Annotated in this window: 51 protein-coding genes and 1 pseudogene (1 of these 52 running past the window's edge); 34 read left to right on the top strand and 18 right to left on the bottom strand. The window is 45.5% G+C overall.

Features of this window, described 5'->3' with window-relative positions; translation table 11 throughout:
- The 7 genes from ACK8P8_RS17190 to ACK8P8_RS17160 all read right to left on the bottom strand — a co-directional run.
- Positions 1–558, bottom strand: the 5' portion of a protein-coding gene (locus tag ACK8P8_RS17190; RefSeq protein WP_410026102.1) for a FimB/Mfa2 family fimbrial subunit. Its footprint begins 408 nt before the window's first position; the window shows 558 of its 966 coding nt (coding positions 1–558); its start codon is at positions 556–558; the stop codon falls past the left edge of the window.
- A gap of 93 nt (positions 559–651) precedes the next feature.
- Positions 652–2,274, bottom strand: a complete 1,623-nt coding sequence (locus ACK8P8_RS17185; RefSeq protein ID WP_410026101.1) for an Mfa1 family fimbria major subunit — start codon at positions 2,272–2,274, stop codon at positions 652–654.
- A gap of 43 nt (positions 2,275–2,317) precedes the next feature.
- Positions 2,318–3,823, bottom strand: coding sequence for a DUF3868 domain-containing protein (locus tag ACK8P8_RS17180; protein ID WP_410026100.1), 1,506 nt, complete (start codon positions 3,821–3,823; stop codon positions 2,318–2,320).
- Positions 3,824–3,828: 5 nt separating this feature from the next.
- Positions 3,829–4,410 (bottom strand): DUF3575 domain-containing protein, encoded by a 582-nt coding sequence (locus ACK8P8_RS17175; RefSeq protein ID WP_186976603.1) that lies wholly within the window; start codon positions 4,408–4,410, stop codon positions 3,829–3,831.
- 15 nt (positions 4,411–4,425) lie between these two features.
- Positions 4,426–6,147: a DUF4906 domain-containing protein gene (locus ACK8P8_RS17170; RefSeq protein ID WP_410026099.1), complete on the bottom strand. Its 1,722-nt coding sequence runs from the start codon at positions 6,145–6,147 to the stop codon at positions 4,426–4,428.
- Between the two features lie 15 nt (positions 6,148–6,162).
- Entirely contained in the window at positions 6,163–8,967 is a 2,805-nt protein-coding gene (locus ACK8P8_RS17165; RefSeq protein ID WP_410026098.1) for a fimbrial protein, read from the bottom strand.
- 455 nt (positions 8,968–9,422) lie between these two features.
- Positions 9,423–10,286 carry a helix-turn-helix domain-containing protein gene (locus ACK8P8_RS17160; RefSeq protein ID WP_227215542.1) on the bottom strand — a complete coding sequence of 288 codons (864 nt, stop codon included), beginning with the start codon at positions 10,284–10,286 and terminating at the stop codon, positions 9,423–9,425.
- Between the two features lie 638 nt (positions 10,287–10,924).
- Between ACK8P8_RS17160 and ACK8P8_RS17155 the strand changes: the two genes are divergently transcribed.
- A complete protein-coding gene (locus ACK8P8_RS17155; protein WP_227215543.1) occupies positions 10,925–11,281 on the top strand; it encodes a NifB/NifX family molybdenum-iron cluster-binding protein in 357 nt (118 codons plus the stop codon).
- Positions 11,282–11,358: 77 nt separating this feature from the next.
- Here the strand turns inward: ACK8P8_RS17155 and ACK8P8_RS17150 are convergent, their stop codons facing one another.
- The 5 genes from ACK8P8_RS17150 to ACK8P8_RS17130 all read right to left on the bottom strand — a co-directional run bounded on the left by ACK8P8_RS17150 (position 11,359) and on the right by ACK8P8_RS17130 (position 19,087).
- Positions 11,359–12,630, bottom strand: coding sequence for a hemolysin family protein (locus ACK8P8_RS17150; RefSeq protein WP_410026097.1), 1,272 nt, complete (start codon positions 12,628–12,630; stop codon positions 11,359–11,361).
- 2 nt (positions 12,631–12,632) lie between these two features.
- Positions 12,633–14,906 carry a cation:proton antiporter domain-containing protein gene (locus ACK8P8_RS17145; RefSeq protein WP_369858692.1) on the bottom strand — a complete coding sequence of 758 codons (2,274 nt, stop codon included), beginning with the start codon at positions 14,904–14,906 and terminating at the stop codon, positions 12,633–12,635.
- 149 nt (positions 14,907–15,055) lie between these two features.
- Positions 15,056–17,989, bottom strand: a complete 2,934-nt coding sequence (locus ACK8P8_RS17140; RefSeq protein ID WP_369858691.1) for a calcium-translocating P-type ATPase, PMCA-type — start codon at positions 17,987–17,989, stop codon at positions 15,056–15,058.
- Positions 17,990–18,004: 15 nt separating this feature from the next.
- Positions 18,005–18,625: a DedA family protein gene (locus tag ACK8P8_RS17135; protein ID WP_369858690.1), complete on the bottom strand. Its 621-nt coding sequence runs from the start codon at positions 18,623–18,625 to the stop codon at positions 18,005–18,007.
- Between the two features lie 66 nt (positions 18,626–18,691).
- Complete coding sequence (locus ACK8P8_RS17130; protein WP_099293172.1) at positions 18,692–19,087, bottom strand: hypothetical protein; 396 nt, start codon at positions 19,085–19,087, stop codon at positions 18,692–18,694.
- Between the two features lie 165 nt (positions 19,088–19,252).
- On the opposite strand from ACK8P8_RS17130, the gene ACK8P8_RS17125 reads away from it, so the two are divergent.
- On the top strand, positions 19,253–19,858 hold the full coding sequence (locus ACK8P8_RS17125) for a MarC family protein (protein ID WP_099293171.1): 606 nt from the start codon (positions 19,253–19,255) through the stop codon (positions 19,856–19,858).
- An 89-nt stretch (positions 19,859–19,947) separates the two neighbouring features.
- On the opposite strand, the gene ACK8P8_RS17120 is transcribed toward ACK8P8_RS17125, so the two are convergent.
- Positions 19,948–22,977 carry a hypothetical protein gene (locus tag ACK8P8_RS17120; RefSeq protein WP_410026096.1) on the bottom strand — a complete coding sequence of 1,010 codons (3,030 nt, stop codon included), beginning with the start codon at positions 22,975–22,977 and terminating at the stop codon, positions 19,948–19,950.
- 834 nt (positions 22,978–23,811) lie between these two features.
- On the opposite strand from ACK8P8_RS17120, the gene ACK8P8_RS17115 reads away from it, so the two are divergent.
- The 25 genes from ACK8P8_RS17115 (at position 23,812) to ACK8P8_RS16995 (ending at position 43,882) form a co-directional block, all read left to right on the top strand.
- The gene (locus ACK8P8_RS17115; RefSeq protein WP_369858688.1) at positions 23,812–24,426 is read left to right on the top strand and encodes a TetR/AcrR family transcriptional regulator; all 615 of its coding nucleotides are present in this window, start codon (positions 23,812–23,814) and stop codon (positions 24,424–24,426) included.
- Between the two features lie 97 nt (positions 24,427–24,523).
- Positions 24,524–25,630, top strand: coding sequence for a tyrosine-type recombinase/integrase (locus ACK8P8_RS17110; RefSeq protein WP_028729533.1), 1,107 nt, complete (start codon positions 24,524–24,526; stop codon positions 25,628–25,630).
- Positions 25,631–25,703: 73 nt separating this feature from the next.
- Complete coding sequence (locus tag ACK8P8_RS17105) at positions 25,704–26,714, top strand: NTF2 fold immunity protein (protein WP_444860996.1); 1,011 nt, start codon at positions 25,704–25,706, stop codon at positions 26,712–26,714.
- 178 nt (positions 26,715–26,892) lie between these two features.
- Entirely contained in the window at positions 26,893–27,225 is a 333-nt protein-coding gene (locus tag ACK8P8_RS17100) for a hypothetical protein (protein WP_032535954.1), read from the top strand.
- A gap of 84 nt (positions 27,226–27,309) precedes the next feature.
- A complete protein-coding gene (locus ACK8P8_RS17095) occupies positions 27,310–28,035 on the top strand; it encodes a hypothetical protein (protein WP_120387549.1) in 726 nt (241 codons plus the stop codon).
- A gap of 49 nt (positions 28,036–28,084) precedes the next feature.
- Positions 28,085–28,669, top strand: a complete 585-nt coding sequence (locus tag ACK8P8_RS17090) for a T6SS immunity protein Tdi1 domain-containing protein (protein ID WP_186978690.1) — start codon at positions 28,085–28,087, stop codon at positions 28,667–28,669.
- Positions 28,670–28,757: 88 nt separating this feature from the next.
- Positions 28,758–29,138 (top strand): hypothetical protein, encoded by a 381-nt coding sequence (locus ACK8P8_RS17085; RefSeq protein WP_117887889.1) that lies wholly within the window; start codon positions 28,758–28,760, stop codon positions 29,136–29,138.
- Between the two features lie 51 nt (positions 29,139–29,189).
- On the top strand, positions 29,190–30,284 hold the full coding sequence (locus ACK8P8_RS17080) for an Imm5 family immunity protein (RefSeq protein ID WP_009291868.1): 1,095 nt from the start codon (positions 29,190–29,192) through the stop codon (positions 30,282–30,284).
- A 91-nt stretch (positions 30,285–30,375) separates the two neighbouring features.
- Entirely contained in the window at positions 30,376–30,807 is a 432-nt protein-coding gene (locus ACK8P8_RS17075; RefSeq protein ID WP_009129244.1) for an NTF2 fold immunity protein, read from the top strand.
- A 78-nt stretch (positions 30,808–30,885) separates the two neighbouring features.
- Positions 30,886–31,338 carry a DMP19 family protein gene (locus ACK8P8_RS17070; RefSeq protein WP_195437656.1) on the top strand — a complete coding sequence of 151 codons (453 nt, stop codon included), beginning with the start codon at positions 30,886–30,888 and terminating at the stop codon, positions 31,336–31,338.
- A gap of 54 nt (positions 31,339–31,392) precedes the next feature.
- The gene (locus ACK8P8_RS17065) at positions 31,393–32,196 is read left to right on the top strand and encodes a hypothetical protein (RefSeq protein WP_410026095.1); all 804 of its coding nucleotides are present in this window, start codon (positions 31,393–31,395) and stop codon (positions 32,194–32,196) included.
- A 66-nt stretch (positions 32,197–32,262) separates the two neighbouring features.
- Positions 32,263–32,892, top strand: a complete 630-nt coding sequence (locus tag ACK8P8_RS17060; protein WP_410026094.1) for an SMI1/KNR4 family protein — start codon at positions 32,263–32,265, stop codon at positions 32,890–32,892.
- A 79-nt stretch (positions 32,893–32,971) separates the two neighbouring features.
- Positions 32,972–33,424: a DMP19 family protein gene (locus tag ACK8P8_RS17055; protein ID WP_195437656.1), complete on the top strand. Its 453-nt coding sequence runs from the start codon at positions 32,972–32,974 to the stop codon at positions 33,422–33,424.
- 573 nt (positions 33,425–33,997) lie between these two features.
- Positions 33,998–34,591, top strand: coding sequence for a DUF8467 domain-containing protein (locus ACK8P8_RS17050; RefSeq protein WP_234106052.1), 594 nt, complete (start codon positions 33,998–34,000; stop codon positions 34,589–34,591).
- Positions 34,592–34,694: 103 nt separating this feature from the next.
- Positions 34,695–35,444: a hypothetical protein gene (locus tag ACK8P8_RS17045; RefSeq protein WP_196006861.1), complete on the top strand. Its 750-nt coding sequence runs from the start codon at positions 34,695–34,697 to the stop codon at positions 35,442–35,444.
- Between the two features lie 69 nt (positions 35,445–35,513).
- A complete protein-coding gene (locus tag ACK8P8_RS17040; RefSeq protein ID WP_369858687.1) occupies positions 35,514–36,122 on the top strand; it encodes an SMI1/KNR4 family protein in 609 nt (202 codons plus the stop codon).
- 660 nt (positions 36,123–36,782) lie between these two features.
- Complete coding sequence (locus ACK8P8_RS17035) at positions 36,783–37,373, top strand: T6SS immunity protein Tdi1 domain-containing protein (RefSeq protein WP_369858686.1); 591 nt, start codon at positions 36,783–36,785, stop codon at positions 37,371–37,373.
- 51 nt (positions 37,374–37,424) lie between these two features.
- Positions 37,425–37,622, top strand: a complete 198-nt coding sequence (locus ACK8P8_RS17030) for a hypothetical protein (RefSeq protein WP_369858685.1) — start codon at positions 37,425–37,427, stop codon at positions 37,620–37,622.
- Positions 37,623–37,632: 10 nt separating this feature from the next.
- Positions 37,633–38,097 (top strand): hypothetical protein, encoded by a 465-nt coding sequence (locus ACK8P8_RS17025; RefSeq protein ID WP_369858684.1) that lies wholly within the window; start codon positions 37,633–37,635, stop codon positions 38,095–38,097.
- A gap of 3 nt (positions 38,098–38,100) precedes the next feature.
- Positions 38,101–38,652: a hypothetical protein gene (locus ACK8P8_RS17020; protein ID WP_369858683.1), complete on the top strand. Its 552-nt coding sequence runs from the start codon at positions 38,101–38,103 to the stop codon at positions 38,650–38,652.
- A gap of 30 nt (positions 38,653–38,682) precedes the next feature.
- On the top strand, positions 38,683–39,525 hold the full coding sequence (locus tag ACK8P8_RS17015; protein ID WP_120387562.1) for a helix-turn-helix domain-containing protein: 843 nt from the start codon (positions 38,683–38,685) through the stop codon (positions 39,523–39,525).
- A 31-nt stretch (positions 39,526–39,556) separates the two neighbouring features.
- Entirely contained in the window at positions 39,557–40,459 is a 903-nt protein-coding gene (locus ACK8P8_RS17010) for an RteC domain-containing protein (protein ID WP_369858682.1), read from the top strand.
- A 104-nt stretch (positions 40,460–40,563) separates the two neighbouring features.
- Positions 40,564–40,923, top strand: a complete 360-nt coding sequence (locus tag ACK8P8_RS17005; protein WP_004329675.1) for a helix-turn-helix domain-containing protein — start codon at positions 40,564–40,566, stop codon at positions 40,921–40,923.
- Positions 40,886–42,958: an AAA family ATPase gene (locus ACK8P8_RS17000; RefSeq protein ID WP_369858681.1), complete on the top strand. Its 2,073-nt coding sequence runs from the start codon at positions 40,886–40,888 to the stop codon at positions 42,956–42,958. Before ACK8P8_RS17005 ends, ACK8P8_RS17000 begins: the two co-directional genes overlap by 38 nt.
- Before the next feature lie 405 nt (positions 42,959–43,363).
- Positions 43,364–43,882, top strand: coding sequence for a dihydrofolate reductase family protein (locus tag ACK8P8_RS16995; protein WP_369858680.1), 519 nt, complete (start codon positions 43,364–43,366; stop codon positions 43,880–43,882).
- A 96-nt stretch (positions 43,883–43,978) separates the two neighbouring features.
- On the opposite strand, the gene ACK8P8_RS16990 is transcribed toward ACK8P8_RS16995, so the two are convergent.
- On the bottom strand, positions 43,979–46,066 hold the full coding sequence (locus tag ACK8P8_RS16990; protein ID WP_369858679.1) for a type IA DNA topoisomerase: 2,088 nt from the start codon (positions 46,064–46,066) through the stop codon (positions 43,979–43,981).
- A gap of 26 nt (positions 46,067–46,092) precedes the next feature.
- Positions 46,093–47,421 (bottom strand): DUF3945 domain-containing protein, encoded by a 1,329-nt coding sequence (locus ACK8P8_RS16985; RefSeq protein WP_369858678.1) that lies wholly within the window; start codon positions 47,419–47,421, stop codon positions 46,093–46,095.
- 217 nt (positions 47,422–47,638) lie between these two features.
- Here ACK8P8_RS16985 and ACK8P8_RS16980 point away from each other — a divergent pair, with 217 nt between their 5' ends.
- Positions 47,639–48,676: a PDDEXK nuclease domain-containing protein gene (locus ACK8P8_RS16980; RefSeq protein WP_028728948.1), complete on the top strand. Its 1,038-nt coding sequence runs from the start codon at positions 47,639–47,641 to the stop codon at positions 48,674–48,676.
- Between the two features lie 64 nt (positions 48,677–48,740).
- On the opposite strand, the gene mobC is transcribed toward ACK8P8_RS16980, so the two are convergent.
- Genes mobC through mobA form a run of 3 tightly spaced genes read right to left on the bottom strand, consistent with a single transcriptional unit; the run spans position 48,741 to position 52,424 of the window.
- The gene (gene mobC, locus ACK8P8_RS16975; RefSeq protein WP_369858677.1) at positions 48,741–50,750 is read right to left on the bottom strand and encodes a conjugal transfer protein MobC; all 2,010 of its coding nucleotides are present in this window, start codon (positions 50,748–50,750) and stop codon (positions 48,741–48,743) included.
- Between the two features lie 19 nt (positions 50,751–50,769).
- On the bottom strand, positions 50,770–52,017 hold the full coding sequence (gene mobB / locus ACK8P8_RS16970; protein WP_369858676.1) for a conjugal transfer protein MobB: 1,248 nt from the start codon (positions 52,015–52,017) through the stop codon (positions 50,770–50,772).
- The gene (gene mobA, locus ACK8P8_RS16965; RefSeq protein ID WP_369858675.1) at positions 52,002–52,424 is read right to left on the bottom strand and encodes a conjugal transfer protein MobA; all 423 of its coding nucleotides are present in this window, start codon (positions 52,422–52,424) and stop codon (positions 52,002–52,004) included. The genes mobB and mobA overlap by 16 nt, the downstream gene beginning before the upstream one ends.
- A gap of 625 nt (positions 52,425–53,049) precedes the next feature.
- On the opposite strand from mobA, the gene ACK8P8_RS16960 reads away from it, so the two are divergent.
- From ACK8P8_RS16960 to ACK8P8_RS16935, 6 genes and pseudogenes are all read left to right on the top strand, one after another.
- Entirely contained in the window at positions 53,050–53,832 is a 783-nt protein-coding gene (locus tag ACK8P8_RS16960; RefSeq protein WP_369858674.1) for a ParA family protein, read from the top strand.
- A 1-nt stretch (position 53,833) separates the two neighbouring features.
- On the top strand, positions 53,834–54,262 hold the full coding sequence (locus ACK8P8_RS16955; protein WP_369858673.1) for a DUF3408 domain-containing protein: 429 nt from the start codon (positions 53,834–53,836) through the stop codon (positions 54,260–54,262).
- 2 nt (positions 54,263–54,264) lie between these two features.
- Positions 54,265–54,891: a hypothetical protein gene (locus tag ACK8P8_RS16950; protein ID WP_369858672.1), complete on the top strand. Its 627-nt coding sequence runs from the start codon at positions 54,265–54,267 to the stop codon at positions 54,889–54,891.
- 164 nt (positions 54,892–55,055) lie between these two features.
- Positions 55,056–55,352, top strand: coding sequence for a DUF4134 domain-containing protein (locus ACK8P8_RS16945; RefSeq protein WP_004309970.1), 297 nt, complete (start codon positions 55,056–55,058; stop codon positions 55,350–55,352).
- A gap of 10 nt (positions 55,353–55,362) precedes the next feature.
- Entirely contained in the window at positions 55,363–55,698 is a 336-nt protein-coding gene (locus ACK8P8_RS16940; protein ID WP_010803765.1) for a DUF4133 domain-containing protein, read from the top strand.
- A pseudogene (locus ACK8P8_RS16935) lies at positions 55,695–57,608 on the top strand (TraG family conjugative transposon ATPase); the annotation flags it as partial. The gene ACK8P8_RS16940 and the pseudogene ACK8P8_RS16935, both read left to right, overlap by 4 nt.
- Between the last annotated feature and the right edge of the window lie 63 nt (positions 57,609–57,671).

Below are 57,671 nucleotides of genomic sequence, written 5' to 3'. Positions count from 1 at the left end.
GTCGAAATTGCTCGTGCCCAGATTCTCGAACACGAAACGGATTGTATTCGTATTCTTGATCAGGTTGATGGTTGTCGTGGTGTTCTCTATCCCGGTAAAGTCCACGTCGGCTAATTCCCCGTACCAGAGGGGTTCTACTTGTTTGTTCACGACGAGTGATGCCTCGCGTTTCAACTTGAGTTCTATCTCGGTGAAGGTCGATACACCGGGTTCGAGGTTGGTTACCTCGTACGAGTCATGTACTCCCGCCCACGCTAGGAGTTTGTATTGTCCGATAGGGAGAAGCAATTCCATGCGGTAGTCGCCGGTTGTCAAGGGAGTGCCTTCCTCGGATTGCATGAATAGAAACTTGCCCTCTTCGTCAAACACGTATAGGTCTACTTTATCGACCTGCGTGTGGAATGCGTCGGTGGAGAGCATGTTATAGTCGTACTTGAACCGAACAAGTAGGCGACATTCTTTAAGGTCTTCCCGAATACTGTCACAGGAATGGAATATTCCCGGGATGATTACCAGAATACCTAATGCTATTTGACGTAAGAGATTTTTGAATTTCATTTTTCTGTCTTTCTATTGTTATTAAAGGAAACGCACGTTTTGGGTGAATTAAGTATGGGACGAATCCCATACTTAATTTTACGCGTAGAACGCTTATAGGTTTTCTTCTTGAGTATACCACGTCCACGGGTTAACACCGATTTCGATAGCTAACCAATATTCAAACTCATCCTTCTTGTCTGGATCCGGCTCCGGAATGATCGGGTAACCCGGGTTGTTGAAGGAGTTAACTTTGATGTCGTACATAGAGTTACGAACCACGCCGAATTCTCCGAATTCATTGTTGGAACCGTCTGTGTCGTTATCATGTTTGATAGCGATCGGGTAGTAACTGATACCGGATTTGTAGTATTTTACAATCTCGTCCGTATCCACATCTGCACCGTTAGCAACAACACCTGCTTTTTGGTTTTCAAATGCTTGTACAAGGTCTGCTACCGATGTACCGGTGAGGTCATTCGGGATAACTACTTCCTGTACGTTAGCAACTCCCTTACCTTCGAGATACTTCAAGTATTTGTTGAAAGCGGTAGTCACGTTTGTAACGTATCCTGCCGGGTTTTTGTCTTGGTATTTTTTGGTCAATTCATCCTCAATCCATCCCAACATCACGGTGTAGGTGTAGAAACCGCCATTGATGTCCATCCAGTCATTGTTTCCTTCTTGTACATCGGTTGTTTGACCGTCAAATGTCTTATACTTGGGCAAGTAAGTTGCTTTCAGCAATACTTGGGTCGTGTAAGCATAGGTATTGTCCTCTTTGCGTTGGGTATTCTCCGCACAGTATTGAGGTTTCCCGGCGGGATTGGGATCTGCTGAATTGACGGGATTGATCCAAGTAATCTTATTATCTATCACGTCTTGCTGTGTGTAGAAGTCGTATTGCTCGTTGAAAACTGCTGACGGGTAGGGAATGTTCGTGTGATCGAAGTTCGGATCAATACGGTATGTACCTAATTCGTATTCATCAAGCGTTGTGGGTGTGTCTAAGAAAGTTTTAACTCTCTCTGATACCGGATAGTACCATTTATTCGTGAGATTTATTACCCAGCTCGCATCTCTAACCTGAAAAGCTTCTGTGGAGGCATAAGTTACGTATACACGTACTTTCGATACAACACGGTCTACGTTGATTTTCATGGCATTACCGGATGCTTCTGCATCAGCTTTGTTCGTGAACAACGGTAAACCGGCAGCGGGAGAACCGTCATTTAATGAAGGTTCCAAACCACCTTTGGCGTTAGTCATCATAAATTTGTTGTCCGTGTAGATGTCCGTATGTACCGCGAGAGCAGCATTTACCGTGGCAAAAGGTTGTCCTTTGGTAAAAGTCGGGAAATTGCTAGGCGGGTTCACTATAACCAATATCGATTTTGATTTGTCCGAAACCAAGAAAGCATCACTGATAGTGGAATTGGGTTTGAGCGTGATTTGCTTTACATCTGTTACCACGCTTGTCGCATCATATCCATTAAAGAAAATAGCTAAAACTTCTTGAGCTTCCGTTTCCTCGGGACTCGTGGAAGGATAGGTGTCACCCGGCATGGGGTTGGTTATCGCACGTCCCAGATTGCTGGAGCTGCTTATTCTAAGTGTAGTCCATGCTTCTCCCTCGGGGGCGATGTCGTCGCCGTCGGGTCCGCTTTTGTCGTCGCTACATGCTGTAAATGCAGTGAAAGCTAACGCTGCAAATACCAAAGTAAAAAATTTGTTCATTCTTTTCATTTTACAAATTGATTAAGATGTGATTAATAATTGATTATTTATTCCTTTTTTCTATTTCAATAGCATTGGCTTTTTTTCTTGCCAATTCTTCTAAGTTCTGCTTGGCAACTTCCAGCCCATTGGCGGCAGCTGTTTGCAGATAGGTTTCCGCTCTCTCGTAATTTCCTTGCAATAGGGCGAGTACACCCATGGCGTTGTTATATTCTGCCGGATAGTTCTCCGGGGTTATTCTATTCAAGTAGCGCTCTGCCAATACCATATCATTACGCGTAAGCGCGGAGATAGCGGCATTCAAGTTGGCAATCTCGTCTTTCGGGAAGAGTCTGACGGCTGTTTCGAACACGTCGACAAATTCTTGTGAGCCGTACTGGTAGGTATTTGCCACCAAGAACATCTCGTTCAAGCTCAAGTCTTGCGGTCTTGTCAGTATAACTATTTTCGCTTCTTCCACGTCGAAGTTCTTCACGTTGTAGTCCACCTTGCAGATGGCTACACGCAGACTCGGGTAGATGGTGCGCAACATGTGACGGTAGGGGACACCTCCTGCCAGTTTTTTCAACTTGTCTTTTCTCTCTGCCGAGGATGGCGTGTACTCGATAATGTCGAGTATCTGGTTCCTGTATTCCATGTGTCCTGCTTCAACAGCCTTTACAAGACCTGCCCAGTTTTCTCCCCCGAAAGAGATATGGTATATGTTACGCGGGAAGTCGTACTGCGTGGCAAGGTAATTTGCCAAAGCCTTGGAACGTCCTTCCGACAAGCGTTGATTTCCTGCCAGTGTCCCTTCCGGCGAAGCGAATCCCGTGATGTCCAGACGATTTATCGTGATATTCGGATCGTCTTTTATGTCATTGATCATGTTACGTATCTTTGCCAATTCTTGGGGATTGTTCATGTAGTACGGGCGGATCACGGTTTGATTGACCTCGAAATCGAGGAAACATTCGGCGTGAATCTCCCGACGTTTGATCTCTTCTCTCGGCGGTTGGATGTACACGAGATAAGGGGTAACGATATACTCTTCAACAGGCGGTGTCGGATCGAGAAGGCGTTCCACTCGCATCAATTCCGTGTCACCGCACCCGCATTCGTCGTATTGCATATCGAGGGCGGCGTATGCCATCCATGATTCGTAGGGGAGGGTGTAACGGTAGTTCAGTGTCCCGTTTTTCTTCTTGCTAACTTTCTCGATCACGTATGCTTTGTCCGTGTCTACCCGCGGATTGTAACCGATAAGAGCCAGTTTCCGTTCGTACGACAGATATTCGTCCCGTCCCTTGAAGGATACTTTCGGTAGATTGTACGTCCGTTCCGGGGTAACCAGTTGCGGGATCAAGTCCATTCCATGTGCCGACTTGACTTTCAAGTCGTCGAAAATGAAATCTATGTCCACGTGAAGTAAGTTGCCCGCTTGTTCCATCCGTACGGCTTTCACGAGGACATTTCCTGTATAAGAACGGGTTTGTGCCGCGGAATGGGACATACCCACTTGGAATATCACAAGTATTGCCGTTATGTATTTTATTATCCTGTTCATCACTTTCCTTATTTTATGAGATACACCAATGAGATTCCTACTTTCGTGGGACCGAAATAGTTCTTGTGCCCGCTTTTCACTTTTAGTCCGCAATCCGCGCAAGGGTATTTGTCATATTTGATATGAGCGTACCCGACCCCGACGGTAGCCTCTATACTCCAACGTTTCTTTAGTATCCACGAGCGCCCGAAGCTGAATCCCGCACCATACAGTTCACCCTGATAGCGGTGGTTTTGCATGTTCTTGCTGATAAACGACCAATTAGGCCAGCCGCCCACGTTGAAATCGGCGTAATGCGCATGTACCCCGACGAACATACGGGTGAAACGTTCGCAGAACCAATAACGCACTTCCGGTTGCACGCCGAAGTGTGCCAGTCGTCTGCCGTTGGCCGGTTTCCACGGGTTGTAATTGAAGGGTACATCCAATGTCCACTTGCGTGCCAAGCCGACTTCCACTCCCAGGTTGATTGTCGTGGTGGCATCGTACAATAAGTTACTTTTCACGGCAACTTTTTGCGCGTTCGCCTCGGGTAGTATCCACCCGACCATGAACAATGCTGCTATCAGTACCTTTTTTAATATCGTCATCTTTTCTTTATTTAATTACACGTTGATTACTTCTTGTTGCGTTATATATATCTTGATGCGCACGATGTGACTTGCCGACGTTCCGGGATTCTGTATGGTCGTCAGATAGACTGTGCCGTATCTTTTCCCTGAACTATTTCTTGTCACGTATATTTTTATGACTCCGTCTTCCACGATAATCTGGTCTGTCACGTCCCGTGCACCGGAGGAGGAATGCAATTGAATCCAGTTCTTGGCATCATCTTCTTCCACGTAACCGGATAGGCAGTAGAATTCGGGGAAAGTCAGCGTGTTCTCGATCCGGGATAATCTATCCCGACGTTCGATATTTATCGTCTTATCCAGATTTCCCAGTTCCAGCTTGACGGTACCCGTGCTGAATGCGGCATCGAGTCTTAGCTTAATCTCCGTCTTTTCCGGGCTAGTATTCGTGACGATGGGGAGTTCATTTGTACCCGGGTTCGTCAATGTCAATCCGGGAGAAACCGTGATCGTTCTTTTATCGGGGAACGGGCGTATACAGTCTGTCGATAACGTGAAAGCGTGAAATTCTCTGGTTGTACCGACATCGCCGTACACGATGTAATGTGAGTTACTGACTCCCATGTAATAATCGTTGTTCGAACTTATTTCATAGGAAGATTCGTCGCGTACGGTGATCGTGTAATCCAAGTTTGTATTTGATGCCAAAGATTCTTTCGCGTCAGCTACCGAATAGTAACCGATACCTCTGACGTGAGTGATATTGAATATGTATCGTTGGTTTCTTTTTATGTCCATGCGTGTTCCTTCTCCATCGACAATGGCCAATTTGTAGAAACATTCTTCTCCGTCGTAAGTAGCACGTATAATCAAGTATATGTCACTTTGATCTTTTGCCTCGTAAAGATAAACGGGACTTGCCGTCGTGTTCTTTTCTGTTCCTTCCAGAACGGCTTGAACGATGTCTGCCGAATACGAAGCATCGTGCTTGTATTCTGTTTGATCGGCGGGGATATTCTCCAGTGTGCCGGTGAAATTATGTAATAGTCCTTGTTTTGAGGTGTTTGCAACCATTGTTATACCTTTGAAATCAAAACGAGAGTTGGCTGTTTTGTCTATTATTTCCACTCTTGCAACGGCACGGGTAAGTTCAATCTGTTGAGTGGAACTTCCTATTTTCGTGCTCTCGTTTATCCCGTCCGATAAGTATTCCACATGGCTCATCGGGAGCGGTATGCTGTTTGTCGCGTTCACGAACGGTATCGTGGTTTGCGGGTTATTCAACGGTTGGGTGCGCAGCATCCGGCATGCCTCGCTCAATGATTTATCCTGCAAGGCAGTTCCCAATGTACCCACGGAATAAGTATAACTTTGTGTGGCACTCGTGTAGAAATAGTCTTGCGGGTTAGCCAGAATCAATAACCAACACGGTTCCGATTGTTTCGTGAGGACGGCGTATCTCTTGTTGATTCCGCTGACTTCTATAACCTGAACGGCTTCCGCGAATTTGGCATCATTCCCTTTGAATACAAGTATCCATGGTTTCGTGTCCACGTAATATTCATTGGCCATGGAACGTGCGTTCGGGATATTGTACGGGTCAATTCTGGTAAACAATTCGAGTTGTACCTTGTCGTCGGACACAACAGGCTCCTCTTCCGGAGCTGTCGTCTCGTCGATACACGAGGAGAAGAATACCAGCGCCATTATCGCGGTTAAGAGAAACTGTATGTTATATTTTTGCCAACTCATCATATGCTTTATTTTAATTTATCGTACTGAAATGTATTCTGTTACGAAACATCTAACCGAAAGACCGTAAGTGTTTGCGCTCAAACCCATGAAAGCCACGGATTTGTCCCAAAGCGGACCACTGACGAATAATATTGAGCTACCATGCTCGACTACGCCGGCTATCGGGGCCATAGCTGTTGTCCAATAATATCCGGCCCCTCCCGTGTACATTAATTTACCCGATTCTTCTATTATGTCGTACTCGTACCCTGCGTCTCTACGTCCCGCACCGGGAAAAAACACGGAAGCGTAATTATTCGGGTTGTAGAATAGAGTACCCGCGTACGCCGCGTTGGCGTTTGTGTTGGAAACTGCTAAGCTACCCCATAGTTCGGTTCTGTGACGATCATAGAATCCATCGGCTACCTTGCCCCATACTGCGTTTAGTTTCCCGGACTGAGAATAGTTCACGACACCGGAAGACGGGTTCTGGAACAAGCTTTGGCGTATTTCTGACCATGCAAGAGCTGCTTGTGTATCCATTTCGCCCGAACGACTGGTTTCCGACCAGTCTATAGGACGGTGATACCCCGGGGGACAGACTTCATTATCAGCACGATTTGTCCCGGTTCCCCAGTAAATTGTACCGTAGTTTTCTTCTTCCCAATCATTTATAACACCGTTGTCTTTATCTATCCAATCGGATATGATATCTTTGAACGGGGTATAAGCTCTTCGTTGGTAAGCCGTGTATGCCGCATCCTTGTACGAGGGAATCATTCCGAGGAAATGGGTTCCTGCTTGCGAAGGATAGTTTGTAAAGTAGTTCGCGTAACCGGGGCCTCCCGTGTATTGTGACGGGGTTAATTTCACGTATTCCGTTGTTGTCCACGGGTTTGTTTTAAATTCCGGTGCGGTTAAATTGTAAACCGGGACTTTTCGGGCTTTACTCCGTGGTGCGCCTTGCATGGGACCGTCCAAAATGGCATCGCCGGGACGCATCAGATAATCGTCCGTTTCACCTTGACGCACGTAAATCGTGTAAGTGGCGACGGCTTGTATACTGTAGTCGTATACGGTGACTTCGATAGCTCCATATTTGTTCGTGCTTCCTGTCGCGTATTGGTTTTTCATTCCCACGCGGAAATAAGTTCTCCCGTATCCCGTGATTTCGGTTTTCCCGTCGGTTACCGGGTATCTTTCCGGATTGTCGGGTGTATCGGTTCCTAAATTCGGGTCAAAACTCGGTGTCGGGCTGATAACAAAGAAATCATCTCCTGAAATAATCTTTGCTTTCCATTGTAATTGATAATCGAACCAACCATGGTCTGTTGTTTCAACTCCATTGGGATCGAATTCCCTGACATCATTCCACTCCGTGCCATTCCACGTGGTAAAATTACGGAAATTGGAAATTACTCGTTCCCCGCGTTCGCTGTGCTTGTGGAATGTACTCACGTAATCGGTTCTACTCACCATTTCGTTGTAGTAACCATGATCGAAAAGCATATTCGTGTTGATCGTGATCTCACGTTGCAGGTTTCCGTTATCATTTTTTTCCAATCCGGCACATAATACGAGTTTGTGTTGATTGATTTGTCCCACGGTAAATCCGCTTTGACTACCTTGGATGATAATATCCATGTATCCTTCTCCGATACCTGTGGTCGGATCGTAATTGTAAGTAAAACGAGTGGGATTTTCGTTGTTCCACCACCCCCCGACTAATTCATTGAATAAAGCTGCCGTGAGTTGCGGTTGATTATTCTGATCGTAACAGTTTTCGGCAACCCACACGTGAGGCATATTCGACGAGAACGAAATTCGTACTCCGTTCAGCGGTGTGATTGTTGCCTCTATTTGGGATACGTTCAACTTGCGTTCGCCGTCAATGATCCAGTTATTCCAGTGCGGATTCCATTCGGATGCTTTGATGTTGACTTCCAACGGCATCTTAATCGTGGCGATCACGTCCAATTTCGTGTTTGCCGGGAGCGTGTAATTATTATTTTCGATTCTCAGATTGGCATCCGGGTTATATTTATCTTCCAAGTTTACTGTCATTTTCATCGCGTTACTCTGGGCGGATGTAGGAGTAAAGTAATTAGAGGGTACAATAATCCTAGTCACTTTCTTTTGCCACACGATATCGGTTTCCGAAGGTGTTTCGTCCGAGAAATGACTTCCGTCATCTATCGGGGTAAGCGTGCGAGTCTCGTTACGATTGATTTGTGCAACATTGTAGTTCGCGGAGAGGGGTACACGGTCGGGGATATTACTGAAAGTAAGCCCCGCAAATGCCTGACTCAGGTTTTCCTTTGCCTTTAAAATAATGTCAAGACGGACTCCAAGCCTGTTTAATGTTAATTTTAAAAGAGAGGTTTCACTTCCACCGTCAACCTTGATTTTACCACCGCTCAGGATTTCCACGTTATCTACTCTTTGTATCATGGGAATGATTTCCTTGGCTGTAAAAGCCGAGGCAGGAAAAGAAATCGTGTCAAAGTCATTTCGCGATGTCACACCATCCAACGCGTTAACGACAGAAACATTATGGGGTTCATTGGCTATGAACATTAAATTATATATCCCCGTTTCAATCGGATGTTTAACCGTTGTACTAACACCTATATTATATAGTTTGTTACTTTTAATGTCACCTTGTGCGTCAAATGCCATGACACGAAGTGTATTCACGATGTAATCTTCCGAATCACCATCATGCACACCGTTGTGTGCCCGGCTGATGATTCCATCAATAGATATGTATGCTTCTTCGTTGACCGGTGTTTGTATCTCGTCGATACAAGCCACACAAATGGCCAAGAGCAGTATAAGCATACCTCTGAATCTATTCTTTTTAATCTTCTTAAAAATTCCCTCCATATCGTAACATCAATCCTACCCGAATTTGTTGAATCATTAATACATATTGCGGACTTCAACTATTTTACTTCCGGCTTCGGGTGATTTCCGGAAAGACCTTTAACCCTAAATGGTTTGTCAAAAATACGCTATGAGTATTAAATTGTATTTATCAATTTCTCCCTTTTTGTTTGCAATTTCAGCCTGCAATTTCACACCAACCCTTATACAAGTGGGTGTTGAGCCTATTTTCATGGTATAAAATACCGTGAATCAAGTCATCGAACTAAACTTGTTTCTGTATGCTATCTGCTTGAATAACTTATTAATATAGGTGATCCTCTTGGAATTATCCTGCCTTCTTTCTGTTGCTAGAAGTCTTGTTAAATGTCCCCGTGAATTTTTGCAAATTATTTGGGACACAGATTTGTTTACTCTACACTGGCCCTTATACTACTGGGTGTTTTACCTATTTCTTTCTTGCAAAACTTCGTGAATTGGGCAATTGTGCTGAACTCGTTTTCGTAAGCTATCTGTTTGAAAGGCTTGTTGGTCGAGGTGATTTCATCTTGAATAACCTTTGCTTTGTTTGCTTTCATCCACTGGTAAGGAGTTTCCTTGAATATCTCCACGAATTTTTTAGCGAATTGCTTCGGCGATAGATTCATCGCGTCTGCAATTTCTGTAACCGTTCGGAAACGTTTACTGTTAAGTCTCACAAATTCAGAGAATATGGTGTCCTTTGTCAGTATCTGTTGGAAAAAGTCGTGAATTTCTTCCTTCGTGTAATATGTCCTCAATAATAAGAAGAACTCTTTGATTTTCAATTCAAAATAGTAATTACAATTGATCCCGTCCGTGAGGCAATTATTTATCCCGTCAAGGAAATGCCATAGGTGTGAATTAATTTGTAACATGTTTAGTTTTTCTTTCCGGGGTTTGCAATTATTTCCCGTAACAAAGGCTTTCGCTCCGTATAGTTTCTCCACGGGGTAGTTGTCGCACAGTTTTAACGGACCATGCAACCTGAAGACCATGACGATAGCATTAGTCGGTGCGCGATAAAAATATCGTTCTCCAACAGGGAGAAATAGAATTTGCCCTTTCTTGCTTTCGTGTTCATGGAAGTTACCGAAGATAAACTTCAAGCGCCCTTCCAAGAAAAAAGCAACCTCGTTATGATTAAGTTCCAAGCATCCCGTTGTACCTTTCGGAATACTAACAGTTTCTATTTGTGGTTTATTCAAATTGTCAACACTATGACAACTCGGATGTTCTATAATCTTGTTGTTCATATTGGTTTAGCTGGTTGTTAATTCTTCGATTCTCTGGGTTCTATCTTTTCCCTCGATTCATGTCAGACTTTAATTCCCGTTAAAATTTTGACATACCTATCCCCGTGCATCGAACATTCTTTTTTTTCATTGTTCAAGCATAAATCTTAAGAGGTTTTTAAACCTGTTAATTATTGCCCGTTTTAGCTTTTTATATCGTGTACAATAAATCCTTTTTCAACAAGTATTGTGTCTATATATAAATTTATTTGTATTGCATATAAATATCGAATTATATATTTTACTTTCACTTTTCTCCTTCCTTTCAAAGTAAAATTATAAATGCCAACACTCTTTTTTTCATCTTCTAACTCTACCCTTCTAAGCTGTGTTTTCGTCATGCTTGTGTGGGTAATTTTCTTTCCATTACAAAGTTAGAAATAATAATGAATATTACAATAAGTTGTATGGAATGAGAAAAATGGCCTTGTAATAGTTTCGGTTAGCGAGTTTTTATGAAAAGATGTTTATCATTATTCGTAATGAATAAATATTCATTTCTGCCTAGGGGTACTATTCAATAAAAAAAACAGTACATTTGTTCCTCTATCTATAAAGAGTGATTTTTCAATAGAAACTATAAAGAAAGGAATTTAATCATGAGAATTGCTGTACCAACCAAAGACAACGCGGTGGACGACCACTTCGGGCATTGTGAGTATTATACCTTGTTTACCGTCGACGACATGAAAAACATTACAAGTGTTGAAACGCTTCCTTCTCCGCAAGGATGCGGTTGTAAATCGGATATTGCAGCCGTGTTACGGGAGAAAGGTGTTACCGTCATGCTTGCCGGAAGTATGGGGGATGGTGCTTTGAATAAATTAAGCGAGCAGGGAATAAAAGTACTTCGCGGCTGCAAGGGTGATGTGCGGAAAGTCACGGAAGGTTACCTCAAGGGTTTTCTGTTGGATTCGGGCATTGCTTGTAACCACGAGTGCGGGGATCATAAGTGATATACACAAGATACCATAAAGACCAAATAATGTTGCAAGGTGTTGATGGTGTGAGAGTAAGGAACTTTAATAAGTCCTTACTCTTTATTTATTTTGACAAGTACCTTGTCTATACGTGCCCCGTCCATATCCACGATTTCAAATTCGAAGTTATACCATACCAGTTTTTCCCCGGTGCGAGGGATGTGTTCCAGTATTTTTAGGATCAGACCGCTCAACGTGTTATAATAGTGGTTCGTGTATAGGAATTCCATGTCGAAATAGGCGAGAAAATCATAGAAGGGACATTGACCGTCCACGAGGAATGTCCCGTTATCCCGTTGCACGATATCCGGTTCTTCACCTATTTCGGGAACGTCGCCGATGAGGGCTTTCACGATATCTTTCAAGGTTACGATACCCTCGATGCTCCCGAATTCATCTGTGACCAGCCCGTATTTGAGATGTCCTTGTTTCAAATGTTCCAGCGCGTTGTACACGCTTTGGTTTTGCGGAAAATATTGCGGGGGACGGACGAGGGCTTTCAGATTAAAGTCCGGTGCGTCGATCTTTCCGAAGAGGTCTTTTAGGAACACGACACCTACAATATTATCCAGTTTGGTATCCGACACGGGGTAAATCGTGTGTAGGTTTGTTTTGACTATTTCACGAATCCGGTCGTTGGAGTCCGTGATATTAAGCCATACCAGATCACTGCGATGCGTCATGATGGAGGCAATATCCCTGTCGCCGAGATTGAATACACGCTCCACGATGTCCTGTTCCACTTCTTGAATCTCGCCTTCCGCGGTACTTTCCTGTATGATAGCCTTGATCTCTTCTTCCGTGATTTTATTGCTGCCTGTTTTATTAAGACCGAGTACCCGCATCATAAATGAGGTGCTGGCAGAGAGCAGCCACACGAACGGGGATGCTATACGGGAGAGTATGTCCATCGGGGCGGCAATAATCTTGGCCATCCGTTCGGCAGCAACCATCCCGATACGTTTCGGAACCAATTCCCCGAAGATTAGAGTCAGGTAAGTCACCATGATCACGATGATTGTTTTAGAAATTAGCAGGGCGTGAGGTTGCAATGCCTCTATTTTCTCCACCCATACGGCGAGATCCCCGGCTAAAGCCTGTCCCGAATAAAGACCGGTAAGGATACCGATAAGGGTGATCCCGATTTGGACGGTCGACAGGAAACGATCCGGCTCGTTGGCGAGTTTCAAAGCCCGCCGAGCAGATTTGTTCCCTGTTCTGGCTTCCGTCTCAAGACGCGATTTACGTGCCGACACCATCGCTATCTCCGACATGGCGAGCACTCCATTTAAAAGAATAAGTCCTATAATGATAAAAAATTCCATATCTATTTATTTGTATTTTCCGTATTTATTTGAGGCCGTATGATTAGAAGTGAGGGTAACTTGGCAAACAGATTCTGGTCTTTCGACAGTTTCTGACAAGTCGCGTAACTTAAAACCAACAGGCTTTCTTTGTCCTCCGCGAGAGGATTAGTAACCAGAGGTGTATCCAGAATAAACTTTGCGGTATCGCGTTGCACGAAGTCGGACGTGACTCGGGCAAGCACGGTTTCGTTCGGGTGTTCGTCTGTAAAGCAGATGCGTATCGTCATACTTTGTTCTCCCAGACGGGTTTGCGCATAATTGAACAGGAAAAGGTCAGTTTCATTATCCACGAGTAGCAGGATGTAAGATGCGTGCGTGAACCCCCGGTTGACAAAGATGCCCACGGAGCAATCCACGTGTTCCATGATAGATTCCAGTTTCTGCCTTAACAACGTTCCCGGCAGATGCAACGGGTGATTCTTGAGTTGTTTCAGCCAACGGGAAACCGTGGTGAACTTCTTGCCGAATGTGCCCGCGGGAACGTCATTCCCCATCATGAACTGTTGTCCGGCGCCGAGGAAAAGGTGGTCTACCTGTTCCTGTCGCGCTATTTTTACCATTTCGGGAATAAGCCTGTCTGTCACTTGGTAACGCTCTTGAACGTGTAATTGCAAATGTTCTGCTTCTTCCCGTAAGGGGATAAAGCTTTCTTGCTCGTATTCATCTGCCTTGGCTGGGTTGAGGTCGGTCCCTAACGTGAAGTGTATCCCGGTGATCAGGCTCGATTGCAAACGATGTCCCAACATCAAATCGGCAATATTCAATAGTGTTTTTCCTGTTTCCGGTCTACCGAACGAGAGTAGCACCTTCTCCCGGTGTCCCTTGCTTTCTTTTTGTTTCGAGAATATCCGTTCGACAAGCGAAAGCATAGGTGTTGCCATGAACGTTGTCAGTAGCGACATTAGCAGTAATACCACGAACATCTCCGAGGTGAGAATACCCATTTCGAAGCCGATATTCAGTGCCACGAGTTGCATCAGTCCCCGTGTATTCATCAATGTTCCCACGATAAGACTGTCTTTCCAATTCTCCCCGACGGCACGGGCGGCAAGGGTGCAGCCCCCGAATTTTCCGGCGATGGCTACCACGATAAACAGCAAGCAAACGCCCCACAATTCAGGTGTGTTAATCAAACCTATTTCGGTGTGTAAACCCGAGAAGGCAAAAAACAACGGAAGAAAGAACACGAGTGAAACATCTTCCACTTTTTCCATCATCACTTTGCGGAATCCTATATTCGTGGGCATTACCACTCCGGCGATAAACGCACCGAACAGGGCATGAATCCCGATGATTTCCGTTATTGCCGATGACAAGACAAGTATAAGGAATATAAACCCCACGAATGTTTTGTTAATCACTTCCGAATAGGCGTAAGTTTCACCGATCTTCCGCAGGAAGGGACGCATCACGAGAAACATGAAAACAATATAAATCAGTGTTAGTCCGATCGTGTACAGGGCACTGACAAAAGTTCCCGCCTTGGCGAGTGCTATAACGATTGCCAGCAGACACCACGCTGTCACGTCGTCATTGGCAGCCGAGGCAATAGAAAGCATCCCCACGGATGTTTTCGTCATGTTCCGTTCCTGCACGATGCGTGCCAACACGGGAAATGCAGTGATACTCATGCATATCCCGATAAAGAGGGCGAAAGGCAGAAACGCCGTTTGTCCCGAAGCATAATCCTCGTATACCCAGATTGCTGCCACCACGCCAAGGAAGAAAGGTACCACTATCCCCGCGTGACTGATAACGAGCGTTTCATTCAGCTTGTTTTTCAATACGCTGAAATCCAGTTCCAACCCGATAACGAACATAAACAATACTAGCCCGATTTGGCTAAGTAGGTTGAGGTTGTCCAGTGATTCGGGAGGGAACAGGTTAGCGGAAAATTCCGGGAAGAAATATCCTAGTAGAGAGGGACCGAGGACGATACCTGCCACGATTTCTCCCATCACACCCGGTTGCCCGATATATTTGAAAAGATAAGAGAACACCCGGACGGTAAGCAAAATCACGATGATCTGTAATAACAGTATCGTCAATGAATTTGTCATATTATCGGAAATAATGTTCGTGAACAGTTCGAATGCCCCGGCACTTGTGGGCATTATACCTGTTCCCGGGTGATGGTCAAAACGCTCGCCCGAACACAGGGCAAGGTAGATCAACACCCCGAATACACTAATCATTCCCAGATATATCCAGTAATTTGAGCTGTTTCTTTTCATAATTTAATCAATTTGGGTCTATAAAGTCTGTAAAGTCCATAAGGTCTATAAGGTCCATGGTCCCCTGCGGGGCGCTTTGTCTACGGTAGCTATATGCTGCCGATAAACACTGTCCGAAGGACACCCGTGAGCTTATGGACCTTACGGACTTATTTTTCTTTTCTTCTCTTTATTGCCCGGAATATTTCGCCTACCCACAACACCAGCGAGGTTGCAGCCGTGATCCATATCCATTCCGTCCACGAGAGGGGTACTGTTCTGAATACGCTTCCCCCGAAGTTTACCACGAGGATTTGTCCCACGACAATGGCCAACCCGACAGTAAGGAATCCTTCGCTCTTGGAAAGGTTCTTGAATGCGGATTCGTTCGTGCCGAAGGTTTTGGCATTGAACATATTCCAGAATTGCAACATCACGAACACGGTAAAGAAAATCGTCAGGTTGTCCAAGCCTTGCGGTGTGGCGGCGTCTATTCCTCCCGCGTAGTGGGATAGTATATAGAGTAAGCTCATCAAGATCACCACGAAAGCGATACCCGTGGTTAGGATAAGTGTGCGCATCCGCGGTACGATAATAAAGGCATTCGAGTCCCTCGGTTTCCGTTTCATCACGTCCGGACTGGGTGGGAGAGAGGCGAGTGCTCCTGCCGCGAATGTATCCATGATTAAGTTTACCCACAGCATTTGCGTTACCGTGATCGGCAGTTCGGAACCGAACAACGACCCCAATAGCACGATAATCAAGGCTGCCACGTTGATCGTCAACTGGAACAGCACGAAGCGTTGTATGTTCTGGTACACGGAACGTCCCCACATCACGGCGGAGGTGATACTGCTGAACGAGTCGTCGAGCAGGGTAATATCACTGGCCTCCTTGGCTACCGATGTTCCGCTACCCATGGATAGTCCGACGTGAGCGTGATTCAACGCGGGAGCGTCGTTTGTTCCGTCACCCGTTACTGCCACGACTTGTTTCTTTTGCTGTAACAGTTGTACCAACCGTTGTTTGTCCAATGGTCGCGCCCGCGACATGATCTTCATGTCGAGTACCCGGTCGAGGGCTTCCTCATCCGTCAGTTTGGCAAATTCAACCCCGGTAATCAGGTTTTGGTCTGTATCTTTTTCTGTCCATAACCCGATTTGCCGCCCGATCTCCTTCGCGGTACCCGGGGTGTCCCCTGTTACCATCTTAACTTGGATTCCGGCGTCGAAGCAGCGTTGTACGGCATCCGGCACATCCGGTCGAATGGGGTCGGATATGGCAACGATGCCGAGGAATGTCAATTCCGTGTTATACAATCGTCCGTCTTTAAAATGCGGTTCGTCGTCTTCAATGATCTGGTAAGCGAACCCGAGCGTTCGCATTGCTTGATTTTGGTACTCGAGCAATTGTTCCTCGATTGTGGGTTGTTGCTCGGCGATAGGTACTGTTTTGTCGCCGACAATAGCGTTTTTGCAGTATCCGAAAAGGATTTCCGAGGCACCTTTCACGTACAGGATTTTCTTCCCGAAAGTAGGTGATTGCACGAGGGTTGCCATGTATTTCCGTTCGGTGGAGAATGTCAGCTGTTCAATCACCGTGACACTTTCCCGCGATTCCGCGTAATTGATACCTTGGTCGTTCAGCCAGAGTAACAACGCCGCCTCGGTAGGGTTGCCCAGTGTTTTTACCTTCTCCGGGTCACTGAAATCCAGAAAAGCTGTCGTGTTCATGGCGATCCCCTCCGCAAGTAGTTTCGAGTATTCGTTATCAGACAGACGTTCGCCATCCAACCCGTAGAAGTTTGTCTTGTACACCGTCATCTGGTTTTGCGTCAGCGTACCCGTTTTATCCGTGCAGATCACGGTCGTTGCGCCCATGGTTTCACAAGCATGCATTTTCCGCACGAGATTGTGGGATTTCAACATCTTGCGCATGCTCAACGCGAGGCTGAGGGTAACGCTCATCGGCAATCCTTCCGGCACGGTCACCACGATTAGGGTAACGGAAGCCATGAAAGCGGAAAGAATCTTTTTGCCGAGTCCCAGCGGAATCCACGCGTGCGGGTCCCACGGTTTCACACCGAATGCCAGACCGATAGCGAGCATCACGACCAATGCTCCCAGACCGTAAAGTATCCAGCGTCCCCAACCTCCCGCGGCAATACTCTTCGGAAGCGGTTTGTCCTTGCCTTGTAAAGAATACACGTCGTAAACAACGGGTACCCAGACTTTTGCCAGCATGATAACGGCAGCGATAATCACCGCACCGATCAATCCCAGTTGTCCCAGTTCGGGAGTGGGATAGGTCGGGTTGAAAAACAACCCTTTAATAAACAGTATCGTGAACATCACGGCCGCACCGCAGAACCCGATCACTCCGATGAATTTGGCGAGTGATTCGAGTTGCGTGTCCAGTGGGGTTGGTTCTTCGCTTTTCTCCGATGATTTTTCAGCCACTCGTCCGAACTCGGTAGAGTCGCCCACGGCGAGTACTTGCATCACTCCGTGACCGTCCACGACGGTGGTTCCCCGCATCACGTGATTGGAGGGATAGGTAGCCTCCATGTTAAATTCGCTCTCGATCGTCGTCTTGTTGGCAACGGGTTCTCCCGTGAGGCTCGATTCGTTGACCTGCAAAGAGAGGGCTTCCAACAATACCCCGTCGGCGGGGATCTCCTCTCCTTGTTCCAGTATCACGATGTCATCGACCACGATGTCTTTTTTTGCCACCTCGTGTACGTTGCCGTTACGGATGACCTTTACCAATGTGTCGTCGTTCACTTGATTCAGCACATCGAATTTCTTGTTGGCATCCCAGACGAACCACGTGGCTACGCCTGTTGCCAGCAGAATGGCGACGGCAATACCGATGGTTTCGGCTATCTCGATAATGCCTTCCGAGAAATACATGGCAATGGCTATTCCCCCGGAAAGGAAAACGGCTACCATTAATATACGAATGACGGGATCCTCGAAATTCCCGATAAATACTTGCCACAGGGAGTCCCTTTTCGGGGGCGTCAACACGTTTGAACCGTGTTTTTCACGACTTTCCTCGACTTGTTTGTCCGTGAGTCCCGTGTAGTGTTTGCGTGATTCCATGTTATGATTTTGTATTTAATTTGTTTTTTTACGAATGTTCTTTATAATTAGGTACCCGAAAAAGCAGCATCCCACGACCAGCATCGCGATGGTTATTTCCGTGAAATACATTTCCAGCAGTTCTTTTCGGGAATACAGAAAATATCCGGTGGTGGCGAGAATCAGATTCCAAATGCCGCTTCCCACTGCCGTGTATAATATAAAACTTTTCAACGGCATTCTCACGAGTCCTGCCGGGAGCGAGATAAGGCTTCTCACGCCGGGAGTCAGTCGCCCGATTAACGTGGAACTTTTGCCGTATTTCAAAAAGTATTGTTCGGATTTTTCTATTTTTTCTTTTGTCATGCCGCATATCTTTCCCCAGCGTGATTCCGCGAAGGAGTAAATGAATTTCCGTCCCAGCGTGCAGGCAAGCACGTAGTTTGCCAATGCCCCGATAACCGCCCCGATGGTGCTGAACACGATAACGAGCACGAAGTTGAGTTCCCCGTTTGCGGCTTTCCACGCAGCCGGAGGCACGATTAGTTCTGACGGAAAAGGTATGATGGTACTCTCGATAGCCATACAGACGAGAACACTCCAGTAGTTCACGTTATACATATACCAATCGAGAATTGATTGAAGCCAATCGATCATATTATATAATTCAGTTTACAATATTCTATATTTATTCACCTTGTACGCCGTAAAGGATATTTTGTGTCATAAAATTAACTCTTTTAGCGAATAAATATAAAATCCCTGACTGTGGCGGGTAGTAAGATATTGCATGAAATGCCTCGTGTTTTCCGCGATGGCTAACTTGAGCGGTTTGTTTTTCAAACCGTTAACCGTGTTTCGGAAATACACGTTAGTCTTTGGCGGTTTGTTCAACCCGAAACGTCGTCCGTGAGGCATCGTGATACCCTCGTCCGCCAGAAGGTGGTGGAAAAATCCGTCATGAGAATGAAAATTCGCTTGGGTTTCCGGGATAGACAGCTGTTCTTCTTGGACGTACACTATACTCTCTCTCTCGGTCATTGTCTTTTGCAGCCCGTTGACAATGAATACTAAAGAAAATAGAAATATAGGTATATCTAGTAAAAACAGCCTTTTCATTATGATGTAATTTACAGGCTCAAAAGTAATATAATTTATTAATACTATAAAGAGTCTTGCCAGTTTAAAGTTTAGAATGTGAACTCTAAACTAACTTTTAGTTTTTATCTTTCAGTTTTTATCTTTTATCCTCTATCTTCGCGATGTAATTGAAATACACAGGTCATGACAGTAAAAATGATATTAGGATGTATCGTGGCTCTTTTGGCGTTGGTGAACCCGGTACAGAAAGTGTTGATCGTAACCTCTCTGCAAGAGAGATTTAGTTTGAAGGAATTGCGCTATATTTCTATCAAGTCAACAATTACGGCGGCGCTGATTCTGGTGTTTTTCCTTTTTCTTGGCGAGCTCACGTTCAGTTATGTTTTTCATGTCGAGTTGTATTCTTTTCAAATCACTTGCGGTGCCGTGTTGATGTATAACGGTTTGTCCGGGTTGTTGAAAGGTTTCTTTTTGAAAGTGGATGAGCATATCAAGCTGGCAGACCTTACCACGGTGCCTATTGCTATTCCTATGATTGCGGGACCCGCGACGATCACGGCGGCAGTGACTTTTCCCGTTCAGTACGGTCGCGAGATCACGATTATTTCCATATTAATCGCTCTGGCCGTGAACCTATTCTGTATGTTACAGGCCCGTCGTATCGGGAATTTCCTGATCAAGTACAATTTCATGAATCCTTTAATTCGTATTATCGGGCTGATTGTTGCCACGATCGGTTTGCAGATGATATTCGACGGGATCAGTTTGTTTATCAAGTCACTGTCTTAATTTGGGATTTATGATTTCTCGATTTATGATTGAATTATTCCGTGATTGGAAAGATAACCGAAGACGGTGAGTAACTCAATTGTAATCTTCTATCTCACGTTAATAATCACTTCTTCCACGCAGCGTATCGTTTGAGCAAAACCTTGGTACGCGACCCTGAAGTTTATGGAATTATACGCGGATTCGAATGACCATCCCCCGTAACGAACCGTTCTGTTATTGGTTTCCGTTATTAATTCGTTTCTCGTGTATTGCGGGCTTACGCTGGCTGACCAGTAATAACCGGTACTACCTGCACCCTCCAGCTTTCCGTTTGTGTTATTCAGACGACCGGCGGAAGGGAAGAAAATGGACGCGTAGGTTGTGGGGTTGAAATACAATACCCCTTGATAAGCGGCATGGCTGTTGTCTATCGATACGCCGTAATTGCCGTTCGAGGGTTCCTTAATCGGTCGCCTGTCGAAGAATCCGTCCGAGTAAAAGGTGAAGGTTGTATTCTTCAACTGCTTGCGGGCGATGCCGCTTGTCCCGTAAGGATACGTGCCGGGACCGGTATTCGTTCCCACGACGTTGTCGAACACGGTAATATAGTCCGCGCTTGAAGCTGCATTCCCCGCGAAGGGCACGTTAAATAAAGAAACTCTTAACTCGGACTGTTCCACGTCTTCCAAATGATTCATGGCGGGTGTATTCGTGGCGGGCAAATAATCGTAGTATCCGTTGTATGATACTTTATTCGTGTACCCGTCCGTGGGACGACGATAGCCCGTGGGGCAAATCTCAAACGTGTTTTTATATGCAGGTATGCCGCTAGCCCCTGCCCACATGATGGGAAATTCGGGATAATCCCACGGGAAACCTGAGATTAGAGATGACCTGCTCGGGTTGAAGCCTCTCCGGTAATAATCCGTGTAGTTTATGCCTGCAGTATTGCCTTGTAAATCGACCGCCCACTGGAAGAATGCCCCCGCTTGTGAAGGAAAGTCGACAAATTGGGCACCTCTGGCATTAACATTCTCGTAGTCGGGATCGGTATACCCTGCCAGTTTGGGGGTAGTCAGGTTATAAGGCGAGAATTTTACCGCTCCCCGGCGTGTGTTCGCTGAGGTTAGGCGCATATCTGCCCGGACTTGTGCCGTGATGTCGGTGTTGCCGTTCCAGCCGTTATGAACGACATCCGGGATTGGATCGCTCGGGCTGTATATGTATGCCGGGGCTTCGCCTTGCCGAACGTAGATTCTCATGGTGGTTTGCCAGCCTCCCGGGTAGTAGGTTAAAGTGACATACCCGAATTTTGGAGCAGAAGTCTTGCTCGGCACGTGATTGGAACTCTCCTTGATGCCGATACGGAAATAGATTCGCCCGTTAATACCTTCGATTTTCTTGCCCTCTTTCTCTGCCCTATACGGGTTGGGAAACACTTGATAGTGTTCGGCATCCCCGGGGTATTCGGTGCCGACACCCGGGTCGAAACTGGGCGTGGCACTTACCACGAGCCAATCTTGAAAATCATCGGGTACCGTTACAGACCACGGGCGGTCTATGGCGTGTTGTCCGGTAATGATGCGTTCGCCTTTTTGGTCGTGTTTGAAAAACACGCCGTTAAATAATCCGTGGGCGTTTGCCGTGGGGTTGTGTACAAATCGTAGCCCCGTTTGTGTTACCGTGACAGTAATTGTTCTTTGTAATTGATTTTTGCCGTTTTCATCCTCTGCCGATAAAGTCAACGTGTATTTACCGCTCATGTTTTCAGTCCTGTCGTGAGGGGTGCCGGAAATCCGGTTGGTACCGTCGATCAGTAAGTCCATGTACCCGCTACCTGTGGTCGGGTCGAAATGGAAACGGTAAGGGGAGGTGTTGTTGGCATCTACCGTTAGGCAGTTGAATACTTCGTTTGTCGGTCGGTCGCCCGCTCCTTCTTTTTCTACCACGTCGAGTACTTTCACAACCGGCATATTAGACCAGAAAGAGATTCGAACGCCGTTTTGGTCGGTCATCTTAACTTCTGTTTGCGACACGTTCAGTTTGCGGATACCGGATATTTCCCAACCGGTTTCATCTTGGGTCCATGGAGCAGGCTGTATATTCATTTCTAAAGGTTCCTTGATCGTACCGATCAGTTCCAGTCTTGCGTTGGCGGGTAGTCTGTAATCCAGGTCGGATAGGATTTTCAACTTGCACGAGGGACTGTATTTGTCAATCAGGTTGACCGTGAACATGATCGCGTTTGCCTCGGCTGTCTTCACGTTGAAATAGCTGGAAGGGAGAATGATTCTCTTTACTTTGGCTGCCCATACAAGGCCTTTTGCCTGATCTTCGACTGTCAACAGGTTCGGGTCTACTTCAAAATATCCGGCGTTGTCCGCTAGTGTGAACTGGCGGATCACGTCCCTTGTGATGTTTGTCCCGGTATAAGGCAGAGTTGGTTCGTCGTATGTATATGAGTTTGATTGCGGGGTACTGGGTAAGCCATATACAAGCGGCACTCTGTCCGGGAGGTTCGATAACGTGATACCCTTGAATTCCCCGGTGTTAGTGGTTCCCCAGTCAATAGTCGATTTCAGAACGACGTCAAAGCGTGCCGCCAGTCGGCGGAGTCCTATTTTTAATTCGGAATTTGTGTTGTTATTTACCTCAATCTTCCCCTCGGGTAATATTTTCACGCCGTTGTTTTCCGCGATCATGGGGATAGAACGCTCGGAGGTGAAATGTGTCGCGGGATATGCGATTGATTTCAGATCATCGTATTCGCTGATATTGTCGAGTATTGTTTTGATACTGTTCTCTGCGGGTTCGTTCGCCAGAAAGATAAAATCGTATTCGCCTTGCTCGATCGGGTGACGTAGTGTGTTTTCGGCTAATGCGGAACCGTAGTACAGCACATTGTTTTCACAGGCACGGCTCGTTTTGTTGAATGCAAGAATGCGGAGCGTCTCGACTTTGTTGTCAGCTTCGTCACCTGCGTAACTTCCCGTGTAACTGCGGGAATTGATACCGGAAATTTCTATATAACCTTCTTTTGTTTCGTGGTGTATTTTTTCATCGATACAAGAAGCCGGTAATAAAAGTACCGCGAATAGCAGTAGATTTAAGTAACTTTTTATTCTATTAATATGCATATATTCTCCCTAAAATTATATTCCACTGTGGTCGACCCGGTATGTACGAGGTTCGATCACTCCTTCTCTATGTAAAAATAAAAGTCCCATCCAATCATTGACTTGATTTTTTGTGTTTTCAAGTCGTGCTTTGGGAATGTAAATATCCTTAAACTAGAGAAAATAAAGAATTATTATTGTTTCTAATGTCGATAATGGTGTGGAGTAGGTGAGACTAAAAACGCAACGGATTAGAAAAAGTGTTCGGAATAGTAAAAACGAGCATCAACGGGTTCTGATTTCGTGTTATATAGTGAAACAAAACAGATTGGTTTCGATGATTGAAACTTACGAAAAAAGAGGAGTTGGGGGAGATTGCCTGCGCACGGGAGGGATGACTCGGGACTTTCACTCCCTTCGAGAATGCGTTACGAACTCCTGCCGACGCTTCGGTTCGAATTCCTTTAGATGCAAAAAGAGAGTCAGCTTCCGTGTGCTAACTCTCTTTCAGTGACTTGCTTTGGCGGAGAGGGAGGGTTTTGAACCTACAACTCTAACCGCTTATATTTCAGCTACTTTGCTTTCAAAATTTCAAATAGGTAACGAAACAGTAACGATTTTCAACCGTTAAGCCTGTCCAACTTTGACCGCTGTTTGTCTGCCTAACTTTCGGGTTCAAAGATACGGCTTTCTTTTGAAACTCGCAAATATCTGATAATAAATATTTTTGGATTAGTGCAAGGTGCAAGCTATATATATAAATATATACTTGCACCTTGCACTAAAAAAAAGCACTGGGGTACAAATGGTTAAAACAAAATCCGTATCTTCGTAACCGATTAAAAACAAACGTGTATGATAATAACTAATCGTGAAGAAGTAATAGATAAAGCATTTGGGGTATTTGTCAGGATGAACTACGAAAAAGCAAGCATCATCACGCTTGCCAAAGCCTGCGGAGTGACAAAAACGGGTATCGTTTATTATTTTCCGCACAAGCTGGATTTATTCATGGCTGTGGCAGACAAATACGTGTTAAAAATGCACGAACCGGGAAACAAGTTTGCCGCTCCTGCCGATACGTTGGAGAAGTTCATCGGGCAATACGTGGCGGGGGTAACCGCTTCCATGAAAAGGATTGTTGAACTGATTGACGATAATAACAGCCCACATGATTGTAGCCCCAGCTTCTACTACTTTCATTTCCTGTCACAAGTGCGTACGTACTATCCGGGCATCAGGCAGAAAATCGAAAGAGTATTCAGCCATGACCATGACCTGTGGGCGAAAGTCGTGCAGAAAGCAAAAGAAAGCGGGGAAATCAGAAGTGACACGGACGTGAGGAAAACGGCTACCATGTTCCGGCAAATGTTTTTAGGACTGTCATACGAACAAGCATTTCTGAACGGTTTGAACGTGGACGAACTGGCAGAAAACTTTCGCTATATCTATTCGCTGCTTAAAGCCTGATACAGTTTTGTTTTTTTAACCTCTATTATTTTTGAACGTATGTTCAAAATGTAGCGTTTTTGTTTTATCTTTGGAGCATGAAGCAAAATTCAGCGACATGGATAAGGTTCAGAAACAAAGAGGAAGCATCGTGCTACACAAAGAAACAAGGGACGGTGCAGACTACATACGGATAGAATATGCGAACAGTCAGGCTGTAACCCAACTGCTCGCCCAAGACACGGGCATGGAAATGGCTGGCAACGGTTCTGCATACATAGCGTCAGCCGCTTTCAGCCTGCCGGATTTCTACGACCGCTATTCACCCCACGCCTATATTGATTACAGCCGGATTTACGTGCGGCATCCCAAACCTAAAAGGGAATACACACTGCCGAAAGGCTACCTCGAACTGCTGGAACAGAAGCGTTACAGCCCCTCGACCGTCAAAACATACCGTGCCTATTTCAGCGACTTCATGGAATATCACAAGGGACGGAACATCGACCGCCTGAAAGTGCCGGACATCAACAAGTACATACTCTATCTTGTGAACGAGAAGAAAATCTCGGTGTCGCAACAGAATATGCGCATCAATGCTATCAAGTTCTATTACGAGCAGGTGAAAGGCGGCAAACGGCAATACTATGGCGGTATCACCCGTGCCAAAGAGTACAAGAGCCTGCCCGAAGTGTTGAGCAAGAATGAAATTAAGCGCATCCTTGCACAAATTTCCAACATCAAGCATCACTGCATGATTTCGTTGGTTTACTCTGCCGGACTAAGAAGAAGCGAATTGCTTAACCTGACCCCGCAGGACATCAACAGTGAAACAATGTCGGTTCGCATTATGGGCAAGGGGAAGAAATGCCGTTATTCGCTCCTTTCACCCAAATTGCTGGAAGAACTACGGCACTACTTCCGGGAATATCGTCCACAAAAATGGCTGTTTGAGGGCGAAACACCCGGAGAGCAATATTCGGCAAGTGCATTGGTGAAAGTGCTGAAAGAAGCCGCACATCGTGCTGGCATCAAACACCGTGTACACGTACATATGCTGCGCCACTCCTTTGCCACACACTTGCTGGAACAGGGAACAGACCTGCACACGATACAGGAATTGCTGGGACACAACGACATCAAGACCACAACCATTTATCTTCATGTGTCAAGTGCCCATAAAGCAAAAATCCCTAATCCTCTTGATACACTGGATAATTCGTGAGGTGTAGTTATAGAAGTGTAGGAACGACACCATAAGGTGCGGTTATAAATAAATTAGCAAAAACAGAAAGTCTATGAACAAAGATTACCTTAAAAATGATAGAACGATGATAAAAGAACTTACTTCTTTTCCCAAGCGGGCACGTACCATCGACTGGGAAGACGGCAAACTGATTTTTGATGGCGATAAGGTGATGCTCATGCCCGAGCTATCTGTGGAGGTGATGCAACAGATTGGCGCTTATCCTGCTTTGGTGGGATTTCATGTCAAGCATTACCCTTTGACGGACGAACAGATTCAACCGCTGGCAGGTGCCAAGAAAATGGTCAATGTAGGGATCGAATATGCGGAGCTTACCGACGCATGCTTTGCGGTATTTGCCACCATGCCCACTTTGGAGTATCTGCTCTTGGCAGGAAATCCTGCAATTACGGGAAAGGGGTTGTCCATGATGCAGGCAAGTAAGGTGGCTCTGTTGGACTTGAGTGCCACGTCGCTGGACGATGAGGGGTTGCATCGGGCTGCTCAGCTTCCTAAGCTGAATCATTTGCATGTTCGACAAACTCAGATCACTTATGAAGGGGTGCTTGGCATTGCTTTCAATAAACGCCTTTCCTTGCGTTCTGGCGACCTCTTTACCCAGGAGCAGATGGAGCTGTTCGCCTCGTTGCAACGAAGCCAGGCGAAGAAGAAGTTGGAGGTGGACGCTGATGCGGTTCATCAGGCGGAACAGGTGCTGTATGCTTTCTTTGCCGCCATGACTCAATGGGAGAAATATACCGACCAGACAGGTTTTGATGCGCCGGATGTGCGACCGAAGTTGCAGCAGATCTGGCAGCAGTATGTATCCGAGAAGCCACGGATGGGGTATCGGCCGCTCGCTTTGTCGCTTTCTCCAGAGGGGACGTATGCCACCTTCCGCCTGGTTGATGCCGAACAGGTTTCCCGCAACAAACTTTACATCTATGCGCAGGATGAAAGAATCAATCTCGACTATCGTTTCTGTATGAAACGTGTGGGGGAAGCATGGAAAATCGATGCAGTACAGATGCGGACAGACGGGTGGAGGCGTTGTGGATTGTAAAAAGAGGAACTTGAACGAAATTGCATTCGGGAATGATATTTTCAATTTCGGATAATAAACGGTATTTTATTCATAGACCTAACCCAATATTAGAATGGGTATAATATTTTGCTAACAAACCGGGATAACGCTTACAGCGTTCCCCGCTTAGCCATTATGAACAATTAGAGTACACGATATGAGAAATGAAATTTTACAGTTGAAAGATTTGGGTCGTATGCCTAATGAAAGCATCAATGATACAGAGAGTATTGATGAATTAGTAAATACTTATGATGCCTTATTAGAACAAATACAACTTCCCATATCATTTGATGAAGCTATGGTGTTGGTACAAATCTTTCCTGAAAATGCTTTTTATGATTTGCAGTGGAGTTTATTAAAACTTGTAGAGTCTGTTTGCGTTGATGATGAGAATAAGTATATTCAGTTAATAAACTCTTGCCCAAGCCAAGAATGGCGGGACACTCTAAATGCTCGCTATGCAAATTATAAAAGGCACAAGGGGTAAAGTAAGTTCATAACAAGCCGGGATAACGGACTAACGCCGTTCCCCGCCAAGCCATTACCGATAAAGCAAATAGAACGTATAACAATGGATAAAAAAGCATTTATAAAAGAGTTAGGCAAATGGTTGAAAGCAAATCAACCCCATTGGGGTACGATTATAAGCCAAAAAGCAGGCATAAGCAATTATAAAGTTCAAGATGATAAAGAATTTAAATTAATGTTTGATACACCAAGCCACGGAATAAAAGGAATGTATAATATACATTTATCTCTGATAGTAAGTAATAACGAAATATTCGATATTAAAAATAAATCAGGGGCAATATCTTCTGTGAAATTTCCTGTAATTTTTATGGGAAGTTCTATCTTGTTTCCTGATGAATATATAGAGAAATTGTGGTTTAAAGATACTGTTGGAAATGAAGAACAAATTGAGATAGTTTCCAATCTGATTAATCAATACTATTTTCCGATTGCTAAAGGATTGACTATCAATTATAACTTTATATTGGATAATTTTGATAATGCTGACTTATTGTTAGGATTTCACGAGCCATTCATTACGGGAGTTATAATGGCGTTTCTCTGCAATAGGGAAAAATGGATTTATGATGTATTATTACCTCTTACTGAAAAATATAAAGCTATAAATGGCGATGATTCAAAAGAACGGTTTGCAAAAGATTTCAGGAATATAAGTAATGTGGAAAAAGAAATAATAGAGCCTGTGAGAAAATGGTTTGAAAACCAGCAATCTGGATTAATATCGGTGCAAAGGTATAAAGAAAACATCGGTAACAACGAAAGATAGCATCTGACGATGCTCCTTTCTAACCATTAGTAATCAAAGTTCAACAAATATGTACGAAAAGTTTTTAGATAAGAACCTAAATATCATCTGCCAAACGGCAGATGATGCTTTTATTGCTAAATATGCCAATGTCGTATCGGAGAACATAATCACACTTTGGAAAGAAGTTGGATTTGGAATGTTTTGCGAGGGATTATTTAGGATTATTGAACCTAATGAATATCAGGCAATAATAGATGATTGCTATCCGATGGCAGGTTTTGGTTTAGCCACACCATTTATGACAACAGTTTTCGGTGATATATTTGCCTATGTGAAAGATTGCAGGATAGGTGATTATGTCGTCTTTGTCAATGTGAGATACGGAACATTCAGGATTTTATCCGATAAGGTCGATATACTGTTTAATATCGTATTATTAAATAAGGGCTGCTTGTCTTCATGGTTTTCCTTAGATGAATATCCCATAATAAAATCAGCCAAAGGTATTCCGGCATTAGACGAATGTTACGGTTATGTTCCGACATTGGCATTGGGTGGTAAAGAAGCAATAGATAACATCCATATTCTAAAAACTATTCCCTACATAGAAATGTCACTCCAATCTATCGGAGATTTGAAACGAGTGCAATAACAGATTACTAACGAAGCGCGATAACGCTTACAGCGTTCCTCGCTTAGCCATTAGTCACAACTTGCAATAACTTATAAATGATAACAGCATGAACAATGACATTATAGTGGCAGAGGATGAAGATGTTAAAATCATCTTTCATTTCAAAGTGTTTTGCGAACTATTAAAAGAGTGCATATCTACATATGGAAATACTACCATAGAGAATGCACAGCAGCTGGTTAAAGACTTTCATCCTCTACAACAGCCAATAAACACAACTGATGATGTTGTTTTCTTTTCTCACGAAAACATTTATCATTGGGCAATGCTTGCTCTATATGGTGAAACGTATTGGCTTACACATCCTGAATGCGAAAAGCTTCCCGATAGTTATGAGAAATGGATAGAAAGTGCTTTAGCCCGATATGCTTTGGATGACTGTTATGAATTTATAAGCAAGAATAATAACGTGACTAACAAAGCGTGATAACGCCTAACGGCGTTCCCCGCTTAGCCATTAGCGAAAACAGAAACCAGTATGATACAGCAAGTAGAAAAACTGAAAGAAATAATCAATCAAAACAGTATGGGGCATTTGCCTTTGCCCTATCGTGTTGATTTGATGAAACAAATAAGCGATATATGTATAGTACAAAAAGTATTATGCGAGTGTTGCAAGAAAGTCTGTTCTTGCTTTACAAAGGAATATGACAATGAAAACCCATTATACAGTGTCTTGTCCGAAATAGATAGTTATCTTTACAAGAATAAGGGCACTGCCGAAAGCATATCGGTTTCGGTGGAACGGTTATGCAATTATGCGGAACAATCCATTGAGAGTTGCGAAGATATGGCAGGGTCGGCAATCATCGCTTTAGGATATGCTATTCGGAATGATGCAGCTACCATATTGGAGATAGAGGATTATAACGGTGAAGATGATAATGCTTTCGACTTTGAAAGCTGGAATGCGGATTTTATATGCTCAATAGCCTATTCGGGCAGCAATCCTTTCATGGAAATAGGTAATGCGGAGAAACGCAAGGAATATTGGTTGTGGTATCTTGATATGGTTCTTAGTATGTGTGAAAAATCGAATACACCATATACAATGATAAAACCAACATCTAAAAAGTCGCAAAATCAGATTTCTATTCCCAAACGCACACAAAGTTGGCAGATTGAAAATGTGTCAAATCAAATACAACAACTGGTACATGCACTGATAGAAGCAACGGATAAGCAAACGAAAGACTGGAATAAAATTGTATTAAGCTATACATTCATTTCTGCTTCTTATATGAACATTACTTGTTGTCGGGAAGAAGAAGTTCAGAAAATAACACTCTGCCAAAGTATAGAAAATCTTATTCATAACAGTCTGTTTCATATCCACAAAGATATGTATCTACAAGCCCCCAAAGAAGGAGCATGGATGCAATGCTGTATAACAATAGAAAAAGGCAATTCTTATGATATATCCTTTAATTACGATGATATAACATCCATTTCCGACATATTCAATAATCCCGATTGGCTTATTGGAGCATTTGAGGATTATCCACGAAGTAAAGAATACACCCCTCAATGGCTAAGAAAAATAATTGAAAGAAGAAAGCTGTATCTGACTTAGTTTCTGTGAGTGGATAAAATAATTTCGCTAACAACGCAGGATAACGGACAAGCCGTTCCCTGCTAACCATTACCAATAATATAGAACAGATATGGAAACAGAACTAAAAGAAACTATACAGAATTTATTGCTTCAATTCATGCAGAATATGCACGAGTGGGAAGTGATGTGTAATGATATTGCAAAGCAGAATGAACTTTCATTCGAAGAACAGTTTAACAAGCAAAAAGAATTGGTATCAAAAATCTTTTTGAACTACTGCACTTCTCGTGAACGCAAGAATAGCAGACCTACTACTATATCTTATGGCAATGAAGGTTCTTATGAATATGATATTGATGAAGAGAAAATAACCGATATTGTAGAAGAAGGAAAGGACAGAATTGTAGTTCACACATACAGAGAAGTGCCTATGCAGGAAAAGAAGCAATACATATTCTTGTTTAAAAAAGGCAAATGGCTTTTGGATTCTAAGAAAAGATATTCTTCATGGAAGCAAAAATGGCTATCTGTTTCCCTATAAATTATATTGGTAACAAGCCAAGTTAGCTGCTAAACGCAGCTCCTTGTCAAACCATTATCTATAACAAAAGCAATAAGAATGGAAAATTTAGAACAATATTGGGAGCAATCCTTTTCCCCTATTGGACGTAAGTTTACAGAAATTCGTCCCAATTATCAAGATATGGGGGAAACAGACAGTATGGTCGCCGCATTATATTGGCTGGAACTTGAAATGTATAATGGTGGATTTCTTCAATTCTTCTGTAATTGGGGATATGATGCTTATTTGCTTGCAATCAAAGGACTGGGAGCAATTAACGCAACATATACAGAACAACTTCTTATACAGGCATACGGCATCATCCAAAGATTGGAAAATGACAGCCAATTACAAGAGCTATGGGATATTCCCAAACATTTGACAGAGAACGAAATCACCAAGTTGAATAAAATAGACGAGGAATATTGGGAAGATAAGGAAAATATTATGCGGCTTATGCTTCTAAAATTCCATTCTGATTCAGTTGAAAATATAGATAACGAAGCGTGATAACGCTTGACAGCGTTCCCCGCTTAGCCATTAGCAACAAAAGAAATAACAAATATGGCGATTGACGGTACAGACATATTGGAAAGTGATTTAGGCATAGATGTTCAAAATGAAATATTGGACAGATATGATAGTGGACAGTCGGCAGATGAAATTAAATCGTATCTAAAAAATGGATTACAAAATATATCATCTTCACTTGATTTAGAAATTTATATTTCTACTGCTTGTCTTACGCTTTGGGAAATAGGGCTTTTGGACGATTATTTTGTAAAACTGCTTAAAGCTATCGTGGAAAACGGAGCTGATAGAACTTGGGCTGAAATAGATAAAACCGCTATTTCGCAAAGAAATATTGCACTCCAAAAGTTACTCAAAAAGGTAAGCGCACCCATTTTGAAAGTACGTAAGCCGAAAAAGCATAAAACACTTGTAAACAGTCTTTTTACAAAGGGAGAAGTAATTGCCTTTCAAATTGATAACAAGTATCGCTGTTTCATCTTTGAAGATTTTTATCAATATAGGAAAGATGCTTATTATGCTTTTGTTCCTACTACTTACAATGACTATCTAAAGCCAACAATAGATACGATTTTGATAGAAGAAGTTCCTGTAACAAAAACTAATGCTATGGGAAGTTTTGGTGTACGCAAGTTATCTCTATATTATACGGATATAGAGAAGTTGAAAGATAATTTTATATCAATCGGACATTTAAGTATTGATTTGGAGATTAAGCAATTAGGTTTCAACCGTCAAATAACAAGTGTCAATAGTTTGGACGAACTGGAGTATCAAATCAATGATATTCTTGAAGGAAATAAAATTGAACTCTATGCTTGTTATGAACTAAAGTAAAGTTGCTAACAAACCGGGATAACGCTTGACAGCGTTCCTCGCTTAGCCATTACCAACAATTAAAATATGAAGAACATTATTCAAACAGCAGAACAGTTATTAGGCAGAAAATTAACTGCAAATGACGGTTACACAACGGATGAAATCAAACAGGCTGAAAATATGCTTGGACTAACAATGCCGGAAGCTCTAAAGCATTTTTATTTATCTGTTGGAAAAGTAGAGGTATTGGCTTCTTCGTTCCAACGGTTCTTGCCATTAGACGAATTACAATCTGATGGTGAAAAGATTATCTTTCTTGCGGAAAATCAAGAAGTGTGTTTATGGGCTACTACAATACATGATACCACAATTTGGGTTAAGTATAGTGATGATGAAGGTTGGATAACAGAACCGATTGGATTAATGGATTTTATTCTATTAACGATGTATTATAATTGCGCACAAGGAGGCTTTGAGTTTGGCGGAATAGCTGAAAAAGAAGAAGCCTATCCTGCTATATTGGAATATGTACAAAAGGAATGGAATAAAGTTGTGCAATATAATGCTCTAATCATATATGCATATCAAGATAATCTGATTTGGTATTTCTATAAAGCCGACAATACACCAACAGATGACGGAATATTTTTGTCATGTAGAACAGAAGAGAAGTTTGATAAGTTCTTCAATCTTTTTGATTTCTCTGAATTATAATTAAGGTTGGTAACAAGGTCGAGCCAACAGCTAAACGCTGTTCCTCACCAAACCATTATCTATAACAAAAGCAATAAGAATGGAAAATTTAGAACAATATTGGGAGCAATCCTTTTCCCCTATTGGACGTAAGTTTACAGAAATTCGTCCCAATTATCAAGATATGGGGGAAACAGACAGTATGGTCGCCGCATTATATTGGCTGGAACTTGAAATGTATAATGGTGGATTTCTTCAATTCTTCTGTAATTGGGGATATGATGCTTATTTGCTTGCAATCAAAGGACTGGGAGCAATTAACGCAACATATACAGAACAACTTCTTATACAGGCATACGGCATCATCCAAAGATTGGAAAATGACAGCCAATTACAAGAGCTATGGGATATTCCCAAACATTTGACAGAGAACGAAATCACCAAGTTGAATAAAATAGACGAGGAATATTGGGAAGATAAGGAAAATATTATGCGGCTTATGCTTCTAAAATTCCATTCTGATTCAGTTGAAAATATAGATAACGAAGCGTGATAACGCTTGACAGCGTTCCCCGCTTAGCCATTAATATTAAATCTGTTATGAGTTGGTATAAGTATTGGTATTACACAATTTTCTTTATTTATGATTCCTTTGGTAAAGACAGAGAACAGAATAAGGCATTTTCTGTGGTGTGTTTTAGTTTTATCATATATATGATATATAGCTTATTGGGAGCTTATACAAATATGATGTTTGAATACTCAATTCTAAAGTATATTGCGCATCCTTGTTCACATTTCATCTTTATAATAATGATTTATTGCTTTAATGGATTCTTGTTTTGGTCGGAAAAGAAAGCAAGGATAGGAAGAAGCATTTATCGGGAAAAGAATGAGAAAAAGAAGAATGTGATTTGTATCATGCTAACATTAGTGATTTTTGTAATATACTTTATTTGTGCGTTTTCTTACAAAGGAAAATTTATGTATATACCAAATTGAAATACCCAACAAAACAATATTAACAAGGAAAGATAACCCCTAAACGGTGTTCCTTTCCAAGCCATTACCAATAACAGTGCGATAAGGTAAGCCAAAGATTTTATCATCATCAAAATTAAATACAATGGAGAAAAGTAGAGATTTTCAGTTATTTATGACTCAAAATGATGAGCAGCAATTTTGTGAGGAATTACGAGGGTACAATCCTAATATATTCTTTTTAGATATTTCTCCTTCTTCGGAAGCTGACATTAGCAAAAGACTATATACGTCTGTTGTAAATTCATCAAGTTCTTTCTTCTCTATCGTCAATTTTGATTTGATGACAATGGAAGAATTAAAAACGAGATACAAAAAATATGGCGAATATTACCATTTTGGTAGTATTGCAAGGGAACAAATGCAGTTCTTACGCTCTAAGCCGGATGTTAATGATTCCCATTTTTTAAGAAATGGTCGTATTGCTGATTCATATAACATTGAAGATAAGGATGAAAAAGAATGGAAGAATAAGGTATATGACATTTTAAAAAGGCATGGGGAAAAAGTTTTTTTGCTTTACCAAACATCACATGGATGTTGTGAAATTAGCATAAAGCCACAAAAAGGAATTGTTGCATATCCCTATGCTCTTAGGAAATACAATGGTCAAAATGGTTTCTTTATGAAATGTGGTGATGCCGTATTTGTTGGTAAAGAGATTGCTCTTAATAATTAGGAATAGAAATCTTTGGCTAATACTTAAAAAAATATTGGTAACAAGTCGGGATAACGGACTAACGCCGTTCCCCGCTTAGCCATTATAAACAGTAATGCAAAATATGAAACAGAAAATATACCATATCATTATCTTTTTACTCTTTTGGTTTTGTGGAGTAGCCTATTCACAAAATCCCAAAGCGGATATTTTGCAGCAAGACCTTTCGGGCTTGTTTGACAATTTAAGCATGATTGGCATATTAGGAGAAGATTGTAGCCGAATTGATATTCATATTGCCGAAGCTCGGAAAATGGATAGTAGAGAATATGAGATAAAGGGTATCAGTCGTACCCGATTATCCGTAATCTGTCCGTTTAAGGGAAAAGTTTGTATAGATAGCATTTCTTCCTGTTCCCAAATGATAAAAAGTGAATATACGGAATTGGACGGTTTCATATATGGGCATTACTCGTTTGCGGAATACGGAGATAAACGATATAGCGGTACATTCTCCGGTTCTTTCAAGCAGGGGTATCGGATGAGCGGACAACAAATAGAGAAAGGACGGAATGAAATAGCAGAACTGAAATTAAACTTATCTGAATATCGGGGTAAGTGGAAATCCGCAAAGGGACTGACAAAAGTCTGTTCTTGGGCAGATGAGATTATACCCGATACTCCTGCAAATTTCTGCCTGTTTAATGATGCAGGCGAATGGATTGTATCACCGAAATATCGTAAGAATGGTTGGAAAAATCTATATAATGCCTATCACAATGAAAATCTGACAACGGACGAGATACAAAAGGCTCGTGAGGTGGAAGAACAGGAATGGTGGGTAAATAAAAGCCAATCATGCAAAGTAAATTGAGTTTATAACGAAGCGTGATAATGCTTACAGCGTTCCCCGCTTAGCCATTAGATGTAATATGCAAGTAATATGAAAGCAATATTCAACCATTTCAATAGTCTTGGCGGACTATACAATGTAAGCCAAGAGAACTTATTAGATACTCGGATATTTAATGACGAGATTAAATTAATCGAAGAGTATCTGAAAAGAGATATTCCCAAACTTTTGTGGAATATCCTAAAAAAATATCAGGGATATAGCTTTAATGATGAAGTTGGTTTTAATGTAACGACAAACATTCCCATACTGGGAAATTCCACATTCTTAGAGTTTGGTCAATTCCTCTCTTTATGTCAAGAAGCATCCTTATATCTCCTTGATGTATTAGAGAATAATTCGGATATTTTCGGACACGATTTCTTGCCGTTTGCAGAAGCTACTCCGGGTGATTACATTGCATTAAATATCAGTGAACAATCTGTGTATTTCATTTCACATGATTTTTCTGATAATGAACAATCACAGATTAAGATTGCAAATTCATTAAAAGACTATTTCCTACACCTATGTAAGCATACAGAAGAAAACAGGATATTAGAAAAAACACCAAGAATTACATCGGTTGAATATTCTAATGACTTGTTATCACTTATGCAAGAATGGAAAAACAAAGAAACATCTAACAAGGAAAGATAACCCCTAAACGGCGTTCCTTTCCAAGCCATTAGCGAAAGCATATCAAAATGAAACGAATAGAACTCTTTTGGAATATATTATACTATTGTACTCATACACTTTTGTATAAGTGCTTCCATACAATGGATTTGTTCCGCTTGATTGACAACAAACACACACGGAAGTTTTATAAGAAAGAAAATATTTTTTGGCAATCACTGGATATTGTGAAGCGAACAGAAGAAAGAGAAAAGGATTTTTCCCCTTTTATTCTTATAGAATCCATTGGTGGAACTTGCATTTTCATGATATTACTAATTCTTACTATTTTGAACGTGGTAATGGTAATAACACATATCTCTTGGTATGGTATTATGTTTCGTGACGTTAGTAACTTTATTATCAGTTTTCTGCTTCTTGTTCTCTTGTGTTATGTTCCAAATCAGGTATTCCTATTTAAGAACGATAGGTATATCTCCTATTTCAAACAATTCAGAAAAGAGCGTACAAAAAAATATATGAAATGCTATTTTTTATCCTATATACTGGCTTTGATTGCTTGTTCTTTTAGTTTCATTTTGATAGAACTAACAAAGGATAGAATAGAATATTTCGCTAACAACGCAGGATAACGGACAAGCCGTTTCCTGCTAACCATTATCAACCATAAAGCGCACAAATATGTACGAGAAATTTTTAGAAAAGAACCTCAATAGTATCAGACAAGCAGTAGATGATACCTTTATTGCTAAATATGCCGATTTGTCTTATACCGAACTGACTACTTTATGGCAAGAAGTCGGGTTGGGCAGTTATTGTGACGGGATGCTTAAAATCATAAATCCGTCTGATTACCAAGATGTGCTAAACTCTTGTTATGTTATGGAGTATGATAAATCGTTTCTGCCGTTCATGTGTACGGTTTTCGGTGATGTCTTTGCCTACGTAAAGAACCCGAAACTGAATAACTACATCGTTTATCTGAATGTCAGATACGGAACGTATTTAATACTCCCTGATAATCTCGTATTACTGCTGAATAAAATAATTTTCAATAAAAGCACCTTGAAAGGTTGGTTTGATTTGGAAAATTATCCTGTAATACAAGAGAAACTCGGAACGCCTAACATTGATGAATGTTTCGGGTATTCCCCTCTATTGGCAATGGTTGGAAGTGAGAACTTTGAAAATATTGAGATAGTCAAAACACTTCCATACATTGATATTAGCACGCAAACAATCGGCAGATTTAAGCGGTCTGATAAACTTTGAGGTTAGAACAAGTTGATAAGGACAAGCCGTTCCCTGCTAACCATTAACAATATGAGTAGCCTTATCACAGTAAAGAGATTTGGAAAAGTTCTGATATGGGTATGGAACAGATGTATAAAGAAAGCCGCCATTCCTTATGAAGAACTTGATTTCCATTACCCCGATTGGGCTTTCAATATTACAAGTTGTATCTTTTTCGGGGTTGTGGTAGGTGTTACCCTGCTTTATTTTGCTTTTATAAAACAGTAAACTATTCCCAATGAAAGCTCGACTAAAATACCCGATATTTTCATTCTCTCCCCGAAACAACGTGGTATATGTTTGTTGGGAAGAGAATACATATAATACCACAAGTATAACATGGTTCAAGCGGAACAAACGTGAAAAGAACATTGTAGTAGATGCTTCAGGTATGATGTACACAATAAAATCAGCCCATTTCATCCGCTGGAAAGGCATACGTGGATTTATAGGTATGCAGTGCGGCATTATTGAAATAGAGAATGAATACGAGGAAAATCCCGTCCGCATTACTTTACGGACATTACAGGAGATTGTCGTTAAGCGATACCCAAAAACACAAGAATATCGTTCCGGGCTTTGGGAAAACGCAGATGAATTCACAAAGACCGTATTCAGATGCAAGAGTTTTGAGGAACTGGCAGAATTGTTCAGATGTTGCCCCTCTAAAAATATTTTATTGAAGATTTGGCGGGGGTATTGAAAGATGAAAACGAAGTTAAAATACCCGATATTCAGTTTTGCCCCCAAAGGCAACATGATATACGTGTTTCGCAAGGAAGAACTGTACACAACGACCAATACCAAGTTGTTGAAGAAGCGGAAGAACTACATTGTTGTGGATGCAACCGGGACGAAATATGTTGAAAAGGGAGCGCACAAAGTGAAGTGGCAAGGGATATTGGGATATTGCATCAGGATGCAGGGACGAGTGATTTCCATTGAATACGAGTATGGGGACAACCCCGAACCGTTCCCGTTACGGAAACTGCAAGAACTGGTATCGGAACGATACCCCAAGACACGGTGGTTCAAGGAAGAATGCTGGAACAGCGCAGACGAGTTCCGGCAAGTGATTTTCGCCTGCAAGACCTTTGAGGAAGTGGCGGACATACTGATGCCCGAACGAAAAACGAGCGTTTGGCAACGCATTGAAGAATATTTCCTGCGGGCAGGTTTTCTTATGCTTGCCGCCATGTTCCTTTATCACGTGGTTTGGCGGCTAATCCAAAAAGTCTGGCTATGGGCTACCGGGTAACGTACAGGAAACAAATCAATTTATTCAGATATGGAACAACGGATTACATCACTATTGCTTCCCGCTCCCGAAGCGGAGCTGGAAGCGTCCTGCAAGGAACTGGACGAAAAGGTAACATGGCTGCTGCACAACAGCCGGAAAATGGACAACTACTTGGAACTTGAACCGTTCAGCAAGGACGGGCGGCTGTGCGCCCACGTGTGCGACACGCTCAAAAGCCTGCCGGAAACGCCGACACTGGCGGCGTACAAGGACTACAAGGCAATCATCATCCTGCTGGGTATGTCCACCACCCGTTACGCCATACTGGACGAACTGGCGGAACAGCACCGCAAGCGGGACGACATACCCGAACTGACCGCCTACTGCGATGCGCTCCACTGGATGCGACCGGGACGGCAGTACCTCTGCAACGTTTACAACACGGTATGCCACGCTTTCCACCTGCTGCGGAGAAACCCGGTAAGGGACAACCGACTGCTGGTGACGGAAAAGGAGCTGCGCCACGCCGAACGGATGCTGCCGGAACTGGGCAGGCAGACGTTCACCGAAATGGTACGTCTGAAAGGCTACATGGTCTATGATGCCGAACAACTGGCGGACAAATGCGGCATGGAATACGGCTCGTTCCGGCGAAAGGTAAAGAAAATGACCGGGTACACGGCTAAGGAATGGGTGATAAAGGAACGGGTAAAGGACGTGGAACACTACCTGATGAACACAAACCTCACGCTTACCGAAGTGGCGTTCACCACCGGGTTCGCATCGACATCGAACCTGAACGACTTCTGCAAGGCGTATCTTTTAGATACCCCCGGAGAAATACGCAGAAAAGCGCAGGAAACAAGAAAATGCACAGTTACAAGAACGTAATGTGAAAAATCAAGAATAAAACAGATTTTTTATGCCCGTAACTTTGTGCTTCATAAAAGATAAGCACAAGGTTATGGAACATAAGATACTGTTGGAAACATACTTCGCCGGACTGCTTCAAAAAGTGGAATGGCAGATACAGGAATACGAGGACACCGCAACGGACACGCTGACGCTCTGCCGCCTGTGCGTGGACTACCTGCAAGAGATACTGGGCGAACTCAAAACCTTTATAATCTCCTACCCGTTCGCCAGCACGGAAGAAGAAATACACTTCTTCAAGGAACTGAAACCGCTTTTAGCAAGCAAAATCATCTATTACAACACCGTTTACAAGATAGAGGTGCGCTTCCCCAGCGGTAGCGAGGACGTGCAGCGGGACTACCTGCTGTCGGAAACCGACCGGATTTCAAAGTCGTTCCAGCGGAACTTGGCGTTCTACCAGTACCACCGTACGAAAGCCACCTACTTGGACAGGCAGTATTTCATGCGTGGGAAGCCTGACATACAAATCATTGTGGACAGTTTCTATTACGAAACAGACCCACAGTTCAGCACCAGTCACGACTTCAAGGTAGCCAAGATTTTAGCCAACGAACTGCTGGAAATATACCTCACCAACCGATTGCACGAGCTGGAACGCCGGGAACAGCGCAAGCGGGTGAAGAACGGCTTCACGGGAAAGGTGCTGCGCTGGACGGGGACGAAAAGGGCGTTGGTGGAGCTTGTCTACGCACTGGACGCCTGCGGCTGTCTGAACAAGGGAACGGTTGATATAAAGGAGATTGTAGCCTATTTTGAATATGTTTTCGACATCGACCTCGGCGACTTCTACCACACCTACATGGAACTAAAAGCCAAGACCAAAGACCGCACGGGCTTCCTCTCCACCCTGAAAGACAGGTTGCTGCTGCGCATGAGGGAGCAGGATTAGGCAACCGTGCTTTAACAAAATTTATTTCGCCACAGGTGGGTTCGCCTGTGGCGTTTTATTTTTCAGGACACCCGAACTTTGCGGCAAATCAATTAGTTACCATTATGGAAATAATAACATTCGAGTCCAAAGCCTACAAGGAGCTGGACAACAAGATTACCGCCATTGCCGACTACATCTTCAACCACGTGGAAACGGCAAGACAAAGCGAGGAAGATATGTGGGTGGACAGCTACGAGGTCTGCACGTTCCTGAAAATAAGCGAAAAGACCCTGCAACGCCTGCGGGTGTCGGGGACTATCGCCTATTCCAACATCAGGGGACGTTATTTCTACAAGGTCAGCGAGATACGCCGGATGCTGGAAGAACGCCTGATAAGGAGCAACAAGGAGAACATCGACAACCTGATAACCAACCACCAACTGTATGCTAAGGAAAGAGGAAATCTTAGAAAGGACAAGTAACGGGCTGGCGGTGTTCAAACACTACCTGCCCGGTAACTGGCGCATAGGTCGCAACTTCCTTAACCCGCTGTACGAGGACAGCAAGGCTTCCTGCAATATCTATTTCGACCGCCGGGGCGGTATCTACAAGATGAAAGACTTCGGCAACGACAGTTACAGCGGCGATTGTTTCTTCCTCGTGGGACAGTTAAAGGGGCTGGACTGCAACCGGGCGGCTGACTTCGTGGAAATACTGGAAATCATCGACCGGGATTTGGGCTTGGGGCTGGCTTCCGGCACTCCGGTTTCTGTTCCCCCGGCAACCGTCCGCCGGGCAGTGCCGGACAAACCCGAAGAAACACCCGAAAAGCCCGTCAAGCCCTACCAGTTCCGGGAACAGAAGTTTCCGCTTGCCGAACTGGTGTACTGGCAACAGTACGGCATCACGCCCGAACTGCTGGAATATTACAAGGTCTGTTCGCTCCGGGAATACAATAGTGAAACGGCAGAGGGGAAGCCGTACACCTACACTTCATCGGTGGCAGAACCCATGTACGGCTACAAGGGTAAACAGCACATCAAACTGTACCGCCCGTTCTCCACACCCCGCTTCCTCTACGGCGGCAGCTTCGGCGAAAACTACTGTTTCGGGCTGGAGCAACTGCCCGCCAAAGGTGACACGCTATTCATCACAGGCGGCGAGAAAGACGTACTTTCACTGGCGGCGCATGGTTTTCACGCTATCTGCTTCAACAGCGAAACGGTGACGATACCGCCCACGCTGGTTTATCGGCTGACGTTCCGCTTCAAACACATCGTCCTGCTCTTTGACATGGACAAGACGGGCAGGGAAAGTTCACGCAAGCAGGAAAAACTACTGGAAGAATTTGGCGTGAAACGGCTGCTGCTCCCGCTTCCGGGAACGAAAGAGGAAAAGGACATTTCCGACTACTTCAAAGCCGGGAACACCCGTGAAGATTTCCTGAAACTGTTTATCGAATTTTTAGACAACCTGTATAGCGACACATTGATTATGCTAAAATCGTGCGAGATAGATTTCAACAACCCGCCCGCCAAAGCGCAAGAGATTATTTCGGCGGGTGACGTTCCGTTAGGAACACAAGGCAACCTGTTCGGCATCACCGGGGGCGAGGGAACGGGAAAGAGCAATTATGTAGCCGCAATCGTGGCGGGCTGCATCTGCCCCGCTGGTGCGGAAGTAGATACGCTGGGCATACAGATAACCGCCAACGGCAGGCATAAGGCGGTCTTGCTCTATGACACCGAACAGTCGGAAGTGCAATTGTTCAAGAATGTAGGCAACCTGCTGGCACGTGCCAAACAGCCGGACAAACCCGATGAACTGAAAGCATTTTGTCTTACAGGTATGTCACGCAAGGAACGCCTGAACGCCATTGTGCAGAGTATGGATAAGTTCTACTACCAGTACGGCGGCATCCAGTTGGTCGTCATTGACGGCATCGCAGACCTTGTGAAAAGTGCCAACGATGAAGCGGAAAGCGTGGCGGTGATAGATGAACTTTATCGGCTGGCGGGTATCTATAACACCTGTATTCTTTGTGTGCTGCACTTCGTTCCGAATGGCTTGAAGTTACGGGGACATTTGGGTAGTGAGTTGCAGCGTAAGGCGGCTACAATCCTTTCGATAGAGAAAGACGAAGAACCCGCCCAGTCGGTCGTGAAAGCCTTGAAAGTAAGGGACGGAAGCCCGTTGGACGTTCCTTTGATGCTCTTTGCATGGGACAAGGAAGCGGGGATGCACGTGTACAAGGGCGAGAAGCCCCGTGAGGAAAAGGAGAAGCGCAAGGAAAGGGAACTGGTGAATGTCGCACGTGACATCTTCGGGCGGCAGACACGCATCACCTACATAGACCTTTGCGAGCAGTTGCAGCAGGTCTTGGACATCAAGGAGCGCACCGCAAAGAGCTATATCCGCTTCATGCGGGAAAGGGACATCATCACCAAAGACACGGCGAACCAAAGCTGTTTTGTCATAGGTTCATATAATCTTCGATGGAACACAAGTTGTCCATAAGCGTATGGATAAAACTTGTGTAATTCATGTGCTTGTGTCCTGCCTTGTTGTGAAACACGGCAGGATTTTTTCTGTTTGCACGTGAAAATTCAGGGTATTTGCTTAACTTTGCAGAAGTTACACGAAAAAAGTAACGGCAGTTGGACGGCGGTTGCCGGAATATTGCCTTTATATATAACATATACGTTCGCCGAACGTCCCAAAGTAGAAAACTGGCACTTTTCAAAATGTGGGGATATTCAGCGCAGGATATGCTATGCGTTTGTCATAGCGTGGCTGCACTGTTTCCACATTTGGGTATGCCAGTACCTCTACTTTGAAACAGCGTCATGCCACGCTTTCTTTTTAGGTGGCGGCTAACGTGCAAAGACAGTAGGGATTTATATCACTTTAATACCTGACAATATGGAACAAATCAAAGCGCACATCGCCGTATCGCTGGACGGGCATACCGCCACGCCGGACTATGAACTGGACTGGATGCCCCGTGAGGTCAAGGAACTGGCGGCAAGGGAACACGCCGCCGCAAGCTGCCTGCTTATGGGGGCGAACACCTACAACTACATCTTTGAACACTGGGGCGGGTGGCCGCACAAAAGCAAGCGGTCTTTTGTGGTGTCACACTACGACACCAACGTGACGCCGGACTGCGGCGTGGAGTTCCTGACCGAAGAACCGCTGCAAAGAATTTATGAACTGAAACAGGAAACCGACATACTGGTGGTAGGTGGCGGCAAGCTGCTTACTTCATTGATTAAAGCCGGATTGCTGGACAGCCTGACTATCTACACCGTCCCGGTTATGGCGGGCAAAGGCATCGGCTTTATCGGGGAAACATCCGGCTCGCTATGGAAACTTTCGGAAAGCAGGGTGCTGGATAACGGGGTGGTCTGTTCGACCTACCTGTTTGGCGGGAGCGTATAAAAAATGCGCCCGGTTCCCGCCGGGCGCAACCACTAAAATTTCAATTATTATAAGTTGCAAAACCTATCACAATGAAATTTCAGCGGCAAAGATAGGCTATTTCTTCGGTTTCGCTTTCTTTTCGGGGAATGAAAAACCGACATTGAACTGCTCGTCCAGTACCAGCGAAGCATCGAAAACCTTGCCGTTCTTACCCTTGAAGCCCTTGATTAGCCCGGTCTTGCGTTTCGTCACCAGTTCGACAATCTGCTTGTCGGAAAGCTGCTTGTCGCACTTGTTGCGGAATATGGTAAGCGTGCAGTCCACGTTGGAACACTTCGCCACTTTCGGGTAGAACAGGATGCGCCCGCTACCGCATTTCGGGCAGGGGCAGGTTTCACCAGTAGCAACAGATAGCTGCACCGATAGCAGTTCTGTGGTGATTTGCGTTGCGTACACCTCGATACCCTTTCGGAATGTGTCGGCATCCATACTGCCCGCTTCTATCTTGGAAAGGGCGGTTTCCCACATACCCGTCATTTCGACATCGGCAATCTTCTTGTCCTTGACAATCCCATAAACGGCAAGCCCCTTGTCAGTAGGCACAAGGTTCTTCTTCTCACGCACGATGTACTGGCGGGTGAACAGCGTTTCGATAATCGCCGCACGGGTGGCGGGCGTGCCTATCCCGGCATCTTTCAGGCTGGCTTTCAGTTCGGCATCTTCCAGTTCCTTTCCGGCGTTCTCCATTGCCGCAAGCAGGCTGCTTTCCGTGTGCAGCGGTTTCGGCTTGGTCTGCTTCTCCAACAGTTCCACGTTGGAAATCGGCAGGCTTTCGCCCTCTTGAAGTGGTGGCAGACTGGCGGCTTCTTCATCCCCGCCCGTTTCCTGCTCGCCGAACACAGCACGCCAGCCTGCTACTTTCATCACAGACCCTTTCACAGTGAAGTCGGTATCTCCAGCCGACAATATGGCGGTGGTAACGTCTTTCACGCACTTGCCCGAAAAGGCTTCCAGCATACGCCCGGCTACCAGCTCGTAAACCGCCCGCTCGTCTTTGGTGAGTTCGCCGGGCAGGTTCTCGGTAACGATTAAGGCGTGGTGGTCGGTCACTTTGCCGTCATTCACGCTACGGCGGTTCAGGGGTGTGCCGTCCAGCCCGGCGGCATACCCGGCAAAGCGGGAGTATTGCCCTAACAGGGCGATACGCTCCGGCATTTCATCGAAAACGTCCTCCGATATATAGCGGCTTCCGGTTCTCGGGTAGGACATCACTTTCTTTTCATACAGGCTTTGCGCTATGGAAAGCGTCTTGTCAGCCGAAAAGTTCAGCTTCGTGTTCGCTTCCTTTTGCAGCGTGGTAAGGTCGTACAGAAGCGGCGGTTCTTGGCTGGCTTCTTTCCTCTCAACGGATTTCACGGCAAGTTGTCCGGCATCCTTAACCCGTTGCAGGGCGGCTATGGCTTCGGGCTGCTGCTCCCACTTGGCGGTCGTTTGGGCGGTGAAACTTATTTCCCCGCTGGCGGTATGGGCTTTGAGTTGCCAAAACTTGGCGGGTACGAAATTCCTGTTCTCCAAATAGCGGCTGCATATCATCACGAGCGTGGGTGTCTGCACCCTGCCCAGCGAGAACACCCCCTGTCCGGCGGCTACGCTCAACGCTTGGGTGGCGTTTATCCCTATCAGCCAGTCCGCTTCGCTGCGGGACTTGGCAGAGAGGTAGAGGTTATCGTAACATTCTCCCGGCTGCAAGTTATCCAGCCCCTCCCGGATTGCCTTGTCGGTAAGGCTGCTTATCCACAGGCGCACAAATGATTTTCGGCAGTTCAGGTAATGGAAAATATAGCGGAAGATTAACTCACCTTCACGCCCGGCATCGGTGGCGACAATAATCCGGTCGCACTTGTCGAACACTTCTTTTATCACTTTCAACTGTTTCAGCACGCCGGGGTCTGCCTTATAACCTTTCTCCGCTTTCACCTGACGGGGGATTAATTGGAAATCGGGCGGCAGTATGGGCAGGCTCTCCCTGCGGAAGTTCGCCACGCCGTAGGCTTCCGGCATGGCAAGCTGAATTAAGTGGCCGAACGCCCATGTCACCATATACCCGTTGCCGGAAAGATAACCGTCATTACGCTGGGTCGCACCGATGATGCGGGCGATGTCCTTTGCCACGCTGGGCTTCTCTGCTATCAATGCAATCATAATTCTTTACTTTTTAATGGTGGATATTACATTTTTATTCCTTTGGACTTCTTGGGTTTGTCCGCTTTCAGGCTCTTGTCCTGCGCCTTGTCCTGCTTCTCTTTCTGCTTCTCTTTCTGCTTGGCGGTGGGCTTGTCCTGACCCTGTTTCAACGGCTCTTTGCCCCGCTTGGTGGCTTCGTTGGTCTTGCCCTCCGAATTGACCGCTACCTGCGTCCGGCTCTCGGCGGTGGGGGTAACCTCTTTCGGCTGCACCTTGTCGGGGGATTTGCCCTGTGCGCCGGGCTGCACATGACCGTTGAACTCAACGCCCTTGCCGTCCTTTATCCCGGCTACCTGCTGTTCTGCGGGCTGCTGCCCCTGCTGCAAGAACTGGACGGCAGACCTCGGCAGGAACTCCAAGCCACGCTCCACTGCGCTGACCTGTAAATAGGCACTGCGCTTCGTGCCGTCCCTGAATTGCAGGTTTTCCATTTTCACCGCTTGCCCAGCTTCAAAGGCGGCTTTCTGCTCCGGGCTGACTTGCACGCCGCAAATGGTGTCGGGGCATTTCCACTTGTCAGCCCGCATATACTCCAGTTCGTGCGTGTACCTGTCCCGGCTGACGAACACGGGGATTTGCTCGCCGCTTTTCGGGTCTTTGATTTCAGCGATGCCGCCCAAGTTGCCAGTGCCTTGCAAGTTGCCCTGTTCCTGCTTGGTGAACCCGTGTTCATGGAACGGGCGTTGCAACAGTTTCTCGTCCTGCTGCACGCCGTGCAGCTTGGGTACTACCGTGCCGTCCTTAGCCTGATAGAAAGAGAGCTTGACATCGGTAGGTTTGAGGTAGAAGCCGCCCACCGTCCCCGAAACGGTGTAGGTGTTGCGGGACTTGTAGCCACGCATCACCCGGTCGAAGTCCTTCGTGTTTTTCAGGGTGTCGGCGGTAATACCGACTTTTTTCAGGTTCTCCCAGTCGATTTTTGCCGGGTCGAAGCGGTAGCCCTGCTTGAACTCGTGGAAGTCGGGCTTCGGAACTCGAAGCATTTCAGCCCGCTTGTCGCCCTTCGGCGTGGGGTTGCGGTGGTTGTCCTCGATTGCCTTTGCGTCCCGCTCCGCTTGGGAAGCCTTGACGCTGAACAGTTCCAGCCCGGAAGTGTCCTGAAACTTGCGGAAGAAATTGGAAATGAAGTTGCTGAACACATCGCTGTTCTTGTCCACCTGCATGAACTCGCCGCCCTGTGTCGGCGGCACGGTCTGCAAATTGCCCTCCTTGTCGATACCCTTAACGGCACTCACCTTGCCCTGCTGTTTATCCAAGACCAGCAGCACGTCTTTTTCCTGCCCCTCTGCGGGCGGGGTCATTCTGTTTGCCATAAATAATTGAAATTTTAGTGGTTACGGGAATAGTCCCGCCCAAAGGTAGCGACTAAATATGCTATATTTGGATAGGCAGAAAGAGGTGTCCGAATTTGTCCTGAACTGTCCCGATTTGTCCGGTCGGGATTAAAAAAGAGGTGATAAAGTAGGAGCAATCCATTACTTAATCCAAAGAAAAACATAACTTTGTAATCAGTTATTATACATACAGAATATGACAGAGAAAAATAGCTCTATATTATCCCCCGAATATCTCAACTTCAAAAATGAGATAACTGCCCGTATCAGGTCTGCCCAGTATGAAGCATTAAAGGCAGTAAACAAAGAAATGATAGCCTTATATTGGGAAGTCGGCAAACGGATTACCGAGCAACAGACGGCATTAGGTTGGGGAAAATCCGTTGTGGAAAACCTATCGCGGGACATACAGAAAGAGTTTCCGGGAATAAAAGGCTTTAGCGCACGGAATATATGGGATATGGCACGTTTTTATGCTGAATATCAGTCTGATGAAATTCTGCGAACATTGCTCGCAGAAATTAGCTGGTCAAAACATATAGTCATTCTGACGAAGTGCAAGGAAACCCAGCAACGACAATTTTATATATTGGCAACAAAGAAATATGGGTGGACTAATAATGTTCTTCTTAATAAGATAGAAGCCAAAACTTACGAAAACTATCTGCTCGGACAAAGTAATTTCGATAAAACCTTGCCTGATAGCATAAAAAATCAAGCCATACTTGCATTAAAGGATGAATATACTTTTGACCTTGTAGGGCTTGCAGAGGAACATTCGGAATATGAATTGGAACAGGCTATTATTAAGAATATCCGTGCGTTCCTTATGGAGTTCGGTACGGATTTTTCATTTATAGGCAACCAATATCGGCTGGAAGTGGACGGGAAAGAATACTTCATAGATTTACTGTTATACAACAGACGTTTGCAAGCCATGATTGCCATAGAACTGAAAATCGGAGAGTTCCAGCCGGAGTATAAAGGGAAAATGGAATTTTATCTGAACATTTTGAATGATACAGTAAAACTACCGCATGAAAATCCGGCTATCGGTATTATCATCTGCAAGTCCAAAAGCCGCATGATAGTGGAGTATGCCTTGAAAAGTTCCAATATGCCCATCGGGGTGGCAACATACAGCCTTTCTTCCGAATTACCCGAAGCCTACAAAAAACTATTACCGACATCGGAAGAAATAGCCAAGAAAATAGAATTGTTGATAGAACGATAATAAATAGCCAAAGCCGTAGTATAAAAACTACGGCTTTGATGTTCCTATACATTATTATATACGGCTATTCTTCCTCCTTAATCAAGTGGCATAGCTCCGGGTCGTTCTTAATCCGGGTTATCTCGTCCTCGACTATCTGCCGGACTTCCTGACGGATGCGGTCATAGTTGGCTTGTATCTCCTCCTGCATCCGGTCGTTGCCGTCCTTGTCGGTGAAGTCGATTATCTGCGGCAACTTCACGTAACGGGCGGTTTCCCGCTTCACCTTTTCATTGTCCACCACGATTTCGCAGTGGAAAATCTTCTGTTCTATCCGTTCATCGAAGTTGTCTGCTACCGCACCCACGAACATACCTTGCGTGAGGTTGGATATTTTGCTGGCGGGTATCAGGCTGTCCATTTGGGTGCTTATCGAGGTGGACTTCTCCCGCTGGTTGATTGTCATACTCTGCCGTTTCTGCAACACCTTACCGAAACGTTCGGACAGGATTTTCGCCGTTTCACCAACTACCTGACCGCTGAACACGTTACCCACTGTATTTTGTATCACCCGGCTTTCCTTGTCCCCGTAATCACGGGTAAGCTGACTGTAATCCTGAAAGCCTAACAGAACCGCAACCTTGTTGCTTCGGGCGGTGGCAATCAAATTATCAAGCCCACGAAAATATATAGTCGGTAATTCATCTATTATCACCGAACTTTTAAGCTGACCTTTCTTGTTTATCAGCTTCACGATACGGGAATTATATAATCCCAGTGCTGCCGAGTAGATATTTTGGCGGTCAGGATTGTTGCCGATAACCAAGATTTTAGGCTCTTTCGGGTTGTTGATGTCCAGTGAAAAATCATCACCTGTCATAACCCAGTAAAGGGCGGGTGAAATCATCCTTGAAAGCGGGATTTTCGCACTGGCAATCTGCCCCTGCAACTGCTCTTGAGCATCTGATTCCCAAGCATCTACGAATGGAGAAAGATAATTTTCCAGTTCGGGATAACTGCGCAAAATCGTGAATACATCGGCGTATTTCTTGTTCAACAGTTCTATGGCATGGGGGAACGTACAATACTTACCGTCCTGATAGATACGGAGATACCAAATTATAGCCGCCAAAAGAATAATCGGGCTTTCCACGAAGAAGTCGCCCTGCTTGCTTATCCAGCTTCGATTAAGGTTAAGCATAATCGTGTAGCTGGCTTCATAAGCATCCGCAATGTCCGACATGAAGCTGGCGTTTATCGGGTTGCATCGGTGGCTCTTGCGGGGGTCGTCAAAATTGATAACGTAAAACTTAGGCTTTACCTTGTAGCCGTCTAAGTGTGCAAGCAGGTGATTGTAAGCGATTTCCGACAAATCGGGAAACTTATAATCATAGCAGTAAAGCGCAAAACCTTTCTCAATTTGCTGTTTTATGTAACTGTTTACCACCGCATACGACTTACCGCTACCCGGTGTTCCCAATACAAGGCTGGCACGGAACGGGTTCACGACATTTATCCAGCCATTATTCCATTTCTTCTTATAGTAGAACCGGGTAGGCAGATTTACCGAATACTCGTTCTCGATAAGCCTTGTTTCCTGCTGGAAACTTTCGTTCTCGGTATTAAAGACATCATCCATGAGGTTGTTCTTCAACAACCGGGACATCCACGTACCCGCCATGAGCATACAGATATAGCCCGCCGATAGCGTAACGATATAAAACACGGCATCCGCCGTATGTGGCAACGGCAGTTCCAGCATCCACCAGTTCAGGAAAAACAACACGACACCAGCCGCAAGGCTGCAATGTATCTTCGTCCACGTTATCTTTTCCTCTTTCACGCCCTTAGTGCCGATGCACGACAGGGCGAGGAACACCACCGCAAAAAGTTTCGTCCAAAGGGCGGACGAGAACAGCCCGGTGGTACGCTGGAAGTTCCACAGTATCTTGTCTATCACTTCAAAGGTCACTCCCCATTCTTTCAGGGTGGAGTAACAGAACCAGTACACGTTTATTCCCACGAATAGAATACTGACAGCCCGCATAAAGTCCATGACCCGTGCAAGCCCTCTCAAATCATCTTCCTGTTGCATGATTGTAATGTTTTTTAAGTTAGTCGATGCGCCTTGTGCGCTTCTTTTTCTTCTTTCTCTTTTGGCGGGCGGTGTCCTGCGGCTCGTCACCGCCTGATGCACCGCCGCCCAGCAAACCGCCGAAAGCTCCCAGCACGGAAGCCACCTCCGGAACGATATCGGATTTCGGCGTAAAACCCGGCTGTTCCTGATGCGTGGATTGTTCCTGCCGTATGTCCGCTTTTCTTTCATCGGAATACAAATCGTTGAACACGTTCGCCGAATACTCCTTGCCCAAGCGGGAGCCGTTCAGCACCACCCGGCTGTCGTGGTCGATGAACGTAACGCCATAGATGCGCCCGCTGTCGTTCTGACGGAATACCACGTCAATGCCCTGCTTCTTTAGCTGTTGTTCCAGTTCCTTGCGGCTGCGGGCGGTCTGCATGGCAGTGGCGACAATCTTTCGTGTGCGCTCTTTCAGCTTGCCGTTCTTGATTGCTTCGCCCGATTTCTCCATTCTGCGCTGTACCGCTTCATAACCTACCGACTTGCCGATGCGGGAAGCCTTTACCGGGTTGCCTGTCTTTTCGCCCTTGTCGTTCGTGGCAGAATAGACAATGCCCTGATAGGGTTTGCCGTTCACTTCACCTTTGACTTCTTCGGCGCACACGTTGTAAGCGGCAAGCAAAGCATTGTACTCCCCGAACGACTGGAAGCGGTAGCCATAGCAAGCCGCTTTCACGGTATTGCCGATTTGGTGCTTCACGTCCCCGGCGGCATAGTCCACCTTTTTAAGTTCCGGGCGTTCGGCACGTTCCTTTCGTTCTGCCGGGTGCAGGTTGTATTTCTTTTCCAGTTCACGGGTGATTTGCTTGCTGCGCCGATGCTCGAACCTGTCATTCAGCGGCTTGCCGTTCTCGTCCACCCGCAAGCCCACGATGTGGATATGGTGGCGGTCGATGTCGGTATGCTTGTACACCAAATAAGGCTGGTCGCCATAGCCCAACTTCCGCATATACTCCCGTGCGATGTCGGAAAGCTGCTGGTCGGTCAGCACGTCTTCCGGGTGCGGGTTTATGGAAATATGAAGTATCGGCTTCTTGGTGGATAGCTGGACGGGCATCTGCATTTCAAAGCTGCGCATACACTCGCCGATAGAGAAATTCCCGTCCTCGCCCAACAGCATCCGGTTGGAAAAAAGCACCTTTGCTTCCTCGCTGTCCACCTTGTTTTGGTTATAAGCCAGTGCGCCGAACATATTGCCGCCCGTGCTTATTTTGGCAACCATAGTTCCTTGCATTCATTGGTTAATGCAATAACTTGGCGGTTCAGTGCCGCCAGTTCGGTGGTCGCTTTCTCCAGTTTATAGAGAAAAGCCAATGCCTTTTTCTCCGAAAAGTTGCCGTGCAACGCCTTTACGACTTGGTTGTAATTGACCGCCACGGCTCTGAATTGTGCATAAAATTCGGTCAGCTTGGCGCAATACTCGACCGCCGACTTATCCACTTTCACCACCCGGAACGGCTCGCCGAACAACCGGGCGGCGATGAACCGGGACTTGCTCGTAACGCCCGACTGCTCCCACTGCGAGAGGAAGCGGGCGTTCTCCCGGTCGTTCAGGTAAAGGACATGGCGGTGCTTCGCCGGGTCTGCGAGGGCGGGGCGACCGCCCTTGTTGGTTCTTCTTGTTTCCATACTTCTTTGAATTAAAAAATTACGACTTCGGAGTGATTTTTACCCCCGCAAGGGGCAAGGCGTTTTCAGGCACGGAAAACGGTTTTGTAGCATACAAAACACACCTTGCTATTTTCTATAAATTCCTCACGCTCGGCAAAACAAGCAAGCTCGCTTTGCTCTCACTTAATCGGAATTTTCTGACGAAAATCGAAATCCGTCCGTGACGGATTGGGGTTAGCGTAAAGCGGTAAGCCCTGCCGTTAACCAGCCCTGTTTTACCCCTCTGCCCCCAGCGGTTCGTTACTCCGCTGCAAAGTAACAGTGATTTATAATGCTGTAAAACAGTCGGTTGGTGGACAAAACGGGACAGCGCAGGACAAATCGGGACAAGGTTTTCAGTGGACGTTTTTTCTCCCTTTTTTTGCATCGGATTTCAAGATTGAAAGCAAGATTGAAAGAAATATTCCAATCAGGAAAGAATGATTGAAAGCATGATTTCAAGAAAGCATGATTGCATTATTTCAATATTCCAAGAAAGAATGAAAGCAGGAAAACAAGATTGAAATAAAACAGTCTTTCAATATTTCAAGATTACAACATGGAAAGAATGAATGATTGAAAGCAATAAATAAATCAACCAATAATGAACGAAAGCAATATGGAAAACGAGAAAACACCCCTGTATGTCGCCTTTTCCACCCAAAAGGGCGGGGTCGGCAAAACAACCTTTACCGTGCTGGCGGCGAGTTACCTCTACTATCTCAAAGGCTACGATGTGGCGGTGGTCGATTGCGACTACCCGCAACACTCCATTGCCGGGATGCGAAAGCGGGATGCCGAGCAGGTCGGGGCGGATGAAGATTACAAGCGAATGGCGTATGAACAGTTTACCCGGCTGGGGAAGAAAGCCTACCCGGTACTGTGCAGTTCGCCTGAAAAGGCGATTGCAACGGCTGACGAATACATAGCCGCCGGACACGTGCCGGATATTGTCTTTTTCGACCTGCCCGGCACGGTGAACAGCGAGGGCGTGATAAACTCCCTTGCGGGCATGGACTACATCTTCACCCCCATTTCAGCCGACAAGGTGGTGCTGGAAAGCAGCCTGTCGTTCGCAATGGCTATCCAAAAGCTATTGGTGAAGAATGAAGCCTGCCGACTTGCCGGGCTGTACCTCTTTTGGAACATGGTGGACGGGCGGGAGAAAACAGACCTTTACACCGCCTACGACAAGACGATTAAGGAACTGGAACTGCCACTGATGAAAACCTTTATCCCCGATACCAAACGCTACAAAAAGGAACTGGTGGCGGATAAAAAAGCGGTGTTCCGCTCCACGCTCTTTCCCGCCAGCCGCCCGCTGGTAAGGGGAAGCAACTTGGAAGAACTGATAACCGAAATAGTATACTACATCAAATTAAAATGATATGGCAAAGCAAAGCGGCGGGATGCCGAAGATAGACGAGGATTTCATGAAAGAACTTATCTCGCAGGGCGTACCCGCCAAGCGGGAGAGCCAGCCGGATGATGCACCGCAACCCGGCGGCGAAACGGAAACCGCCCACGAGGGACGGCAGACTGAAACGGTGCGAGTGGAGAAACCGACACCCCGCAAGCGCAAGGGCGGTTCGGGTGACTACCGGGAAACCTACTTTCAGAAAGTGGAACTGGCAGACCGACAGCCCTTGTACGTGAGCCGTACCACGCACGAGAAGCTGATGCGTATCGTGACGGTGATAGGCGGGCGCAAGGTAACGGTAAGCAGCTACGTGGAAAACATTCTGCTGCGCCACTTCGAGCAGTACCAAGACGAGATAAACGCCTTGTACGAAAGCCACTTCCAAAAGCCTGTCTGACTATGGTTATCTATTGCATACTTACCGGGCTTTTGGTGTACTATATCGCCTTGTGCCTGTGGTATCGCTACACGGACAGCCGGACATCAGCGGGCAGAACGGATGATGCGCCGCTTCCACGAAACGAAGTTTCAGGCTACACGCTGATAGGCGAAAGCCGATACAAGGGTGGACTAATCGGGACAGCGCAGGACAAATCGGGACACCTCCCGCAAGCGGCTGAAAATGATACTATTTTTGCGCCGAAAGCTGACGAACAGCCGGAAGAAACGCCCAGTTACGAGAATGACGAACCCGACTACGAGGACGAGGAAATAGCCGGGTACATGGACGGTGACGATGATACCGGGCGAGCTACGGGCGTGAGCTTTGACGAACTGGGCGAAGCGGTACGCACGGCGAACGCCGACAACCCCACCGAAGCGGAACAGCGGCAAGCCGCCGGGACGCTGGCAAGCATTGAGGGGACGAACCTCTACGATGCGGTGGTGGAGAACATCAACGGCGGGCTGGCAAAGGTGGCGGAACTGCTGGGACGCAACGAAGCGGAACTGGCTACGGTTGCTCCTGCCGAAGCTGGCGGTACAAGCAAGGAACACGAAGCGTTCGACATGAACGATTTCCTATAATATAATAATGTGTAACAATATGAAGCAACGTGACTACGGTTGATTGGCAACCTGAAAACCAAACAGACAAATGGGACTGCTCCCGACCACTAAAATTTCAAATTATTCACCAGCCGGGAAAGGCGGACTTCCCACCCGCCGCCCGGCATTAAAAACAAATCACAATGAGAAAGAAAATCTTTTTGTCGGCGGCTATCCTTGCCGCTGCGGTAAGTGCCTACGCACAGGGCAACGGGCAGGCGGGCATCACCGAAGCCACGAACCTAATCACAGGGTATTTCGACCCCGGAACAAAACTGGTGTACGCAATCGGGGCGGTCTGCGGCTTGATTGGCGGGGTAAAAGTATATAACAAATTTTCAAGCGGCGACCCCGACACCTCAAAGACCGCCGCCAGTTGGTTCGGGGCGTGCATCTTCCTGATTGTCGCCGCCACTATCCTGCGGTCGTTCTTCCTCTAAACCAGCGGCTATGTCTGAATATCCGGTAAACAGGGGTATCGGGAAGCCAGTGGAGTTCAAGGGGCTGAAAAGCCAGTACCTCTTTATCTTTTGCGGCGGCTTGCTCGCCGTCTTCGTGGTGTTCATCGTCCTGTTCATGGCAGGCGTGAACCAATGGCTATGTATCGGTTTTATCGTGTCGGCTTCGCTGCTGCTCGTGTGGCAGACGTTCCGGCTCAACGCACGGTACGGCACGCACGGGCTGATGAAAGCAGCCGCACGCAAAAGACACCCACGCTTCATTATCAGCCGAAAGGCGATACCCCGGCTGTTCAACTACAAAAGAAGAAAGGAAGAAAGAACATGAGGAATACATTAAAGGCTACCACGCTGGAGAGGAAATTTCCACTTTTGGCGGTGGAGAACGGCTGCATCATTTCAAAGGATGCGGACATAACGGTGGCTTTCAGGGTGGAACTGCCCGAACTGTTCACCGTCACCAGTGCCGAGTACGAAGCCATACATTCGGCGTGGTACAAGGCAATCAAGGTGCTGCCCGACTACTCCATAGTACACAAGCAGGACTTCTTCATCAAGGAGAACTACCAGCCCGACACCGAAAGGGACGAACTTAGTTTTTTAAGCCGCTCCTTTGAACGGCATTTCAATGAACGCCCGTTCCTGAACCATTACTGTTACCTGTTCCTGACAAAGACGACAAGGGAGAGAAGTCGCCGACAGAGCGACTTCTCCACCCTCTGCCGGGGCAGGATTGTGCCGCAGGAGATAGCCGACAAGGAAGCGGCGGCAAAGTTCATCGAAGCGGTCGGGCAGTTTGAAAGGATTATGAACGACAGCGGTTTTGTCACCCTTACCCGGCTGGCGGCATCGGAAATCACCGGGCAGGACGGAAAGGCTGGCATCATCGAGAAATACTTCTCGCTCTCGCAAACCGACACTACTTGCCTGAAAGACATCGGGCTGTACCCGGAAGAAATGCGTGTCGGGGACGATATTCTGTGCCTGCACACGCTTTCGGACGTGGAAGATTTGCCCGGAAAGGTCGGGACGGACTGCCGATTTGAGAAGCTGTCCACAGACAGAAGCGATTGCAGGTTAAGTTTTGCCGCCCCGGTGGGCGTACTGTTGTCATGTAACCACGTCTATAACCAGTTCATCTTCATAGACGACCACGCCGAAAACCTGAAGAACTTCGAGCAGACCGCCCGGAATATGCAATCGCTCTCCCGCTACTCCCGTGCCAACCAAGTGAACAAGGAGTGGATAGACGAGTACCTGAACGAAGCGCATAGCAAAGGGCTTATCTCGGTGCGCTGCCACTGCAACGTCATGGCATGGAGTGACGACCGGGACGAACTCAAACGCATACGCAACGATGTGGGAAGCCAGCTTGCGCTAATGGAGTGCAAGCCACGCCACAACACCACCGACACGCCCACGCTCTTTTGGGCGGGCATACCCGGCAACGAGGCGGACTTCCCCGCAGAGGAAAGTTTCTACACGTTCTTGGGGCAGGCTCTCTGCCTGTTCGTGGAAGAAACGAACTACAAGAGTTCGCTTTCCCCGTTCGGCATCAAAATGGTGGACAGGGTAAGCGGGCGACCGCTGCACATCGACATATCGGATTTGCCCATGAAGAAAGGCATCACGACGAACAGAAACAAGTTCATACTTGGGCCGAGCGGTAGCGGGAAGTCTTTCTTCACCAACCACATGGTGCGCCAGTATTACGAGCAAGGGGCGCACGTGCTATTAGTAGATACGGGTAACAGCTACTTGGGGCTGTCCCAACTTATCCACAACCGCACGCACGGCGAGGACGGGATTTATTTCACCTACACCAACGAGAACCCGATAGCGTTCAACCCGTTCTATGTCGAGGACGGGGTATTTGACATCGAGAAAAAAGAGAGTATAAAAACCCTTATACTCACCCTGTGGAAGCGGGACGATGAAGCCCCCAAGCGGTCGGAAGAAGTGGCGTTGTCCAATGCGGTAAGTGCCTATATCGAACGTATCACGGGCGACAGGTCGGTAACGCCCTGCTTCAACACGTTCTACGAGTTTGTCCGGGATGATTACCGCCGACAGCTTGAACAGAAGAACGTCAGGGAAAAGGATTTTGACATAGACAACTTCCTGAACGTGCTTGAACCGTATTATCGTGGTGGTGAGTACGACTACCTGCTGAACTCCGACAAGGAGCTGGATTTGCTGCATAAACGCTTCATTGTCTTTGAATTGGACAACATCAAAGGTGCGCCCGTCAAGGCTGCGTAAGTAACAATCCCATTAGCAAGGGATTAGGTAAGTGTACAT

It is taken from the genome of Butyricimonas muris (assembly GCF_046365375.1).
GTDB lineage: Bacteria > Bacteroidota > Bacteroidia > Bacteroidales > Marinifilaceae > Butyricimonas > Butyricimonas muris.
The sequence above is the reverse complement of the archived record's forward strand: the minus strand, read 5'-3'. Positions and strand labels throughout refer to the sequence as shown.

What these genes read in the sequence shown, in the direction of transcription:
- ACK8P8_RS16980 (WP_028728948.1), top strand. Translation starts at nt 47,639, where the DNA reads ATGACAGAGAAAAATAGCTCTATATTATCCCCCGAATATCTCAACTTC.
- ACK8P8_RS17135 (WP_369858690.1), bottom strand. Translation starts at nt 18,625, where the DNA reads ATGATCGATTGGCTTCAATCAATTCTCGATTGGTATATGTATAACGTG.
- ACK8P8_RS17020 (WP_369858683.1), top strand. Translation starts at nt 38,101, where the DNA reads ATGAAAACGAAGTTAAAATACCCGATATTCAGTTTTGCCCCCAAAGGC.
- ACK8P8_RS17185 (WP_410026101.1), bottom strand. Translation starts at nt 2,274, where the DNA reads ATGAACAAATTTTTTACTTTGGTATTTGCAGCGTTAGCTTTCACTGCA.
- ACK8P8_RS16940 (WP_010803765.1), top strand. Translation starts at nt 55,363, where the DNA reads ATGTCTGAATATCCGGTAAACAGGGGTATCGGGAAGCCAGTGGAGTTC.
- ACK8P8_RS17045 (WP_196006861.1), top strand. Translation starts at nt 34,695, where the DNA reads ATGAAACAGAAAATATACCATATCATTATCTTTTTACTCTTTTGGTTT.
- ACK8P8_RS17165 (WP_410026098.1), bottom strand. Translation starts at nt 8,967, where the DNA reads ATGCTTATACTGCTCTTGGCCATTTGTGTGGCTTGTATCGACGAGATA.
- ACK8P8_RS17075 (WP_009129244.1), top strand. Translation starts at nt 30,376, where the DNA reads ATGGAAACAGAACTAAAAGAAACTATACAGAATTTATTGCTTCAATTC.
- ACK8P8_RS17085 (WP_117887889.1), top strand. Translation starts at nt 28,758, where the DNA reads ATGAACAATGACATTATAGTGGCAGAGGATGAAGATGTTAAAATCATC.
- ACK8P8_RS17175 (WP_186976603.1), bottom strand. Translation starts at nt 4,410, where the DNA reads ATGACGATATTAAAAAAGGTACTGATAGCAGCATTGTTCATGGTCGGG.
- mobC (WP_369858677.1), bottom strand. Translation starts at nt 50,750, where the DNA reads ATGCAACAGGAAGATGATTTGAGAGGGCTTGCACGGGTCATGGACTTT.
- ACK8P8_RS17090 (WP_186978690.1), top strand. Translation starts at nt 28,085, where the DNA reads ATGTACGAAAAGTTTTTAGATAAGAACCTAAATATCATCTGCCAAACG.
- ACK8P8_RS16945 (WP_004309970.1), top strand. Translation starts at nt 55,056, where the DNA reads ATGAGAAAGAAAATCTTTTTGTCGGCGGCTATCCTTGCCGCTGCGGTA.
- ACK8P8_RS17125 (WP_099293171.1), top strand. Translation starts at nt 19,253, where the DNA reads ATGACAGTAAAAATGATATTAGGATGTATCGTGGCTCTTTTGGCGTTG.
- ACK8P8_RS17025 (WP_369858684.1), top strand. Translation starts at nt 37,633, where the DNA reads ATGAAAGCTCGACTAAAATACCCGATATTTTCATTCTCTCCCCGAAAC.
- ACK8P8_RS16995 (WP_369858680.1), top strand. Translation starts at nt 43,364, where the DNA reads ATGGAACAAATCAAAGCGCACATCGCCGTATCGCTGGACGGGCATACC.
- ACK8P8_RS17155 (WP_227215543.1), top strand. Translation starts at nt 10,925, where the DNA reads ATGAGAATTGCTGTACCAACCAAAGACAACGCGGTGGACGACCACTTC.
- ACK8P8_RS17105 (WP_444860996.1), top strand. Translation starts at nt 25,704, where the DNA reads ATGAACAAAGATTACCTTAAAAATGATAGAACGATGATAAAAGAACTT.
- ACK8P8_RS17055 (WP_195437656.1), top strand. Translation starts at nt 32,972, where the DNA reads ATGGAAAATTTAGAACAATATTGGGAGCAATCCTTTTCCCCTATTGGA.
- ACK8P8_RS17035 (WP_369858686.1), top strand. Translation starts at nt 36,783, where the DNA reads ATGTACGAGAAATTTTTAGAAAAGAACCTCAATAGTATCAGACAAGCA.
- ACK8P8_RS17065 (WP_410026095.1), top strand. Translation starts at nt 31,393, where the DNA reads ATGGCGATTGACGGTACAGACATATTGGAAAGTGATTTAGGCATAGAT.
- mobA (WP_369858675.1), bottom strand. Translation starts at nt 52,424, where the DNA reads ATGGAAACAAGAAGAACCAACAAGGGCGGTCGCCCCGCCCTCGCAGAC.
- ACK8P8_RS16955 (WP_369858673.1), top strand. Translation starts at nt 53,834, where the DNA reads ATGGCAAAGCAAAGCGGCGGGATGCCGAAGATAGACGAGGATTTCATG.
- ACK8P8_RS17010 (WP_369858682.1), top strand. Translation starts at nt 39,557, where the DNA reads ATGCCCGTAACTTTGTGCTTCATAAAAGATAAGCACAAGGTTATGGAA.
- ACK8P8_RS17015 (WP_120387562.1), top strand. Translation starts at nt 38,683, where the DNA reads ATGGAACAACGGATTACATCACTATTGCTTCCCGCTCCCGAAGCGGAG.
- ACK8P8_RS16960 (WP_369858674.1), top strand. Translation starts at nt 53,050, where the DNA reads ATGAACGAAAGCAATATGGAAAACGAGAAAACACCCCTGTATGTCGCC.
- ACK8P8_RS17110 (WP_028729533.1), top strand. Translation starts at nt 24,524, where the DNA reads ATGGATAAGGTTCAGAAACAAAGAGGAAGCATCGTGCTACACAAAGAA.
- ACK8P8_RS17150 (WP_410026097.1), bottom strand. Translation starts at nt 12,630, where the DNA reads ATGGAATTTTTTATCATTATAGGACTTATTCTTTTAAATGGAGTGCTC.
- ACK8P8_RS17160 (WP_227215542.1), bottom strand. Translation starts at nt 10,286, where the DNA reads ATGAACAACAAGATTATAGAACATCCGAGTTGTCATAGTGTTGACAAT.
- ACK8P8_RS16990 (WP_369858679.1), bottom strand. Translation starts at nt 46,066, where the DNA reads ATGATTGCATTGATAGCAGAGAAGCCCAGCGTGGCAAAGGACATCGCC.
- ACK8P8_RS17115 (WP_369858688.1), top strand. Translation starts at nt 23,812, where the DNA reads ATGATAATAACTAATCGTGAAGAAGTAATAGATAAAGCATTTGGGGTA.
- ACK8P8_RS17060 (WP_410026094.1), top strand. Translation starts at nt 32,263, where the DNA reads ATGAAGAACATTATTCAAACAGCAGAACAGTTATTAGGCAGAAAATTA.
- ACK8P8_RS16985 (WP_369858678.1), bottom strand. Translation starts at nt 47,421, where the DNA reads ATGGCAAACAGAATGACCCCGCCCGCAGAGGGGCAGGAAAAAGACGTG.
- ACK8P8_RS17005 (WP_004329675.1), top strand. Translation starts at nt 40,564, where the DNA reads ATGGAAATAATAACATTCGAGTCCAAAGCCTACAAGGAGCTGGACAAC.
- ACK8P8_RS17130 (WP_099293172.1), bottom strand. Translation starts at nt 19,087, where the DNA reads ATGAAAAGGCTGTTTTTACTAGATATACCTATATTTCTATTTTCTTTA.
- ACK8P8_RS17070 (WP_195437656.1), top strand. Translation starts at nt 30,886, where the DNA reads ATGGAAAATTTAGAACAATATTGGGAGCAATCCTTTTCCCCTATTGGA.
- ACK8P8_RS17095 (WP_120387549.1), top strand. Translation starts at nt 27,310, where the DNA reads ATGGATAAAAAAGCATTTATAAAAGAGTTAGGCAAATGGTTGAAAGCA.
- ACK8P8_RS17050 (WP_234106052.1), top strand. Translation starts at nt 33,998, where the DNA reads ATGGAGAAAAGTAGAGATTTTCAGTTATTTATGACTCAAAATGATGAG.
- ACK8P8_RS16950 (WP_369858672.1), top strand. Translation starts at nt 54,265, where the DNA reads ATGGTTATCTATTGCATACTTACCGGGCTTTTGGTGTACTATATCGCC.
- ACK8P8_RS17100 (WP_032535954.1), top strand. Translation starts at nt 26,893, where the DNA reads ATGAGAAATGAAATTTTACAGTTGAAAGATTTGGGTCGTATGCCTAAT.
- ACK8P8_RS17080 (WP_009291868.1), top strand. Translation starts at nt 29,190, where the DNA reads ATGATACAGCAAGTAGAAAAACTGAAAGAAATAATCAATCAAAACAGT.
- ACK8P8_RS17120 (WP_410026096.1), bottom strand. Translation starts at nt 22,977, where the DNA reads ATGCATATTAATAGAATAAAAAGTTACTTAAATCTACTGCTATTCGCG.
- ACK8P8_RS17140 (WP_369858691.1), bottom strand. Translation starts at nt 17,989, where the DNA reads ATGGAATCACGCAAACACTACACGGGACTCACGGACAAACAAGTCGAG.
- ACK8P8_RS17170 (WP_410026099.1), bottom strand. Translation starts at nt 6,147, where the DNA reads ATGATGAGTTGGCAAAAATATAACATACAGTTTCTCTTAACCGCGATA.
- mobB (WP_369858676.1), bottom strand. Translation starts at nt 52,017, where the DNA reads ATGGTTGCCAAAATAAGCACGGGCGGCAATATGTTCGGCGCACTGGCT.
- ACK8P8_RS17030 (WP_369858685.1), top strand. Translation starts at nt 37,425, where the DNA reads ATGAGTAGCCTTATCACAGTAAAGAGATTTGGAAAAGTTCTGATATGG.
- ACK8P8_RS17040 (WP_369858687.1), top strand. Translation starts at nt 35,514, where the DNA reads ATGAAAGCAATATTCAACCATTTCAATAGTCTTGGCGGACTATACAAT.
- ACK8P8_RS17000 (WP_369858681.1), top strand. Translation starts at nt 40,886, where the DNA reads ATGCTAAGGAAAGAGGAAATCTTAGAAAGGACAAGTAACGGGCTGGCG.
- ACK8P8_RS17145 (WP_369858692.1), bottom strand. Translation starts at nt 14,906, where the DNA reads ATGAAAAGAAACAGCTCAAATTACTGGATATATCTGGGAATGATTAGT.